Here is a 57,333-nt window from a genome sequence, read left to right as displayed (position 1 = left end):
ATCGCGGTGGGGACCACGTCGGTGCGTTCGCTGGAGAGCGCGGCCAAGGTCACCCTGGCGCAGGGCAAACCGCTGGCGCCCTTCTTTAGTGACACCGATATCTTCATCTTCCCTGGCTATCAGTTCCAGATTGTCGATGCCATGGTCACCAACTTCCATCTGCCGGAGTCGACCCTGATCATGCTGGTCAGCGCCTTCGCCGGTTATGACAACGTGATGGCGGCCTATCAGGCAGCCGTGGCCGGGCAGTACCGTTTCTTCAGCTACGGGGACGCCATGTTCGTCACCCGTCGCCAGGTTGAAGCATAAGCTTCAGCTTATTTACCGGGCCGTGAGCGGCCCTCCTATTGTCAGACTGTTTATCTGACGCAGCCGAGGTAGCAATGAAATTTGAACTGAAAACCACCGACGGCCGTGCCCGTCGCGGTCAACTGGTCTTCGAACGTGGTGTGGTACAAACGCCGGCCTTTATGCCGGTCGGAACTTACGGCACCGTCAAGGGGATGACCCCGGAAGAAGTGCGTGAAACCGGCGCCCAGATCCTGCTGGGTAACACCTTCCACCTCTGGCTGCGTCCGGGTCAGGAAGTGATGCGTGCCCACGGCGATCTGCATGACTTCATGAACTGGCAGGGCCCGATCCTGACCGACTCCGGTGGTTTCCAGGTGTTCAGCCTGGGCCATATTCGCAAGATCACCGAAGCGGGCGTCCACTTCCGTCACCCCATCAATGGCGAGAAGATCTTCCTCGACCCCGAGAAGTCCATGGAGATCCAGTACGATCTGGGCTCCGACATCGTGATGATCTTCGACGAGTGCACTCCGTACCCGGCCACTTATGAAGAAGCGCGCAAGTCCATGGAGATGTCCCTGCGCTGGGGCAAGCGCTCCCGCGACAAGTTTGATGCGCTGGGCAACAAGAACGCCCTGTTCGGCATCATCCAGGGCTCGGTCTACGAAGATCTGCGTGATGTCTCCCTCAAAGGGCTGCTGGAGATCGGTTTCGACGGTTATGCGGTCGGCGGTCTGGCGGTGGGTGAACCCAAAGAGGACATGCACCGCATCCTCGAGCACGTCTGCCCGAAAATTCCGGCTGACAAGCCGCGCTACCTGATGGGTGTCGGCAAGCCGGAAGATCTGGTGGAAGGGGTGCGCCGTGGTATCGACATGTTCGACTGCGTCATGCCGACTCGCAACGCCCGCAACGGCCACCTGTTCACCACCGATGGCGTAGTGAAGATCCGCAATGCCCAGCACCGCAACGACACCAGCACCCTGGATGCCGAATGCGATTGCTACACCTGCAAGAACTACAGCCGCAGCTACCTGCACCATCTGGACAAGTGCAACGAGATCCTCGGTGCCCGTCTGAATACGATTCATAACCTGCGTTACTACCAGCGTGTGATGCAGGGTTTGCGGGACGCGATCGAGCAGGGTAAATTAGACGACTTTGTAACAGAGTTTTACCGTCGGCAAGGGAAGCCTGTGCCTCCGTTAGCTGAAAATGACGTTAAATAACAACAACATATAATTTTTTTTAAATCTACATCAATAAGAGGTTGTTAAATGAGCATTATCTCCAAGGCGTATGCAGAAGGCGCAGCACCGGGTGCACAGGGTGGTGGTATGGAAATGATCATCATGCTGGCCGTATTCGGCCTGATCTTCTACTTCATGATCTATCGTCCCCAGGCCAAGCGTGCCAAGGATCATCGCAATCTGATGAGCTCCTTGTCCAAGGGTGATGAAGTGCTCACTTCCGGTGGCCTGGTTGGCAAAATTGCCAAAGTGGCTGCAGACAGCGATTACCTGGTGATCGCCCTGAACGACCAGACTCAAGTCACCATCAAAAAGGACTTCGTCTCTGCCGTTCTGCCCAAGGGTTCTATCCAGTCCCTTTAATCTCCCAAGGAGCACAGCGTGTTGAATCGCTATCCGCTGTGGAAATACCTGATGGTGATCCTGGTGATCGCCATCGGTTTTCTATATGCAGCCCCCAATCTTTACGGCGAAGATCCGGCTTTGCAGGTTTCTGCCAGCCGTGGTGCCGAAGTCAAGCTAGATACTCTTGATCTGGTGAAAGAGACCCTTGAAGCGGCCAAGATCCCGGTCAAACATGCTGCATTCGAGCACGGTTTTATCCTGATCCGTTTCAAGAACACCGAAGACCAGCTGAAAGCGCGCGATATCGTTGCCAACAAGCTGGGCGACAACTTCATTACCGCACTCAACCTGGCACCTTCCACTCCCGCCTGGCTCGAAGCCATCGGTGCGGCGCCTCTGAAGCTGGGTCTTGATCTGCGCGGTGGTGTGCACTTCCTGATGGAAGTGGACATGGCCGAAGCACTGACCAAGCAGCAAGAGCAGATGGTGCAGGATTTCCGCTCCGAGCTGCGCACCCAGAAGATCCGTTACTCCGGCGTGCGCCGAGTCGGTGATCAGGTGCAGGTGATCTTCCGTGACGAAGCCGATCAGGAACGCGCCGTTTCTCATCTGCGTCGTCAGAACCCTGATTTGACCTTCACTACCGAGCAGAAAGGGGATGAGTTTATCCTGCTGGCGGGTCTGAGCGAAGCCAAGATCAAGGAAGTGAAGAAGTACGCCCTCGAGCAGAACATCACCATCATCCGTAACCGGGTCAACGAACTGGGTGTGGCCGAGCCGCTGGTACAACAGCAGGGCGCCGAACGCATTGTCGTTGAACTGCCCGGTATTCAGGATACCGCTCGTGCCAAGGAGATCCTCGGTGCGACCGCGACCCTGGAGTTCCACATGGTGGATGAGGCGGCTGATATTCAGGCGGCTGCTGAAGGGCGAGTTCCCCCCAGCTCCAAGGTCTATACCGATCGCAATGGTCGTCCGGTGGTACTGCACAAGCGAGTGATCCTGACCGGTGACCACATCGTGGGTGCCCAGTCCGGTTTCGACGAGTACAGCCGTCCCCAGGTCAACATCAAGCTGGATGGCCAGGGTGGTAACAAGATGGCCAACTTTACCAAGGACAACGTGGGTAAAGGGATGGCGACCGTCTTCATCGAGTACAAGCCGGTCGGTCAACCGGGTCCGGATGGCAAGCGCAAGTTCCGCAAGCAGGAGGAGGTGATCAACGTCGCCACCATCCAGTCGCGTCTTGGCAGCCAGTTCCGTATTACTGGGATCGACAACGCCAACGAAGCCCACAACCTGGCGCTGCTGCTGCGTGCCGGTGCCCTGATCGCCCCGATCCAGATCGTGGAAGAACGCACCATTGGCCCGAGCCTGGGTCAACAGAACATCGACAGCGGTATGGAAGCCATCGGCTGGGCCATGCTGGTGATCGTGCTGTTCATGGGGATCTACTACCGCGCGTTCGGCTGGGTCGCCAACCTGGCGCTCTGCATGAACCTGGTGTTGATTGTCGGCATCATGTCGATGATCCCTGGGGCCACCATGACATTGCCGGGTATCGCCGGTATCGTCTTGACGCTGGGTATGGCGGTGGATGCCAACGTACTGATCTACGAGCGTATTCGTGAAGAGATCCGCAACGGTCGCGGTGTTCAGCAAGCCATCCATCTGGGCTTTGATCGGGCATTCTCCACCATCGCCGACTCCAACGTGACCTCGCTGATCACTTGCGTGATCCTGTTCGGTATCGGTACTGGCGCCATCAAGGGCTTTGCCCTGACGCTGGGCATTGGTCTGACCGCCTCCATGTTTACTGCCATCACAGTTTCCCGTGCCATTATCAACCTGGCTTGGGGTGGACGGCGTATCGACAAGCTGCCCATCTGAGGATAGAGAAATGTTTCAGATTCTACATTTTGAAAAACCGATCCCGTTTATGCGCTATGCCAAGCCGGGTGTGGTTTTCTCTTCCGTGCTGATGGTGGTAGCCCTGTTCTTCCTGTTTGATCGGGGGCTGAACTGGGGTCTGGACTTTACTGGTGGTACCACCATCGAGGTGGGATTCCAGCAGTCGGTGAGCCTGGACAAGATCCACGACGTTCTGGAAGAGCAGAAGATTGAAGGGGCCACCCTGCAACACTTTGGCTCCAGCCGTGACGTGCTGTTCCGTTTGGCGCCGAAAGAGGGGGTCAAGGTCGAGCAGCAGGGTAACGAGGTGCTGGCAGCGGCCAAGCTGCTCGATGAGGGCGCTGTACTCAAACGCGTCGAATTCGTCGGCCCTTCAGTCGGTGACGAGCTGGCTACTGACGGGGCGTTGGCGATGCTGGCCTCCATCATCTGTATCCTGATCTACGTGGCGGTGCGCTTTGAATGGCGTCTGGCCATGGGCGGCATCCTCTCGCTGGTGCATGACGTGGTGATCACCTTGGGCGTCTTTGCCTACTTCCAGTACGAGTTCGACCTGACCGTGCTGGCGGCATTGATGACCCTAGTGGGTTACTCCCTGAACGATACCATAGTGGTGTTCGACCGCTTGCGGGAGAACTTCCGCAAGGTGCGCAAAGGGGATACCGACTACATTCTCGATCTCTCCATGACCGAGACCCTGAGCCGTACCATCATCACCTCCGGGCTCACCTTCGTGGTGGTGCTGGCGCTGCTGCTCAAGGGCGGCGCGCTGATCCACGGTTTTGCCGTGGCCATGGTGATCGGTGTGGCGTTCGGTACCTACTCCTCCATCTATGTGGCGAGTGCGTTTGCCATGTTCCTCGGCGTCAAGCGCGAGCACATGCTGCCCACCCAGGTAGAGAAAGAGGGTGCGGACCAACAGGAAATCCTGCCGTAACAGTGAAGAGCGCCTCATGGCGCTCTTTTCTTATCTCTGCGTGTCGTTTGCTGACGCAGATGATTTCAACAAAAGGAGCTTGCCATGCAACACAATCCCCGTTTTTTGGCGCTGGTTGACGGGATCCGCTCCCGCATCACCGAAACCGATGTTCACCAGATCAAGCGCTGGCAGGACGAAGGGCGCACGTTTCACCTGATCGACGTGCGGGAAGAGAGCGAGTGGGCCAAAGGCCATCTGCCCGGAGCCCAATATCTGGGTCGTGGAGTGATTGAGCGGGATATCGAGACCCTGTTCCCGGATCCCGAGACCACGCTCTATCTCTATTGTGGTGGCGGTTTTCGCTCCGTACTGGCGGCCGACAATTTGCAACAGATGGGTTATCGCAACGTAATCAGTGTTGACGGCGGTTTTCGCGGCTGGCTGGAGGCCGGATACCCTGTCGAATCCTGATTTATTTGATGGAGAGGGGCTCAGCTACATGACAAAGTGGCGGCTGACCTTTACCATATGCGGGGTCAAGCGTAAGCGTCGGAGTGTTCATTGAACGTCAGGAAAGGGATTGGATACCTCCTTGGTATCCTGTTGCTGCTACCCATGTGGGGTTGCAGCAGTAGCAGTCATGTCAACACCCCTAAGGTTCCCAAGGCGCAGCCTGCTTCACTGGTATTGGCGACCCCCCTGCAGGTCTCCTACCAAAGCGAGTTGGCGCTCGCCCGACTCGGGCAGATGCTGAGTGAAATGGAGTTGACCACGGAGCAACGGGCCGAGTTGTTCTATGAACGTGCCGTGGTGTTTGATCGCGTCGGCTTGCGTTCCCTTGCCCGTCTCGATTTCAACAGGGCCCTGCGGGAGAAACCGGATTTCGCTGAAGCCTACAACTTCATCGGTGTCTATCTGGTACAGCAGCAGAACTACGACGAAGCCTATGAGGCATTCGACTCAGCCCTCGAGCTGGCACCCGATTATGACTATGCCTACCTTAACCGCGGTATTGCCCTCTATTACGGTAATCGTCCCGAGCTGGCAGCGGCCGATATGAAGCGTTTCTACGAAGCGCAGCCGGAAGACCCTTATCGGGTGATCTGGCTCTATCTGGCCGAGCAGAAGCTCAATCCCGCTGCGGCCATGAGCCGGATGCGCGAGCGCCTCAACAAGTACGATGACGACGCCTGGAACTGGGATCTGGTTCGCCTCTATACCGGCGAGATCAACGCGTCCCAGCTGATGGGCAACGTGGTGAAAGGGGTGAAGGATAACCGGGAGCTGGCCGAGCGCCTGTGTGAAACCTATTTCTATCTGGGCAAGTTCGAGTTGGGCAAAGGCAACCGCAAGGAAGCCATCAGCTACTTCAAGCTGGCGCTCTCCAACAACGTCTATGACTTCATCGAGCACCGCTATGCTCTGCTCGAACTGGAGTTGATGGCGCGCAAACCCTTGCCGCCGGGTGCCCAGAGCAAAGGCGAACAGCCCTCCTGAATGGAGATGGCGATTACCCGGTGATAAAAAACCTCGATATGAGGCTAATGCCAGTCAGTAAAGCCTGACTGGCATTGTTTTTATCTGCTTTTTCACACCCACTCCCGTGGCTTGGCTCCATGTCACAGTGAGCTTCGTGTCGCTAATCCACACAACCCTACCAGTTTTTCCAACTCTGCCGCCCGCCTCTGAATAATGAACGGGCACATCTGATCCATGCAGCTCAACAGATGGATGGGGCCGACTCCGTGTGAAACCCGGTCGGCTCGTCGTATGCCTCCTGATATGGGTGATTCTCTTCCCTATCGCGGTGGGCGACTGGTTGACTATCGCTGCTCTTGTCCGATTCCTGCCGGACTGCCTCTCTCATAATGGGTGAGGCTGACGATAGGGAGTAAATATGCGTGCTGGCCCGTGCTTTTACACTCCGTTACATCTGCTCGTCCTGTGACCGCCCCATAATGGTCCTTGGTCTCCTAACCCTGTTCGATGGGAGGTGGATCAGTAGTCGATAAAGTGGAGATCACGAGCAATTTCCTGTCAGCACGGAGGCCTGGACGACGGATGTCACAGAGCGTATCAAACCAGGTGATCAGACGAATGCTGGGAGCCTGCCAGCAGCAGGGGGGCGATCCCGATGCCATTTTGATGGCGGGCGGCCTCACGTCGTTCGACATCGAGCGGGAGCTGGGCCGGCTGCCGGCCCACAGCCACTACCGGATGCTGCAACTGATGCAGCCCTATCTGGCCATTTTTCACGAAACCATCCTCTCCTACGACATCGGCCAGCTCTACCAGCACTATCCACCCCTCATCAGCCTGTGCCTGAACCAGCCATCACCGCGGGCGGCGCTAGAGATGCTGCTGGCCTATCGCCCCATCATCGGCAGTTGTGACGAGCTGCGGGTGCGGCGGGGGGCGCAGGCCAGCCAATACCTGTATGTCAATCAGGGGCCCGCCAGCCTGGGGGCGAGTCAGGCCATCCCCAACTTCATCATGCTCTACCGGATTTTGCGGGTCTATCTGGCGGATCCTCGGGTCTCGGTGGGCTTCACGGGGCGGCCGCCACCGCGCCATCAACTGCTGGACCAGTTCTTCGCCACTAGCTGCCGCTGGGAGCAGGGGGAAAACACCCTGACCATCGACAATGCCCAACTCGACTGCCCCAGCCACTGCTACAACGAGCCGCTGGGTCGTCTGCAACTGGCCCAGCTGGCGCAGATCTGCGCCGACATCGCCGAGCGGGCCCCCTTTGCCTGTCTGGTGGGGGAGCGGATCCGCCACAAGATCCGGGAAGGGGAGCTGGAGAGCAACGAGAGCCTGCTCAAGGAGGTGTGCGCGGCCATGAATGTCAGCCGCTGGACCCTGAATCGCAAATTGCAGGGGGAGGGGAGCAGTTTCTCGACCCTGCTGAGGGAAGCGAGGGTGAGCGAAGCCTGCCGCTTGCTGGGTGAGGGGGATCAACCGCTGCAGAGCATCAGCGATCGGGTCGGTTTCTCGTCCCAGAGCGCCTTCAACCGCTTCTTCAAGGCCAACACCCGGATGACGCCGCTGGCCTATCGCAACGCCCGCCAATAAAAACGGGACCGGTGCAAGGCCGGTCCCGTGGGCGGGTCATTGCTGGGCAATGTTCGGGCAAGGCCGGGCTGGGGGCCCGGCCGTGCCTGCCTTTGTTAGCGGGTGATGGTGGTGACGCTGGCGGGATCCACCCCGGTCGGCAGTGCCAGTGCCCCTGGCGTGGTGTTGCTCACCACGATCTCCTTGCTAACCGTGAAGCTGACCGGCGTGCTGGCGGAGACATCCGACGAGGGGCTGATGTAGGCGCTGTAGCGGCCCGGCTCCACGATCCACTGGTTGCTGGCCTCATCGAAGCTGGCGAGGATGCTGGCCGGAATGGTGAAGCTCAGCTGTTCGCTGGCCCCCGGTGCCAGCTGCGCCGTCTTGGCAAAGGCCTTGAGCTCGATGAGCGGTTTCTTCAGCTTGACCTCGGGGGCGGTCACATAGACCTGGGCCGCCTCCTTGCCTGCCATGGCGCCGGTATTGGTGATGGTGGCGGTCAGCACCAGGCTGCCGGTTGCACCATCGGCCAGGGTATTGCTGGCGATGGCGGGGCTGGTGTAGCTGAAGCTGGTGTAGGAGAGACCGAAGCCGAACGGGTAGGAGACCGCCTGCTCGAAGGTGCTGTAGTAGCGATAGCCCACGTAGATCCCCTCGTTGTAGTAGAGATCGTCCGGTTCGCCGTCCCCGTCGGTGTCCTCACCCGGGAAGGTGCCGGCGGAGGGAACGCTGGCGTAGCTGTGCGGGAAGCTCTGGGCCAGCTTGCCGCTCGGGTTGACCGCGCCGGAGAGCACGTCCGCCACCGCGTGGCCGGTCTCCTGGCCAGCCATGTAGGCCAGCAGGATGCCATCCACCTTGTCGCTCCACTGGGCGGTATCGATGACGCCGTTGACGTTGAGCACCACCACCACCTTCTTGCCCTGGGCGTGGAAGGCGCTGCTCACCGCGTCGATGAGGGCGCGCTCGTCATCGCCGAGCAGATAGTCCCCCTTGCCACTGCTGCGATCCGCCCCTTCTCCGGCCTGGCGGCCAATGCTGATGACGGCGGCTTGCTGGGTGGCGGCCGCATTGGCGATCAGGGCTGCCAGATCGCCGCTGATCGGTGCCTCGGCGCAGGTGTAGTAGCCCTTGGCGCCAAATTGCCCCTCGTGATAGACCTTGTTGTTCTCGTAAAAATCGCGGTAGTAACTCTGCAACGCCTCGTTGACCGGGAAGCGTGCCGCCAGTCCCTGCGCGATGGTGGTGGTGCTGGCGGCGTTCACATCCCCGCTGCCGGTGCCGCCCTTGTAGGTGTTGATCTGGTTGATGCCAAAACTGGCCAGGCTGCTGCTTGTCGCCAGCGGCAGGGCCGCGGCCTCGTTGCGCAGCAGCACCATGCTCTCGGCGCCGGCCTGACGGGCCAGTTTGGCGTGGGTGGTCAGATCCGGGCTGTTGCTGATGGCCAGCTGGTTGTAGGAGGGGCTCTTCATCACCTGGGTCAGGATGTGGATGGCGGCCTCGTTTACCTTGGCCTCGTCGAGATCGCCCTGCTCGATGGATTGTTGCAACTGCTCCTTGACGTTGCCCGGCTCGATCAAATCCTGCCCCGCCAGCACCTGCTTGTAGGCGTTGTTGGCCACGTCACCGGCAAACCAGTCGGACATCACCAGGCCGTCGAACTTCCACTCGCCACGCAGTAGGTCGGTTACCGCATCCCTGCGCTCGTTGACATAGGTGCCGTTGACCTTGTTGTAGGAGGTCATCACCGCCCAGGGCTGGGCCTCGTCCACCGCTATCTGGAAGCCGCGCAGGTAGATCTCGCGGAAGGTTCTCGGTTCGCCGATGTCGTTGATCTGGTTGCGGTTGCTCTCGGAGTTGTTGCCGAAGTAGTGCTTGATGGTGGTGCCCACCCCGTTGCTCTCCACCCCATTGACCATGGCGGCGCCGATTTTGCCGGTGAGCAGGGGGTCTTCCGAGTAGTACTCGAAGTTGCGGCCATTGAGGGGGTTGCGCTGGATGTTCATGCCCGGGGCCAGCAGGATGTCGACCCCGTACTGGCGCACCTCGTCCCCCATGGCTTCACCGACGGCCTTGACCAGCTTGACGTCCCAGCTGGAGGCGAGCAGCGAGCCGATGGGCCAGGCGGTGGCGTAGTAGCTGGCGCTGTCACCGTCGCGGTTGGCGTTGATCCGCACCCCGGCCGGCCCGTCGGCCAGTTTGAGGGCCGGAATGTCGATGCCGTCCGCGCTGCGCAGCACGCCGTTGATGTAACCGGCCACGCCGGGCACATCCTGCTTGACGTTGATGGCGCCGTTGGCACTGCCGTAACCGGGGCCGGAGAGCAGGTCCAGCTTCTCGCTCAGGGTCAGCCTGGCCACCATGGCCTCGGCTTGGCCGCGGTAATAGGCATCGTCCTTGACCAGGGGATCCGAATCATTCTGGTTGCAACCGACCAGCAGGCCGGCCAGCGCCAGGCTGACCCCCAGTGAAACCGCTTTCAATTTTGTGGTGATAGGCATAAGACGTCCTCGTAACTGTCTGAATAAAAATAAAAAGGAGATATCGACACCGGGTGCAAGGCATCCGCCCGGGCTGGGCCGCTCTGCTGGCGGCTGCCATTGGATATCGCAAGGAAGACCAAACGGGCCCGTGGGCAGGCGTTTGGCTGCCCGCAGGTTAACAAGCCGGGCGATGACCGCCTTGCCCCTGGGGAGCGAGAAATGTGCCGGCGGGAGCAAGGGGGCCGAGTTGTGAGCAAGGTCGCATCGAAAGGCGGTGCCAAACCAAGGGCTGAAAGTGACAAGAGGGGTGAAGGGCAGGGGAGATTGGGAAAACGGGTGACCTGATGGCCAATGACGCTGGCCGCGGGCAATACGCGAGGGGGCCGGCAGCCCCCTCGAAGATAAGCCAAAACGTCCGGGCAGTGGCCCGGAGCGGTTTACTTGGGCCGTTTGAGGGCCCCGGCGAGTTCAATCTGCACCTTGACCCCCTCCTGCTTGAGCGCCGTGGCGACGGCGTTCAGATCGGTGCCCGGCTTGGCCTCCAGCAGGGCGATGCCGCCGCTGCTCTGCTTGAAGCGCAGGCCGTGCCGGTTGGCCAGCGCGCTGGCCTGGTTGTCATCGGCCTCCACCAGCAGGGTTCCGCTGACGGTGAGCTCGGGGCTGGCCGCCCCCTGCATCAATACATCGCCGCGGCGCAGGCTCTGCTGCGGCACTTTGTCATCCAGACTGCGGGCTACGCGCTTCTTGCTGCCATTGTCGGGAATGAGGTAGGTCTGGCCGTTCACCTCTATGGTGCTGTACTGCTTGCCATCCATGGTGACGGATTCCTCGGCGCAGAGCTGTCCCGAGAGGGGGGCCAGCAGGGTTGCCAGAAGCAAGGTAACAGGTTTGTTCATGGTAATACTCCTAGCGTGTTAGCTGCGGTTGGCATCGTGACCCAAGACCCGCAGGGACCATGAGATCAGTTTGCCCGGTTGACGGTTGTTGCGCTCGGTCAGGGTGGTGCGCTCCTTGGTCTTGCGATTGAGCAGAGAGACCTGACGGGTATCGTTGGCAACGTCGGTTACCTCCAGTCGCCACTGGCCTTCGGCCGATTCACCGTAGAACTTGTGGGAGAGCAGGCGCATGTCACGCAATCCCTTGGTGCGCACAAAGCCCAGCTGCTGCTGGTCGAGAGATTGGCCGACCAGGCTGTTGAAGGGGCTCAGCAGGATGCTGCGGGTGCCGGCGGGGGAGACCAGTTCGATCAGAAGATCAGGCAGACGCTGGTGATCCAGGCTCACCATCACCTGAACCGCTTCGACCGTCAACGGTGTGGCAATGCGGGTCGTCGAGCTGGTCGGGCTGTTGCCCACATCCGGGATGGCAGCGGCACTGCCGGTGACATTGATCTTCTGCCACGGCAGCTGCACCAGCGGGGAGAGTGGCTGGTGATTGGCTGCCAGCTCAAGCGCCTTGTTGACGTCGATCAGACCAAAACCGTAAGTCGGGCTGAACCACATGCCGGCGGCATTGCGCTCCCACCCTTCCAGCCCTTTCACGTCGCGCACCTTGCCGGTGCTGCTGGTGTAGCTGACCATCACGGGTTGATGTTTGGCATCGACCCGGGTAGCGCTGCGCGCCAGCAGATCCCGAAAATCGCGTACTGACAGATCCGGGTAGGCGGACATCAGCAGTGCCATGGCGCCCGAGGTACTGGGGGTGGCGGAGGAGGTGCCGTTCATGACGCCGTTGTAGTCGCAACTGGCATCCAGCTGCGGGTTGCCGTGCAGCCGGTTGGTGCGGGGATCGTCGGTGCGGTTGTAGCCCATATCGCAGCCGGGGAGATCCGTGGTCACCATGGCGGGGGAATCGGTACCGTACTCGCCGCCGGTGGCGCTCAGGAAGATGTTGCTGCCGACGCTGGAGTAGGAGGATCTGACACCATCTGCGTTGAGCGCGCTTACCACCAGGTTCCAGAAGTTGCTGTTGGAGGGATCGAGGTTGCTGTTTTCAAACGGCAATTTGGGGCCATTGCCGGTGCGGTTAAGCACATAGCCGCCCGCCGCTATCTTGTTGAAGCCGTTGCCGGCGGCCTTGATATAGGCCGCGCCCTGCGCCTTGAGGGTCTGCTGTTCAAACAGACGATCAAGCTGGGATTGATCCAGAGAGTTGGCAGAGCGGGGATCCACCACACTCATGCCGTAGCTCTGGTTGAACACCCGGTTGTCGCGACTGGCATCGCTGTCGCCAAGGGCGTAGAGCCAATCCTTCTGCAACTGCTGGCTGTTGTCATCCAGCAGGTTGAATCCCTGCAGCTGGGCTCGCGGGGCTATCCCCTTGGTACCGATGGCGTTGTCTACCGCCGCAATAATGCCGGAGACCGAGGTGCCGTGGGCCGTATCCGGATCGGTCGGTGTCGGGTCATCGCTGCCGGTTACCACGTTTTTCGAACCCGGACGCACGTTCTCCGCCAGATCCGGGTGGGCGATGGCCAGACCATCATCCACCACGGCCACATTGACTCCCTGGCCCAGCACGCCGGTGCGATGAGCCCACCAGAGGTTGAGATCATTGCCCGCTATACCGCCACGGGCGCTGAATCCATCCTGGCCGCTGTTGAGCAGATACCACTGCTGATCCTGCAGGGGATTGGTACCTGGCAGGCAGCGCTCGGTGCTGCTGCGTCCGATATCCATGCCGCTCTCCTTGCCGGTGAGCGGCGCACAACCTTCATTTGCCTGAACGAGCGCACTGGGCAGGGTCGACAGCAATGCTGTGATCGCCAGTGCTAACGATGTTTGCTTCATTATTTTTTTAACTCCATCTTGGATCGCACCATCCTGAGTGCGACGGAAATCTATACACGGGTGGTAGGGGTTCAAAAAGAGCCATTTTCAAAAAACGCAATGAGGTTCAAAGAAATCCGATCTGATTTATGGTAGGTATTCCAATGACGCTGGTTATGTGTTTTATTGAGAATGGTTCTCACCGTTTGCTACTGATCTTTTTATCTGTAATTCACTCCTCTCGCGACTCTCCTTCGCCGCAGCCATCTCGATTCGGGGCAATCCCGAGGGGCGCTCGTGCGCTCTTGGAAATAAACGGCATGGTGGTGTGTGCCAATGTGAGTGCTGGTATGCGTTCGGGTGAGCCTGCAAGAGTGATAAGGTGGGGGTGGGTCAGTGGTTTATTGCTTGGCGGCGGTGGATGGCTCTGTTATGGTAACTTAAATAGCCGTTTGGATGGCTAGATTGCTGCGGTGTGAAGGGCGTTACTTCTGAGGGCGGCCCCGCCGCAGTCCCATAGCTTGATGCGTACCTGACTGGGAGTCCCTATGCCGTTTCGTTCCTTCTTATCTTCTCCTTTGACTGCTTCCTTGCGCGCCACTGCTGGCGCCAGCACCTTTATTGCCGCGATAGCGGTCGGGAGCCTCTCTTTTTCCGCGGTTGCCGCCGATGCGTCCTTGCCGACCAAACAGGAGATTGTGATTGGTACTACGGTGGGGGATTTTGCCGACATGGTGACCGACTCCATCAAGCCGCAGCTGGAGGCCAAGGGGTATAAGGTCAAGCTGGTGGAGTTCACCGACTATGTGACCCCCAATATTGCTCTGGCTGACGGATCACTGGATGTGAACTGCTTCCAGCACAAACCTTATCTGGAGAGTTTTGCCAGAGATCGCGGCTTGTCGCTGGCACCCATTACCCAGGTGCCAACCGGTCCGATGGGGCTCTACTCCGGCAAGCTGGCAGCACTCGACAAAGTGAAAAAGGGGAGCACGGTGGCCATCCCCAACGATCCCACCAATCAGGCGCGGGCGCTGTTGATGCTGCAGGATCTTGGTTGGCTCACTCTCAAGGAGGGGATAAACCCGCTAAAAGCGAGCGAGTTTGATGTGGTGAACAATCCGCACAATCTCAAGCTGGTACTGCTGGAGGCGGCGCAGTTGCCCCGCTCGCGCGAGGATGTGGACTTCTCGGTGATCAACGGTAATTTTGCTGCCTCCAGCGGTATCCCGTTCAGTGAAGGACTGTTTCTGGAGCGCAGCTACGATTTTATCAACTGGGTGGTGGTGAAAAGCGCAGATGCGGAGCAGCCGTTTGCCAAAGATGTGGCGGCGGCCTACAACTCGGCGGCTTTCAAAGCCTATGCAGCCAAGCGTTTCGTCGGCTACAAGTACCCGCAAGGGTGGGGTGGCTAACTGTCGTGAACGTGGCCCGGCTATACAACGAAAAACGCCCCGAATTCGGGGCGTTTTTTATGGTAGCAAGCCATTAACGGGCGCTTCACTGGTTGCGATAGAAGCGGTTCAGCTCGTTCATCACCTGGATCATGGCGCCCATATCCGGGGTGCCGTGCTTGATCGGGCGATAGCTGTTGCGCTCCAGCAGTTCGAAGTCACCCTGCTTGTTGAAGTGGGTGATGGTGTCCCCTTCATAGATGGCGAAGTCGTTCTGATCCCCGGCCAGCAGCCAGTTGCGCGGGTTGGTATCAAACAGCGAGCGGCCAACGCTGTAATCGCGCGCCGGATTGCGCACGCCCAGCATCCCCTGCATCAGGGTCGGCGCCAGATCGAAATGGCTGCTTGGTTGTTCCCGAACGTCACTGCCGCGCCCCGGCCAGGCCAGTACCAGTGGTACCTGCACCTGATAGGGTGAGTAGTTGCTGCCTGCGCCCCAGCTGTTGCTGCGGGTGTCGTTGAACTCCTGACCATGGTTGGAGGTGATCACGACGATGGTGTTGCTGTCCATCCCCTGCGACTGCAATTTGGTCAGCATCTGCTCAAGCAACTGGTCGGTATAGAAGACCGAGTTCTTGTAGCGGTTCTCCAGTTTTTGCAGGTTCTCCGCCCGATAGGCGGTCGCCGGATTGAAGTTGGCGAGCTCCGGTTGGAACGGCCCCTTCATGGTGGCGGGCAACTGGTAGTCGCCGGGGCTCGAGAGATAGACCAGCGAGAACCAGGGACGCTCGGGAGAGCGCTTCTCCAGCCACTGCTGCCAGTCGGTCAGCAGCTTGCCATCGTCACTCTGCTCGGAGACAAACACCTGTTTGCGCAGACCGGCGAGGATGCTCTTGCGATACTTCTGGGCATCTTCCATCGCGCCGAATAGCCCGAACTGGTAATCCTGGCGCAGCATCTCGTCGAACAGCACCGGCGGACGCTTGTCGCTGCTGATGTCCTTGTAGTAGTGGCCGGGCAACCCGTAGAAGAGGCTGAACATGCCCATAAGGTCATCGTTGCCACCACTCAGGTGATTGCGGAACGTCAGATGCTGATCCGCATAGCGCTGCAGATTGGGCATGTTGATGTTGTTGAGCATGTCAAAACGCAATGAGTCGACCACCACAATAAGCAGATTGTTGTGAGTCAGGGGGGCGTTGACGTTGAGCGGGCGCAGCGGATAGTGCATCCGGCTGTCGCTGTTATCCCCCTGGGAAGCAGCCTGCTTCTCGTATTGATCCAGATCCAGCCAGCCATGTTTGGCCAGGAAGGAGCGGGCCGTCATGGGGTAGGAGAGGGGGAAGTTGGCTCTCTGCATGGTGATCGGCTGATAGAGGGTCGCATCCGCCCAGCTGTTGACCACGTGGGTCAGAATAAAGCAGATCAGCAGGGCCAGCCCCACCTGATTGCCGTACTGGCGGCGCTTGCGCTTGTTGATCTTGCGCCAGACATAGGCCGACAGCAGCAGTTGCAGCAGGAAGATGGTGGGCACGGCAACGAAGATGATGCTCCAGATTGAGCCCTCTTCGGTTTGCGCCTGATCCAGCAGCAACTGCCATACCTGACTGTTGAGGTGGAACTTGAACAGCCGGAATACCTGGGTGTCGATCAGCAGCAGCACCAGCGCCAGGGTAGCGATGATGGCCGAGATGAACCGCAACGACTTCTCCTTGGGCAGCACGAAGCTTAGCGGGAAGATCGTCAACAGGTAGGTGACAAAACTCAGAAACGAGAAGTGGCCAATCCAGCTTACAACGAGATAGATCACGCCAAGCGTGGTCGATGGCCAGCTGATGGCACCCAGATAACGGGTGGCAATGAGCATGGCCAGAATAATGTTGAAGAAGGAGAACCAATGCCCCCAGGTGATCAGGCGAGAGACATTATCACGATAGGGGTTACCGGTTTCGACCATAGTGATCCATCTGCGTTGAGAAACGTCAAATCAACAGAGTCGGGGACTCAGTGTGCGTCGTGGCGATTATTGACCGATGCGGTCAGGGCCTGGACAAACTTTTCAGTGATGGCCTGGCGCTGGGCCGGTGCCATACCGTTGATGATATTGGTGGTCAGATTGCCAAGCACCATAAGGCTGAGATCCACCGGCGCTTTATGCTTTTCCAGCGCGGTGATCAGGTCGTTCATCAGGGCGTCAAATTGCTCGTTATTGTACTTTGATACGATAGGCATAATCTTCAGTTCATCTCGGTTCAAAGCGCCTTATAATACTTCACCCTTTCGGCTAACACTATGGCTTTGTGACATGAGTCTCGATATCGACAAGATCATTCTTCACTCCTTGCGCCAGGGCGGCGATGGTCAACCTCACGCCGATACCCGCAGCCAGCTTCTGCCTGCTGACGAGGCAGTACAGGGGCTGATGGCGGAGCTGCACCGCATTTACAATGGCAAGGGGGGCAAGGGCTTTGGCTTTTTTGCAGACCCCGAGGCCGCTGTCGCCGAGCTGGCGGACGGTGAAGAGGCCCCCAAACAGCCTTCTCCCCTGTTTCGCATTGCGCTGGAAAAACTGCTCGACGAGCAGCTCGAATTTGTCCCCTTCTCGGTGGAGATGACCCAGCTGCTGGTCAGGCAACTGGTGGAACATGCCCTCGACGAGCAGGGGGTACTGCTGTTTGCCAAGTACAACTATGTGGGGGTTGATTACCTGATGATCGCTCTGCTGGAAGGCAAGGAGAGCGTCACCGTCAGCGAAGCGCTGGAATTGCGCCATATCCAGTATCTGGATATCGGCAAACTCAATCTGGTGGCCCGCATCGATTTGACCGAATGGAAAACCCAACCTGATTCGCGCCGCTATATCACCTTCAGCAAGGGGCGCATTGGCCGCAAACTGGGCGACTTCTTTATGGATCTGCTGGGGGCCCGCGAGGGGATGGATGCCAAGGTGCAAAATAAAGGCTTGCTGCAGGCGGTAGAAGATTATTGCGACAGTCGCCAGCTCGAACCGACCGAGCGCAATGACTATAAAAAGCAGGTCTTCAAATATTGCACCGAGCAGGCGAGCGCCGGTGAAGAGATCGAAATCAAGGAGCTGTCAGCGGAATTGCCCGGCGATGGCGATCTCGATTTTTACAGCTTTATCGGTCAGGAGTATGAGCTGGAAGAGCGTTTCCCGGCTGATCGCTCTACCCTGCGCGGCTTGACCAAGTTTGTCGGCTCCGGCGGCGGCCTGACTTTGAGCTTTGAGCAGAAACTGTTGAACAGCCGGGTGTTTTATGACCCGCAGACCGATACCCTGACCATCAAGGGGGTGCCGCCCAATCTCAAGGATCAGCTGCTGCGCCAGTCATAATGTGATCCGGCCTTCATTTTTGGCAAAAAGACACCGCAGTTCGCTGCGGTGTCTTTTTATTTAATGGGGCAGGGGGTAGCGAAAGCAACTCGGTGCTTTGTTAACAAATTAAACAGAATTATCCATGTGAAAGGGTTTTCAATGAGGTGAAAACCCTTTCATTCATGTCTTTTTATTTCTATTTGGTAATTTAATTTCTTGTGTTGGCGAGAAATATGCCAATAAATGGCGCTAACCCCCTGAAATAAGAAAATGTTTTCAAAACTTTCTGGAAGGAAATACGTAATTGCATTTCAAAAATGCGAGTTGCGTCATGTGAGCCGTTTGCCGCTTGGGATAATATTCATCTCGCACACAATGCTCTTACAGCGCGGAACTAATACAAGGAAAGGCTCATGAAAAAGAAATTGCTGTCATCCCTGATCGGTCTGGCCACTCTTGGCGTCGCTTGCTCTGCTACTGCTGCCATCGATGAAGGCCAGCTGACCATCTGGATCAACGGTGACAAGGGATACAACGGTCTGGCTGAAGTGGGTAAGAAGTTTGAAGCAGAAACCGGCATCAAGGTTACTGTGGCTCACCCGGATCAGGTTGAAGTGAAATTCCAGCAAGCCGCCGCCACTGGCAACGGCCCGGACATCTTCTTCTGGGCTCACGACCGTTACGGTGAGTGGGTCAAAGCCGGTTTGCTGGTTCCGGTAACGCCGAACGCTGCCACCAAAGGCAAATTTGAACAGCTGGCATGGGATGCCATGACTGTTGATGGCAAAACCTATGGCTACCCGGTTGCCATGGAAGCAGTCAGCCTGATTTATAACAAGGACCTGCTGCCCGAGCCGCCGAAAACCTTCGAAGAGATCGCCAAGATTGACGAGACTCTGAAGAAAAACGGCAAGCGCGCCATCATGTGGGCTTATGACACCCCGTACTTCAGCTATCCGCTGGTGGCTGCCAACGGTGGTTACGCCTTCAAGAAAACCGCTACCGGTTATGACGTCAAAGATACCGGCGTGAACAACGCAGGTGCCAAGATGGGCGTGGGCTACATCTCCGAGATGATCAAGTCCGGTCACCTGGAAAAAGGCATCGACTACGGTGTGATGGACGCCAAGTTCAACAAGGGCGAAGTGGCCATGATGATCAATGGTCCCTGGGCCTGGAGCAACCTGGACAAGAGCGGCATCAAGTACGGTGTAGCGCCGCTGCCGACCCTGAACGGCAAGCCGGCCAAAGCCTTCGTTGGCGTACTGGGTGCCACCATCAACGCTGCCAGCCCGAACAAGGATCTGGCTATCGAGTTCCTGGAAAACTACCTGCTGACCGATGCCGGTCTGGCGCCGGTTAACGCCGACAAGCCGCTGGGTGCCGTTGCGCTGAAATCCTTCCAGAAGACCCTGGAATCCGATCCGCACATCAAGGCCACCATGCTGAACGCCCAGGCTGGCGAGCCGATGCCATCCGTTCCCGAGATGAGCCGTTTCTGGTCTTCCTTCGAAACTGCCCTCAAGAACGTGACCTCCGGTCGTCAGGGTGTTGACGAAGCTCTGGATACCGCTGCCAAGCGTATCGTTCAGTAAGCACGCACTACCCGGGAGGCCGTCATGGCCTCCCACTCTCTCAAATCTCTCTTGGCGTTATAAAGGTTAATTGGCATGGAAGTAGTACCTTCTGTTGAGTCCTATGCCGGTCCGAAGGATAAGCACACCTGGCTTAAGTGGACCATAGCGGCCCTGGTTGCCATCCTCAACGGCTACGCAGCCGTGATGATGTACGCCAGTGGCGAGTGGGTATTCGCGCTGCTGGATCTGGTGGTGGTTTCCGTCGGTCTGTATGTCTTCATGAACAAGAAGACCTATGCCCATCGCTACATCTTTCCGGGTGTTGCGGGCATGGTTGTGTTTATCATCTTCCCTCTTGCCTACACCATTGGCATTGCCTTCACCAACTATTCGGGGTCCAACTTGCTCTCCGTGGAGCAGGCGCGGGACTACCACCTGAAGAAAACCTACAAGGTGGCGGGCGGTGAATTCGATTTTACCCTGCTGGGTGGCGACAACGGCCAGTTCCAGCTGCTGCTGACACAGGATGATCAATCCTTTATCAGCCAACCTGTTTCCCTGATGACCAACAAGGCCCGTGAGCTGGCGTCCCGCGAGGGCCGTGTGCAGAACACCCAGCAAGTGGTCGAGCTGCAGCCCTTCACCGGCGAAGCGGCCAGCAAGGCCGCACCGATCCGCGCCATTGTTGAGCATCGTACTCACCTGAGTGACCTTGATCTGGTGCTGCCGGATGGCGGTACCCACCTGACCCTGAGCAGCCTGCGCAAGTTTGCCGCCCAGAAGCAGCACTACACCCGTCTGATGGATGGTGCCGTGCTCAAGTCCGGCGTGGTGATCAAAGACAGCAACCTGCTGCGTGATACCCAGAATGGCGAGCTGATGCTGCCCAATGGCGAGACCGGCTTCTATCAGTACATCGACGAACAGGGTCAGTTTGTCGGCAAGGGGATTGCTCCGGGCTTTGTGGTGAGCGTCGGTTGGAAGAACTTCGCGCGCATCGTCACCGATCCGGGCATCCAGTCACCCTTCCTGCAGATCTTCATCTGGACCGTGATCTTCTCAACCTGCTCCGTCGCTTTCACCCTGGCTATCGGCATGGTGCTGGCCTGTCTGGTGCAGTGGGAAGAGCTCAAGGGGCGCGGTTTCTATCGGGTCATGTTGATCCTGCCCTATGCGATCCCGGCGTTTATCTCCATCCTGGTGTTCAAGGGGTTGTTCAACCAGAACTTCGGTGAGATCAACATGTTCCTGGAAGCGGCATTTGGCATCAAACCGGACTGGTATACCAACCCCTTCCTGGCCAAGGTGATGATCCTGATTGTCAACACCTGGCTCGGCTACCCCTACATGATGATCCTCTGCATGGGCCTGCTCAAAGCCATTCCGGAAGATCTCTATGAAGCGTCCGCCATGGACGGTGCCGGCCCGGTACAGAACTTCTTCAAGATCACCGTGCCGCTGCTGATGAAGCCGCTGACACCGCTGTTGATTGCCTCGTTCGCCTTCAACTTCAACAACTTCGTGCTTATCCAGTTGTTGACCAACGGTGCGCCCGACATCATCGGCGCCAGCACCCCGGCCGGTACCACCGACTTGCTGGTGAGTTATACCTACCGGATTGCGTTCCAGGGATCGGGTGGTCAGGACTACGGTCTGGCCAGTGCCATCGCCACAGCCATCTTCCTCATCGTAGGTGCGCTGGCGCTGCTCAACCTGAAATTGTCCAAAGCCGACAAGCAGCTGTAAGGAGGCTTCAACATGGCAATCGTACAACCCAAATCAGTCAAATACCGGGTGTGGGCAACCCACCTGGTCATGTGGGGCTTCCTGGCGTTGATCATCTTCCCGTTGATCATGGTTATCGCCATCTCGTTCCGTAACGGTAACTTCGCGGTAGGGGAGATCATCCCCTCCAATCCGACGCTGGATCACTGGAAGCTGGCGCTGGGCATGTCCATCACCAACGCCGACGGCAGCATCATGCCGCCGCCGTTCCCGGTGCTGACCTGGTTGTGGAACTCCATCAAGATCGCCGGCATCACTGCCCTGATGATCGTGACGCTCTCCACCACCTGTGCTTACGCCTTTGCCCGCCTGCGTTTTCGTGGCAAGTCCACCATCCTGCAGGGTATGCTGATTTTCCAGATGTTCCCGGCAGTGCTGGCACTGGTAGCCATCTACGCGCTCTTTAACAAGATTGGTGACTATATTCCCTGGCTGGGTCTCAACACCCACGGTGGCCTGATCCTGGCGTACATGGGGGGGATTGCCCTGCACGTCTGGACCATCAAGGGCTACTTCGAGACCATCGACTCCTCCCTGGAGGAGGCGGCGGCCATCGACGGGGCGACCCCGTGGCAGGCATTCCGTCTGATCCTGTTGCCCCTGTCGGTGCCCATCCTGGCGGTAGTGTTTATTCTGGCCTTTATCGGCTCCATTACCGAGGTGCCCATGGCCTCCATCCTGCTGCAGGATGTGAACAATCTGACCCTGGCGGTCGGGGCCCAGCAGTACCTCTATCCGCAGAACTATCTGTGGGGTGATTTCGCGGCGGCCGCAGTGCTCTCCGGTTTCCCCATCACTGTGGTCTTCCTGTTGGCACAGCGCTGGTTGGTTGGCGGTCTGACTGCTGGTGGTGTGAAAGGTTAAGTTTATGGCCGGGGGAGCTGACTCCCCCCGCTATCACGATTTGCAAAGATTCAAGAGCGGAGCTCGTCATGGCTGAAGTAGTACTCAACAACGTTCGCAAAAATTACGATCCGGCTGTTCACAAGGACACCCTGCGCAACATCAACCTCTCCATCAAGGAAGGGGAGTTCATTGTCTTCGTCGGCCCGTCCGGCTGTGGCAAATCCACCCTGCTGCGGATGATCGCGGGTCTGGAAGACATCACCAGCGGTGAGCTGACCATCGGCGGTCGCTACATGAACGACGTGCCGCCGGTAGAGCGCAACGTCGGCATGGTGTTCCAGTCCTACGCCCTTTATCCGCACATGAACATCTACGAGAACATGGCCTTTGGTCTGAAGCTCAAGAAGATGGACAAAGAGAACATCCACAAGCGGGTGATGCGCGCCGCCGAGATCCTGGGTCTCGAGCCGCTGCTGGACAGAAAGCCCAAGGCGCTCTCCGGTGGTCAGCGTCAGCGGGTCGCCATCGGTCGCTCCATCGTGCAGCAGCCGCAGGTGTTCCTGTTTGACGAACCGCTCTCCAACCTGGATGCCGCGCTGCGGGTCAAGATGCGGATCGAGATCGCCAAGCTTCACAAAGAGCTTAACTCCACCATCATCTACGTGACCCACGATCAGGTGGAAGCGATGACCCTGGCCGACAAGATTGTTGTGCTGAGCCCGCTCAAGGCGGAAGCTGCCACCAACCTGGAACAGTTCGGTTCACCGCTGGATCTCTACCACAACCCGGACAACAAGTTCGTGGCGGGCTTTATCGGCTCTCCCAAGATGAACTTCCTGGCGGGCGAGTTGCTGGAGATTGGCGAGCAGGAGTGCCTTGTCAAGTTGACCTCTGGCGATACCGTGCGTGCCCGGGTCGATGCCCGCAGTGGCGCTGTGGGTGACAAGGTGGAGCTGGGCATTCGCCCCGAGCATCTGATGCCGCTGGATCACCCCCATGCACACAGCAAGGTGAGCGGGATCGTGCAGGTGGCCGAGCACCTGGGCGCCGAGTCATTCGTTTATATGGATGTGGATGGTCACGATTTTACCGTCAAGGCCACCTCGGATGTGGATGTGGCGACCGGTCAGACCTACAGCGTGGGTATTCCGGCCGAAGCCTGCTATCTGTTCGATGCCAAGGAGCAGGCGTTCCCCCGTACCGCCAAATATATCCGTACCTGATTTTTGTTGTGCTGGTTTTCCTTTCTTAATAATCAATGCCTTTTTGCCGGTCGTCAGACCGGCTTTTTATTGCCTGCGATTTGAACATGCAGATAGGCAAGGTAACCCGGTTCAAGCCTCGAGTTCGGCGGTAATATCGGGTACAAAGGTTTGGCTGGCCAGCGGCGGGCGTTCATACCCTTCGGTCTTGATGGGGGGGAGCTTGATAGGCTCGTAGTGGATCGCCTCGTAGGGCACCTTGCTCAGCAGATGTGCAATGCAGTTGAGGCGGGCACGGCGTTTGTCATCTGCCTCCACCACGAACCAGGGACAATCCTCGGTGTCGGTGTAGGTGAACATGTCATCCTTGGCGCGGGAGTATTCCACCCAGCGCGAGCGGGACTGCAAATCCATCGGGCTGAATTTCCAGCGCTTGATGGGGGTGTTGATCCGCTCTTTAAAGCGCTTCTCCTGCTCCTCGTCACTGACCGAGAACCAGTATTTGATCAAGGTGATGCCGGAGCGGATCAGCATCCGCTCAAACTCGGGGCAGGCGCGCAGAAACTCGCGATACTCGGCGTCGCTGCAAAATCCCATCACCCGCTCGACTCCGGCCCGGTTGTACCAGGAGCGGTCAAACAGCACCATCTCGCCAGCGGCGGGCAGGTGGGCCACATAACGCTGAAAGTACCACTGGGAGCGTTCCCGATCGGAGGGGGCGGGCAGCGCCGTGACCCGGCAGACCCGGGGGTTGAGCGGCTCGGTGATCGCCTTGATGACGCCCCCTTTACCCGCGGCGTCCCGTCCCTCGAACAGTACCACTACCTTCAATCCCTCCTGCTTGACCCACTCCTGCAGCTTGACCAGCTCCTCCTGCAGATGGGCAAGGTGGTGCTCGTAGCACTTCTTGTCCAGACGTGGCCGCTTCTTGCTCTTCTCCTTCGCCATGGGCTTCTCCTTTTGGCATCCTTTCATGGGTGACTTCTTTGAGTCACTGCCAGCTTGCACCAGGGAGGCGTCACCTGCCAAGGGGAGACGTGATACACTGCCCGCCCATCGCTGGCAACAGGAGATAACATGAAGCATTTTATGGAGATAGCGGGCCGCCGGATGGCCTATCTGGACGAAGGGCAAGGGCCGGTACTGCTGTTTGGCCACAGCTATCTGTGGGACAGCGCCATGTGGGCGCCGCAAATCGAGGCGCTCAAGGGCAGCTATCGCTGCATCGTTCCCGAGCTGTGGGGCCACGGTGATTCCGACCTGCTTCCGGAAGGCGCCTGCACGCTGGCAACCCTGGCGCGGGATCACCTGGCGCTGCTCGATGCCCTCGGGGTCGACGAGTTCGTGCTGGTGGGCCTCTCCATCGGCGGCATGTGGGGTGTGGAGCTGGCGCGCATGGCACCAGCTCGCCTCAAGGGGCTGGTGCTGATGGACAGCTTCGTTGGCCTGGAACCGCAGATCACCTGCGAGCGCTACCTCGGCATGCTGGCGATGATCGAGCAGCTCGGCACCGTGCCGGCGCCCATCATCGAACAGGTGGCGCCTATCTTCTTTGCGAACCAGCCCGATGCCGACTTGCTGGCCGATTTCAAGGCGCGTCTGGCCGCCTGGCCAAACGAGAAGATTGCCGCCATGGTAGCGGTGGGCCGCAGCTTTGTGACCCGCGAAGATCGTATCGAGTGGCTGGAGGAGATCACCACTCCCGCGCTGGTGATGACCGGCTGCGAGGACAAGGCGCGTCCGGTGCTGGAGGGCTATCTGATGGCCGAGGTGCTGGGTTGCCCGTTCAGGGAGATCCCGATGGCTGGCCACATCTCGTCGCTGGAAAATCCGGCCTTCATCAATCAGCAGCTGACCGAGTTTCTGGCGGCGTTGTAAGCCTGAATTGGCAGCTTGAGCAGGCTGTACGACCAGCTTGATGGTCGTGGAAAAGGGAGCCGATGGCTCCCTTTTGTTTGGTCGTGTCTCACGGTTCAAGATTCATAACTGTTACCAGATATAGCCCAGCGCAAAACCCGCATAGAGCTCGCCGTCGTGCTGGACGATGGGGCTGTTTTTGATGTCCCGATCATACCATTCGTAGTTCATGGCAAACATGCCAATCCAGTTGGGGCTGAAGCGGTAACTGGTGATGAGGGCCGTCATCGGGGAGAGGGTGGTACCGGTATCCCAGGCGGGCCGCTGGGCGGTTGCCTCGCTCTCGGAGATGCCGCCGAAGTAGTAGTTGGCCATCTTGTCGCTGCGCAGCATCAGCCCCATCCCCGGCATGATCAGCAGGTTGTCACGCAGGATGGGGAAATCGGCCCACAGCAGCAGCTCCTGTCCCTTGCTGCGGCCGGTGACATCGCTGTTGGCACGCACGGTCAGCAGGGCGTAGGGGGTGATGATGTTGCCACCGATCCCGCCTTCCAGCTGCCATTTTCGCTGCTCCATGCCAGTAAAGGCCGGAGAGTCCTCGGGATCCAGATTGCCAAAACGGACCCGGCCATAGCCGTAGAGGGCCACGTTCTCATCCTTGTGGAAGTAATAGCGGGCCCGATCTCCCAGAAACATAAAGTCGTCGCCGAAGTAGATAAAGCCCGGGATGGCGTAGAGGGCGTTGTCCTGCGCTTCATAACGGGCCTGTCCCCCGATGAGCGCCGCACCGGCGACAAAGCCCTGTGGCACCGGGCTGGTAGGGCTGTCGCTGGTGAGCAGATCCATGGCGCCAAGATCGATATCGGCACGCGCTGGCATGGCGGCAGCGAGGAGCAGGGCCGTTAGCCCTGCCGCTCTGATTTGACGGAAAAATATCATGGACACTCCGTTGTCACGATTGCAGGGGAAGCAGGTTATTTTGCGGCACTGGGCATCTCTTCGCGTTTTGGCCAGGCATTGAGCACCGCCTTGACCAGGGTGGCGAGGGGAATGGCGAAGAAGACTCCCCAGAATCCCCACAAGCCGCCGAAGACCAGCACGGCGATGATGATGGCCACCGGATGGAGGTTGACCGCTTCCGAGAAGAGCACAGGTACCAGCAGGTTGCCATCGAGGGCCTGAATGACCAGATAGGCCACCATCAGCCAGGCGAATTCGGGGGTGAGCCCCCACTGGAACAGGGCGACCATGGCTACCGGTACGGTCACCACGGCGGCGCCGATATAGGGGATCAGCACAGAGAAGCCGACCGCGACCGCCAGCAGCACAGAGTAGCGCAATCCCATCAGCGCAAAGGGGATATAAGTGGCAATCCCGACGATCAGGATCTCGATCACCTTGCCGCGGATGTAGTTGATGATCTGGTTGTTCATCTCCACCCACACCCGGTTGACCAGGGTGCGGTTGCGCGGCAGAAAGCGGCGCAGGCTGCCCATCAGTACCCGCTTGTCTTTGAGCATAAAGAAGACCATCAGCGGTACCAGAATGAGGTAGATCATGATGGCAACCACATTGACCAGCGAGCTGAGGGAGGCGCTCACCAGATGCTCGCCGCCACTGAGGATACGCTGGCGAATATTATCGATGACGGTCTCCACCAGACTGACGTCGATGAGCTCGGGGTAGCGGTCGGGCAGGGTGCGCACATAATCCTGAGCGTGGGTCAGCATGGCGGGCGCCTCTTTGGCCAGATTGATCCCCTGACTCACCAGCGTCGGGATAAGACCCAGCAAGGAGGCCACAGCCACCGCAATAAAGAGGATCAGGATGATGCTGGTGGCCAGGGTGCGCGACAGCCCCGCTTTTTGCAGCCGGGCGACCGGCCACTCCAGCAGGTAGGCCATTACCAGTGCCACCAGCAGGGGGGCCAGCAGATCGCCAAACAGCCAGATGATGGCAAAGCAGAACACCAGCAACAGGAACAGGGTAACGGCATCGGGATCGGAAAAACGGGTCTGATACCAGTGCTTCAATACTTCTAACATGACGGCATCCTTACATCACTGGGGCTCAAGATGGCTGTTTCGCCCCGACAACCAACTGCAAAGAGAGGGTATTGTCCGCTTCTTGCTGCATCTCGACATGGTGGCCCTGACGGTGCAGATAGGCCGGAATATCCTGCCGGGAGCCCGCATCGGCCAGCCGGATGGTGACGGTTTGACCGCTTTTGGCCTCCCTTAACCAGAGCTTGAGCCGGATCAGCGGCTCGGGGCAACGCCAGGGGGTCAGGTCGAGAACTTCCATGGGGGCTCCATCAGGCAGGTGGCCGCTATTATGGCCGTGATAAGAGCGTGAAACAACGCTTGTAGCCCTTGATGGGCAAGGGTATTCTGCCGAGGCCCTTTCTGATGGAGATAGAGATAACGTGGCACGCTTTTCCCCCCTGATGGCATCGCTTCCCCTGCTGGCTTCCCTGATGGGCGCCACGTTTCATGCCGAGGCCAACAATCAGCTTCCCGACATCGGCACGGCCGGGGTGGCGGCCCTGCCCATCGAGCAGGAAGTGCGTTACGGCAACGCTTTTATGCGCTTTGCTCGTGCGGGTTTGCCGATCATCGATGATCCGGTGCTGAGCCAGTACATTGACGATCTGGGTCAGCGACTGCTGACCAACGCCGATGGGGTGCGTTTCCCGTTTACCTTCTTCCTCATCAATGATCCCAGCATCAACGCGGCCGCTTTCCTCGGCGGGCGAGTCAAGGTGCACACCGGCCTCTTCCTCTACGCCGACAGCGAGAGCGAGCTGGCCTCGGTACTGGCCCACGAAATCACCCATGTGACTCAGCGCCATATCGCCCGTTACATGGAGGCGCAGGCGAGCAGCTCGGCGGTGACCCTGGCCGGTCTGGTGGGCTCCATCGCGCTGGCGGTGATCAACCCGACCGCCGGGATCGCTGCGTTGCAGACCACGCTGGGTCTCTCCATGCAGTCTGCCATCAACTACACCCGCGACAACGAATACGAAGCGGACCGGATCGGCATGAAGACCCTCTATGATGCCGGTTTCGATCCCATGGGGATGGCCAACTTCTTCCAGAAACTGGCTGCCGAATACCGTTACGCCAGCAAGCCGCCGGAAATGCTGCTCACTCACCCGCTGCCGGAGACCCGGATCAGCGAGGCCCGCGCTCGGGCGGGCAGCTATGGCCGCCGCGACTTGCCGCCCAGCCTCGACTTCTGGCTGGCCAAGGTGCGGATTCAGGTGCGTTTTGGTACCGATACCCCGCAGGGGCTGCTGAGCTACTTCGATAGCCGGATCCAGAAGGGGGATTACCCGCTCAAGGATGCCGCCATCTATGGCAAGGCGCTGGCGCTGATCCAGCTCAAGCGTACCGACGAGGCGGATACCCTGATGCAGGAGCTGGCGGCCCGTCATCCGGAAGATCTCTTTATCGTCGATGCCCAGACCGACATCGATCTGGCCAAGGGGCGCAGTGCCCAGGCCATCGCGCGCCTCGAGAAGTTCCGCAGCCGGATGCCGGATAACGAAGTGGTGGTAGTCAACCTCGGCAACGCCTACCTCGAGAGCGGCAACTACAAGAAATCCATCGCTATCCTTGACCCCTATGCCCGTGCCCATGAGGAGAACAATCTGGCCTGGAACCTGCTGGCTGATGCCTATCGCAAGGCAGGCAGAATGACCGAGCTGCATATGGCGCGGGCCGAGATGCTCTCGCTGCGCGGGGATTATCAGGCAGCCATCGACGAACTGATCGTGGCGCGCGGTACCACCAGCGACCGGATGACTCTGGCTCGTCTGGAGGCGCGCATCACCGAGCTGGAGCGGGCCAAGAAGGATCTCGACAGCCTCAAGGGCTAACGAAACTGGCATTGGCCAAGCAAATAAGGGCGCACTATGGTGCGCCCTTGTTGTTTATGGCGGTGGCGTGATGTACATGACGGTGATTGCAGCGATGGGCTAGTGACGCATGCTGCTGGCGGTCGCCTTGAGCATCTCGATCTGCTGCTGGTCGAGCTCGCCGACCAGCGTCTTCTTGAGCTTGCCCTCGCTATCAAGCAGATAGCTGGTGGGCAGGCCGCTTGGGTGAGGGAAGGGGAGGCTGGCATCTTCATTGGCAATAAGGAGCGGCACCTTGATGTGATACTGCGCAGCCAGCTTGTCCAGCTCTGCTGGCGTGGTCGGGTCGTAGTTGATGGCCACCACTGTGATCTGGCCTTCTGCCGCCAGCCCGTTGAGGCGCGGCATCTCCCGCAGGCAGGGGGCGCACCAGGGGGCGAAGTAGTTGACCAGCAGCGGCTTGCCGGCAAAGTGGCGCAGGCTGACCGACTGCCCTGTTGCATCGGTAAATTCGGGGGCGGGTGTGCAGGCGCCCAGCAGGCCCGCCACAATCAGCCAACAAATTCGTTTCAATTCCTTTCCACTGCCGCTTACCCTGACCATCACTTTCCCCTACAATAGCGCCGTTTCTAATCCCATCTTGCGATTAATCAGGGAGTTACCATGAGCGAGACCCAAATCTACCACAATCCGCGCTGCTCCAAGAGTCGCGAAACCCTGGCCCTGCTGGAACAGCACGGGATCGCCCCTGATGTGGTGCTCTATCTGGAGCAGGCCCCGAGCGAAGATGAGATCCGCAACCTGCTCTCTCTGCTCGGTTTTAGCGATCCCCGCCAGCTGATGCGCACCAAGGAAGAGCTCTACAAGGATCTGGGATTGGCCGATGTCAGCGGTGATGCCCTTATTCGCGCCATGCACCAGCATCCCAAGCTGATCGAGCGCCCCATTGTCATCAAGAATGGTCAGGCCCGCATTGGTCGCCCGCCGGAGCAGGTGCTGGAGATCCTCAAGTGAGCACCCGCTTCGCACGTCTGCTGACTCTGGTCGGCTTCTTTGGTCTGCTGGGCTGGGTCATCCTCTGGCATCTGTGGCTGTCGCCCCATCCGGACCTCAATCCCTGGCTGCTGCCGGTGATCTGGACGGTGCCGCTGCTCTTCCCTCTCAAGGGGATAGTGCAGGGCAACCCCTACACCCACGCCTGGGGCAACTTCGTATTGATGCCCTATTTCCTCCACGCCCTCACCCTGATCACCACGGATGAGGGGGAGCGGTGGCTGGCGGTGGTGGAGCTGGTCTTCACCACTCTCGCCTTTGTCGGCACCATCTATTACGCCCGACTGCGTGGTCGGGAGCTGGGCTTAAGCATTCGCAAAAAGAAAGACGAAGCCAACTGATGACAAATGCCCCGCAAGGGGCGTTTTTTATGGGGAAGCTGCTTTATCCAGAGGGATCACTGTGCCCCTTGGGCTGCCCGATATTGGGCCAGCTGCTGCTGGCTAAAGTCCATCAGCGCGGGATAGAAGCGCAAAAACCCCGCCTTGCCTGTTTGCCACTGCGATTCATCGAGGGTCAGTAGCGCCTCTCCCAGTTGTACCGGGCGGCGCAGCCGGCGGCCAATACCATTGAGGGCCTGCGCCAGCCCCTCCTTGCGCTGATAGGAGGCGATCCAGTTCTGCTCGGCCATCCGTTTGAGGGGAAGTGGCAGTCCGTCCGGCAGGCGTGGGTGATCCGCCAATAGCTGCTCATAACTGCGTTGCAGGAAGCGGGGTAGGGGCTCGGTACTGAACAGCTCCCAGTGCAGGCTCAGCCAATGGTCGTAGATCATATCCACCACTATGCCGCCAAAGCGGCGCCAGGGGGCCTCGAAACTGGCGACGGTCGCCTTGTGCTCGGGGTGGCTGTCGGTGAAAGCGTCAATTTTGCCGGTGCAGCCAGATCCCCTCATCGAAGTGGGCGGCAAGCCCCGTGGGCAGCGTGCCTTTGACAAAATCACCGAGCAGGTTGCCGGTGAGGGAGCTTCGGGTGTGGGCAGCCAGATGGAGATGGGCCAGAAAATTCATCGGTCGCTGTGGGTCTGTTATGGGATGGCAAGGTGCTTCGAGCCTAACGGATCCCGCCCGCCTTGACCATGATCGGGATTTTGCTACTGCCCGGCGGCTGCCTCTTGCCGGGCAAAATTCGGGCATGCTAAGGTGATGCCATCTTTGTCACAGGACGCGACAAACCACCATGATGCGCAAAGCCAGAGGCTTTTTTCTGGCCTTCTACTTCAAGCCTTTCTATCTCTCCGAGTGGTTCGACGAATAGAGCGAACCTCTGGAGCAGTTCACTGACGCCCGCTTGGGCGTGATCTCGCTCATCCAGATTTTGCCGCTTTTGGTCATCGCATGCATTCGCCTGCGGTGCCTTGTCCGCGCCTGTGCGCTTTTTATGTAATGGAGTACACATGATGAAGATCAGACTGACCCTCTCAGCCCTGTTTGTTGCCAGCCTGCTGGCCACCCCCGCTATGGCCAAGGAGTGGAAAACCGTGCGTTTCGGGGTGGAGGGGGCCTACCCGCCCTTCTCCTGGACCGATGCGTCGGGCGAGATCAAGGGGTTTGATATTGATCTCGCCAACGCCCTGTGTCAGCAGATGGCGGTCAAGTGCGAGCTGGTGGCGCAGGATTGGGACGGCATGATCCCGGCCCTGCTGTCGCGCAAATACGATGCCATCATCGCCGCCATGTCGATCACCGACGAGCGGCGCCAGAAGGTCGATTTCACCGAAAAATATGCCCATATTCCCAATCGCTTTGTGGCGGCCAAGGGGACCGAGCTGACGTTGACCCCGGAAGGCATGGCGGGCAAGCGCATCGGGGTGCAGCGTGCTACCACCCACGACAAGTACCTGACCGACAATTTTGGCTCGAATGTCACCATAGTCCGCTACGGCAATGCCGATGAGGCCTATCTCGATCTGAAGGCGGGTCGGGTGCTGGCCCTGTTGGCCGATGCCTCTGCCATCGAGCAGGGGCTGCTTGGCAAAGAGGGGGGCGACAAGTTCGACTATGTGGGGCCCGCCCTGACCGATCGCCAGTGGTTTGGTGATGGTATGGGGATCGCCGTGCGCAAGAGCGATAAGGAGCTCAAGGGCAAGCTGGACGAGGCGATCAAGGCACTGCGTGCCAACGGCACCTATCAGCAGATCAACCAGAAGTACTTCAAGTACGATATATATGGTGGTTGACGGGAGGAGGGAGCTTGCTCCCTCTCTTTTCATTGGGCAAGCGACAATCGTGCAAGGAGGATCGCCATGTTGACCCTGATCGAGGGGGCCGAGATCTTCAGCCCCACCCACCTTGGCCAGCAGGATCTGCTGGTGGCCGATGGCCGTATCGCCTGGATGGGCAAGGGGTTGACGGTGCCCACAAACTGGCCGCTGCACAGGGTCGATGGTCGAGGCCGCTATCTGGTACCCGGGTTGGTGGATCCGCTGGCCCATATCACCGGCGGTGGCGGTGAGGGGGGCTTTGCTTTTCGCACCCCTGAGCTGGCGGCGAGCGAGGCGCTCAAGGCCGGCGTCACCACCCTGGTGGCGGCGCTTGGCACCGACAGCCTGACCCGCACTCCCGTGCAGGTGCTCGGCAAGGTGCGCGAGTTTCGCGCCGCCGGGGTGAGCGCTTTTATGTATACCGGCTCCTACCATCTGCCGATCAAGACCCTGACCGGCACGGTGGAGTCGGACATCATCCTGATCCCCGAGGTATTGGGGGTGGGGGAGGTGGCCATCAGTGACCACAGATCCAGCGCGCCGACCCACGATGAGCTGGCCAGGCTTGCCAGCGAGGCGCGAGTAGCCGGGCTGCTTGCGGGCAAGAGCGGGATCAGCTTCTTCCATGTCGGGGATGGCAAGGGGGCATTGGCCCCCCTGCGGGCCCTGCGCGATGAGACTGACATTCCGCTGCGCCAGCTCTATCCCACTCACTGCAACCGCAACCCCTGGCTCTTTGCCGAGGCCATCGAGTGGGGCAAGGCGGGAGGTTGGGTCGACCTCACCACCTCGAGCTTTCCCGATCTGCTGGAGGATGGCGAGCGGCTTGCCGCCGATGCGTTTCTCGAGCTGCTGGCCGCCAATGTGCCTGCCGATCGCATCACCTTCAGCTCGGATGCCAACGCCAGCCTGCCGCGCTTTGATGGCGAAGGGCGGCTAATCGAGATGCGCTGCGGCCAGATTGCCAGCCTGTGGCAGCAGTGCGTGCGCGCGACCCGGCTCGGTGTCTCGCTGGAGAGGGCGTTGGCCGTGGTGACGAGCAATCCGGCGCAGGCGCTGGGGCTTGGCAGCAAGGGGCGTATCGGGGTCGGGCAGGATGCGGATCTGCTGCTGGTGCACGACCGGACGTTTGCTATCGAACGGGTGATGAGTGGCGGCCAGTGGCGCAAATAAGGCTGCGGGTAATATCGTAGTCAGTGCGAGTGCGTGGTTGCTCCAAACAGCCAAAGCCCGACAACAAGGTCGGGCTTTTTGATCTGCAATGTGGAAATCAGGCTTAGATCGCCAGAAACCCGAGGATCAGGATGGGGCCGAGCAGGCTCAGGATAAAGCCGGAGACAATGGCCACCGGCACCACCTGAATGCCCCCTGATTTCTGGATGACCGGCAGGGTGAAGTCCAGCGCCGTGGCGCCGCCGTAACCGATGGCTGCCGAGGGGTGGCGTCGCATCAGGACCGGGATGATCAGAATGGCGATAAGCTCGCGCCCAAGATCGTTGATAAAGGCAGCAGAACCGAGCACCGGCCCCAGTTTGTCGGCTACCAGAATGCCGGAGAGCGAATACCAGCCGAAGCTCGAGCTCATCGCCAGACCATGGGCAAAGGGCATGCCCAGCAATTGGGCCGCCAGCAGGCTGCCAAGCCAGCTGCTGAGGATGACGGTGGCGGCTATCTTCATCCCCCAGGGGTTGAGCAGGATCTGGCGCAGCCGCATGCCGGAGTTGCGCATCTGCACCCCGATGAGAAACAGCAGCAGCATCAGGGCCCACTCGCTCCACTTGTCGATGGGCAGTGCGCGCAGATCCACCAGCAGCCCGAGCAGCACACCGCCGAGCACCACAAAGCAGAGCTGCAGGGATTCCCACAGCAGGTGTAGCTTGCCCGGCATCTTTGCATCGTTCGCCTCGTGGGTCGGCGGCGTGCGCTTGTCGAGCCACCAGAGGGCCAACAGGTTGCAGAGCGTGATCGCGGTCAGCATCACCCCGGCGACCTTGAAGATCACCGCCAGATTGCTGCCCAGGTTCTCCACATAGGCAAGCCCGAGCCCCATCAGAAACAGAATGAGGTAGACCATCTTGCCCAGACTCTGGTTGACCAGCTTGATCAGCCGGGCAGAGGAGAGGGGGATCAGATAGCCGATTGCCAGTGGCAACAGGATCAGCAACACATTGAGCAGCATCGAGGCCTCGATCACAAAAACTGATAAAAACACCACCTTATCATTACTTATTGGCTCTGTGTCACATATCTCTCGCTTTCATGGTCAAAAACAGCCCTTTTGGGGGCTAATTGTTACTTTTTTGCCACAACCTCTCTGTTTGATAAGGTTCTGTGCGAGCCCGAGTGCACCAATGAAATCAAGTTGATCCGATCTTGGGGTCTGATATTTCGCTCTGCAAGGGTCTGCATAAAGCCATTTTGGTGCCGGTTTGGCACACATCACGCTTTTCTCTTGCCACTGATATGATTGGGGTATAAAAAGGCGGTATCGGAACAGCCATTGAAACGGCTGTTTATGCAAACAAAGTGCTGAAAAATACGCAAAGAGCGAATAAAAATAGAGCGAATCCTCTGAAGACCCTCGTTCTGTATTGTTTTTTCACTATCCGGGTGATATTTTCGCTGAAGGTTGCCATCGGTTAACTTTTTGTTAAATGGACGGTGGTTGAGTCACGCCCCTGCGGCGTCTAGGGACAGACAAGGTTGTAATGGATGAGCGACGTTGCCGCACTGGAAGTACGTGATCTGCACAAATATTTTGGCACCCACGAAGTGCTCAAGGGCATCGACATGACCGCCCACAAGGGGGATGTGATCTCCCTTATCGGCTCCTCCGGCTCGGGGAAGTCGACCTTTCTTCGCTGTATCAATCTGCTTGAAACCCCCTCATCCGGCACCGTCTCGCTCCATGGCGAGTTGATCCGGATGAAAACCAGCCGCGCCGGCGAGCGGTTGCCCGAGGATATGCGTCAGGTGGAGCGGATCCGCAGCCGACTGGCCATGGTGTTTCAAAGTTTCAATCTCTGGTCACACATGACCATCATGCAGAACATCATCGAAGTGCCGATCCAGGTGCTCAAGGTGCCTCGCGCCGAAGCACTGGCCAAGGCAGAGCAACTGCTCAACCGGGTTGGACTCTGGGAGCGGCGCGACTACTATCCCGGTCACCTCTCCGGTGGTCAGCAGCAGCGGGCCGCCATTGCCCGTGCGCTGGCGGTAGAGCCCGAGGTGATGCTGTTTGACGAACCCACCTCGGCGCTGGATCCCGAGCTGGTGGGAGAAGTACTTGGCCTGATGCGCGAGCTGGCCGAAGAGGGACGCACCATGCTGGTGGTGACCCACGAGATGTCGTTTGCCCGGGATGTATCGAACAAGGTGATGTTTTTGCATCAGGGGCGGGTGGAAGAGGAGGGCAACCCCAAGGAGATTTTCGCCCATCCCAAATCCGAGCGGTTCAAGCAATTCATCTCCTCCATCTACTGATGGCGGGATGCCTGGTTACCCAATCAACTGTTTTATCAAGGAGAGATACATGAACAAGCTGATGCTGGCGACAGCCGTAGTCACTGCCCTCGCGTCCGGTAGCCTGATGGCCAAGGAGTGGAAAGAGGTGCGTATCGGGGTTGAGGGTGCCTATCCCCCCTTCTCCTGGACCGAGCCCAGTGGCGAGGTGAAAGGCTTTGATATCGACATCGCCAACGCCCTGTGCGAAGAGATGAAAGTGAAGTGCACCCTGGTCAAGCAGGACTGGGACGGCATCATTCCGGCGCTGCTGTCACGCAAGTTTGACGCCATTATCGCCACCATGGACATCACAGAAGAGCGCAAGAAGAAGGTGGACTTCACCCAGAAGTACCAGCACATTCCGGCCCGCTTTGCCGCCAAGAAGGGCACTGATGTGCAGCTCGACAAAGCCTTTATGGAAGGCAAGTCCGTCGCGGTGCAGCGTGCGACCTCCATGGATACCTTTATTACCGACAACTTCCCCAACGCCACCATCAAGCGTTACGGCACCGCCGATGAAGCCTATCTCGATCTGAAATCCGGTCGTGTGGACTATGTGCTGGCCGACTCTGCCGCCATCACCGACGGTCTGCTGAAGAAAGAGGGCGGTGATGCCTTCGAATTCGTCGGCCCGAAACTGACCGATCCCAAGTGGTTTGGCGAGGGTGCCGGTATTGCGGTGCGCAAGGCTGACAAGGATCTGAAAGAGAAATTCAACGCCGCCATTCTGGCGCTGCGTGCCAACGGCAAGTACAAGGAAATCAACGACAAGTACTTCGAGTTCGACGTTTACGGAGAGTAAAACAAAGAGACGTTTACGGCGAGTAAGTCCAAAGACGTCTACGGCAAGTAACGACAGGTTGATCCCGTCAGTAGTCATCGGGCCCGTCACCTCCCTGAGGGAGTTTACGGGCCCGCATTGATTGCAATGGAGCTGCACATATTTCATTCGGACTGCTATGGAGCCTTCTGGTTAGCAGGTGCGTGAAGATTCAGTGGCGATGGAGCTGCATATGTTTGATTTGAAAGGATACGAAGCCTCGCTGCTGGAGGGCGCCTGGGTCACCCTGGAAGTGGCGCTGGCCTCCCTGCTGCTGGCGTTGCTGCTGGGGATGCTGGGGGCGCTGGCCAAACTCTCTCCCTACAAGTGGGCCAGGGCCATCGCCACTGGCTACACCACCATCATTCGCGGCATCCCCGATCTGGTGCTGATGATGCTGCTCTTCTTTGGCGGCCAGGTGCTGATCAACGGCATCTGCACCTGGGTCAACGAGACTTACAACAGCTGGTTACTGGAGAGCAATCCCAATCAGGAGTGGGTCTCCCTGCTGCCGGACTATATCGACATCAGCCCCTTTGTGGCCGGTGTCGCGACCATCGGTTTTATCTTCGGCGCCTACATGACCGAGACCTTTCGCGGCGCCATTCTGGCGGTGGACAAAGGCGAGCTGGAGGCCGCACGGGCCTTTGGCATGCGGGCAACCCAGGTGTTTGTGCGGATCCTCTTCCCCCAGATGATGCGCCACGCTTTGCCGGGGTTTGGCAACAACTGGCTGGTGCTGCTGAAAACCACCGCGCTGGTCTCCATCATCGGCCTTGATGACATGGTGCGCAAAGCCTCGCTGGCGGCGGGCTCGACCCAGCAACCCTTCACCTTCTACATGGCGGTGGCGCTGATCTTCCTGATCTTCACCGCAGTCTCCACCTCGGCGCTCAAGTGGGCCGAGCGTCACTATGCCATCAAGACGAGGTAAGCCATGGATTTCTCAATCATTCTCAAAGAGTGGCCCACCTACTGGGAGGGGCTCTATACCACCGTCTGGCTGGTGGCCCTCTCTCTGATCCTTGGGTTGATGCTGGCGGTGCCCATGGGCATCCTGCGCAATAGCCGCAACTGGCTGATCAAGGGGCCGATCTGGGCCTATATCTACTTCTTTCGCGGCACCCCGCTGCTGGTGCAGCTCTTTATCATCTACTACGGCGCCGCCCAGTGGGAGTGGCTGAAGAACAGTGCCGCCTGGTCGCTCTTCTCCGAAGCCTGGTTCTGTGCGCTGCTGGCTTTCACCCTCAATACCGCCGCCTATACCGCCGAGATCGTGCGCGGGGCGGTACACAATATGCCGCGTGGCCAGATTGAGGCAGCCAACGCCTTTGGCATGACCCGCTGGCAGACTCTGACCCGGATCATTTTGCCCAACTCGTTTCGTCGGGCACTGCCGGCTTACAGCAACGAGGTGATCTTCATGCTGCAAGGCTCGGCGGTGGCGGGCATCATCACCATCGTCGATCTGACCGGCGCGGCGCGGATCATCAACTCCCGCTACTACAGTCCGTTCGAGGCGTTTTTGACCGCAGGGCTGCTCTATATGCTGCTCACCTTTGTCATCGTCTGGCTGTTCAAGAAGTGGGAAGCGCGCTGGCACGCCCACCTGCGCCCGCGCAATGTGTAAGGTGTGATCTGCCAAGATGAGCGAAAATGGCCCCGCCTGTTGCAGGCGGGGTCATTTTTCATCTTCATCCTCTCCCCGCCCGGTTTGCCAAATGGCGACCGAGCAGGGAGAATGCAGCACTCCCGAGCGCCGCCAACCGTTGGCTGCGTGCCTTATCCCCCAGTTCCCGAGGTTTTATGTACCGGATATTGTTTGAGCATCCCGCTTTCCTGGTTATCGACAAGCAGCCCGGCATCGGCATGCACGACGAGAAGGGCGACGGTGATTCGGTCAATCCGGGACTGGTCAATCGCGTGAAGGCCGATACCGGGCTCACTCTCTATCCGGTGCACCGGCTCGACAAGATGACCTCCGGCCTGGTGCTGCTGGCCCGCACCACGGAGGCGAATCGCGAGCTGAGCATGGCTTTTGCGGCCCGTGAGGTGAGCAAGCAGTATCTGGCGCTCTCCGATCGCAAACCCAAGAAAAAGCAGGGCTGGGTGAAGGGGGATATGCAAAAGGGGCGCGGTGGCAGCTGGATGCTGGCTCGCACGCTGGAAAACCCCGCCATCAGCTGGTTTGATTCGGTGTCGGTGCGCGAGGGGCTGCGGCTCTATCGCATCAAGCCCCAGACCGGCAAAACCCACCAGATCCGGGTTGCCCTCAAAAGTATCGGCGCCCCCATTCTCGGGGATGAGCGCTATGGCGGTACGCCAGCCGATCGCGGCTATCTGCATGCCTGGCGACTGAGTTTTACCCTGGCGGGCGAGCCGTTCGACTTTGTCTGCCCGCCCGATGTGGAGAGTGAATTTGTCACTCCCGAGCTCACGGCAGCCATCGCAGCCCTTGCGCCCTGATGCTGATGCGCCCAGCGTCTGACACCATGATCCATTCAGCGAAAGAGCGTGATCCTGACGGACGTGCGCCGCGCTGGATCCTGGCCGACTTTGACGACACCCTGGCCCCCGGCGACAGCCACGCCGGCCTGCTGCGCTATATCCTGCGCCGCCGGATCTGGCCGCTGCTGCTGTTGCCAGTGATTGCGCTGGGTGGCTTGGTCTATCTTCTTCCCAGCCAGCGGCGGCGCGGTATCTCCCTTATCTGGTGGGCCATCACGTTGGGGCTCTCTCCTCTCGGCTGGCGCAAGCTGGTGCGCGCCTATTGCCGCACGAGGCCGGGGCTGTTTTGTCAGGCTCGCGAATTGTTGCAACGGGAGGGGGCGCGCTGCTGGGTGATCTCCGCCAGTCCCTGCGCGCTGGTGCGAGCCCAGCTCTATCAGCAACTGCCCGGCCAGTTGCCCCACAGGATCATTGGCTCGCAGATGCACTACCGTTTTGGCGGCCTGATGCCGCGCTTCTATTGCCACGGCCAGCACAAGCTGCTGCCGGAGATTTGCGCCCTCAATGCCGAGCTGGCCTTGAGCGACAGCCTGCACGATCTGCCACTGCTGGGGTTGGGGAAAGAGGCGTGGCTGATCAATCCGACGCCTGTGCGACTGCAAAAGGCCCGGGCCTGCTTGCCCCATCTGATGGTTAAAAACTGGCAACTGTAAGGCAAAGCTGACAGCCCTGCGGGTCATTACCGTTTGATCCGCAAGGCTGCGGCTTGAATGTCACAATCCATTTACATTCTTTGCTGCCAGCTGCGAAAAACTATCTGCATCTCGCCTCTTCTCTTCCTGCTACGCCCTGCTTCTAATGAAACAAGTTGTTAACACTTGCCGCGCCGCTGGGTGCCGCAATCCGTTTTAACCGAATCAAGAGCAAGGAGCGCCCGATGAATGCCACCTCTTCCGCCACCCATACCATCAATCCGTTAGGCACAGACGGTTTCGAGTTTGTCGAGTACACGGCCCCCGATGCCAAGGGGATTGCCGCCCTCAAGAGCCTGTTTGTTTCGCTCGGGTTTGCCGAGGTCGCCAAGCACATACACAAGCAGTGCTGGCTCTACCGGCAGGGGGATATCAACTTCGTGGTCAATGCCGAGCCTCACTCCCAAGCGGAGCAGTTTGCCAGCCTGCATGGGCCGAGCGTTTGCGGCATGGCGTTTCGGGTAAGTGATGCGGGCAAGGCCCAGCAGTTCGCCATCGCCAAGGGGGCCAAGCCCTTTGTCGGCAAGATTGGCCCGATGGAGCTCAATATTCCCGCCATCTACGGTATCGGCGAGAGCACGCTCTCCTTTGTCGACCGCTACGGCGACAAAGGCTCCATTTATGACGTGGATTTTGTCTTCTACCCCGACTGGCAGGCCCGGATGGCGGAGGTGGATGCCGGTCTTATGGAGATCGATCACCTGACCCACAACGTCCATCGCGGCAATATGGATGTCTGGTCCAATTTCTACGAGCGGATCGGCAACTTCCGCGAAATTCGCTACTTCGATATCGAGGGCAAGCTGACCGGGCTGCACTCCCGTGCCATGACCGCCCCCTGCGGCAAGATCCGTATCCCCATCAACGAGTCGGCGGATGACAAGTCCCAGATTGAGGAGTACCTGCGTCAGTACAAGGGGGAGGGGATCCAGCACATCGCCATGGCCTCCAGCGATATCTACCACACCATCCGCACCCTGCGCAGCCGCGGTACCGGCTTTATGCCGACCCCGGATACCTACTACGAGAAGGTGAACAGTCGGGTCGAGGGGCATCAGGAGGATCTGGCGGCCCTCAAAGAGCTGCGCATCCTCATCGACGGCTCCCCCACCAAGGATGGCATCTTGCTGCAGATCTTCACCGATACCGTGATAGGGCCGGTCTTCTTCGAGATCATCCAGCGCAAGGGCAACGAAGGGTTTGGTGAGGGCAATTTCAAGGCGCTGTTTGAATCGATCGAGCTGGACCAGATCCGCCGTGGCGTGCTGGATGGCGGCGAGGATGGGAAGGGTGCCCGCAAAGAGGGAGCGAGCAATGCGTAACTGGATTAACTTCCCCTATCGGGAGGGGACTCACTCCCGACAGGCCCATGCCGATCTGCCGGAGCAGGCCATCTATGAGCGCGAACTGGGGCGCAGCGGCTTTTTCGGCCCCGCCACCCACATGCACCACAAGCATGCCCCCACCGACTGGAGCAGTTGGGAGGGGCCGCTGCGGCCACGGCTGTTTGACTTGAATGCCCTCCAGGAGGAGGTAAGCTCGCTCTCCCCTTGGGTGGCCCCCGACATTCTTAGCAACCCCCATTGCCGCTATCGCATCTGGCGGCTCTCCGAGGCGATGCCGTTTCTGGTGCGCAACGCTGACGGCGACGAGCTGCTCTTTATCCACGAGGGGGGCGGTGAGTTCTTCTGCGACTACGGCCACCTGACTCTGCGGGACGGCGACTACGTGGTGATCCCCCGCGGCACCATGTGGCGCATCGAGCCGACGGCGCCCCTGTTCATCCTGATGATCGAGGCGACCAACGACAGCTACCAGCTGCCGGACAAGGGGCTGGTGGGCAATCACGCCATCTTCGACCCGGCGGCGCTGGATGTGCCTGCCATCAACGAACGCTTTTTGGCCCAGCAGGATGAGAATCCATGGTCGCTGCAGGTGAAGCGCCACGATCAGGTGTCGGTCATCACCTGGCCCTTCAACCCGCTGGATGCGCAAGGGTGGCACGGCGACTTGTGCGTGGTGCGCCTCAACTGGCGGGATATCCGCCCGCTGATGAGCCACCGCTACCATCTGCCGCCGTCGGCTCATTCGACCTTTGTGGCGAGCCGCTTTGTCATCTGTACCTTCGTGCCGCGCCCCATCGAGAGCGATCCCGGCGCCCTCAAGGTGCCCTTCTATCACAGCAATGATGATTACGACGAGGTGCTCTTTTACCACGCAGGGGACTTCTTCAGCCGGGACAATATCGAGCGGGGCATGGTCACCTTCCATCCCGCCGGTTTCACCCACGGCCCCCATCCCAAGGCGTTTGCGGCAGGGCAGGCCTATGCCAAGAAGTTCACCGACGAGGTGGCGGTCATGCTCGATACCCGCGATGCGCTGAACGTTGGCAGTCTGTGCGAAGGGATCGAGAACACCCGGTATGTCTCCAGCTGGCAGCGCCCGGACGCTGCTGCCGGCAAATAAGGAATCGCTTATGAAATTGGCAACATTGAACAATGGCAAGCGCGATGGCGCTTTGGTGGTGGTGAGCCGGGATCTGACCCGTGCGGTACGGGTGAGCGAGATTGCCCCGACTTTGCAGGCCGCCCTCGACGAGTGGGCCGAGGTTGCCCCTAGGCTGGAGGCTGTCTATCAGCAGCTTAACGAGGGCCGCGTGGCCGAGGCGTTCCCCTTTGACGAAGCGTCTTGCCTCTCTCCGCTGCCGCGCGCCTATCAGTGGGCCGATGGCAGCGCCTACGTCAACCATGTGGAGCTGGTGCGCAAGGCGCGCGGCGCCGAGATGCCGGAGAGCTTCTGGCACGATCCGCTGATGTATCAGGGGGGCTCCGACAGCTTCCTCGCCCCTCGTGGGCCGATTGTCATGGGTTCGGAAGAGTGGGGGATCGATTTCGAGTCGGAAGTCGCCATCATCACCGACGACGTGCCGATGGGGGTGAGCCCGCAGGGGGCCGCCAGTCATGTCAAGCTGCTGATGCTGGTCAACGACGTGAGCCTGCGCAACCTGATCCCGGGGGAGCTGGCCAAGGGCTTTGGCTTCTTCCAGTCCAAACCATCCAGCGCCTTCTCGCCGGTGGCCATCACCCCGGACGAGCTGGGCGATGACTGGCGTGATGGCAAAGTGCATCTGCCGCTTCTGACCCACCTCAACGGTGCCCTGTTTGGTGCGCCCGAAGCCGGGGTGGACATGACCTTCAACTTCTTCGAGCTTATTGCCCATGCGGCCAAGACCCGCCCCCTTGGTGCGGGCTGCATCATCGGCTCCGGCACCGTCTCCAACTACGATCGCAGCGCCGGTTCATCCTGCATCGCCGAGCGCCGCATGCTGGAAATTCTTGATTGTGATCAAGCTATAACCCCCTATTTGCAGTTTGGTGATAGAGTGTCGATCGCGATGGAAGATCGCTCTGGCCAAAACCTGTTTGGCACCATCTCTCAACAGGTGGTGCCAGCGAGCGGTCAGGGAGGTTGATGGCAAGCGCCGGTTGGCGGCAAGGATATTCGGGATATGTCCGGATCACGACGAGCCCTCAACCGGTGCCGGATACACAAGGAGGCAGGTGGTGAGCACCTGCCGGGCTTCGGGCCCAGATAAGATGCAGGGACAGATTATGTTTCAGTTGTTTGGCTATTGGCGTTCGTCGGCAAGTTTTCGGGTGCGGATCGTGTTGCAGCTCAAGGGGCTCGCCTACGAGCAGCATCCCATCAATTTGCGGCAAGGCGAGCAGAGCGAGAAGGCCTATCGCCGGCTCAATCCGCAAGGGCTGGTGCCGTTTCTGGTGGATGGCGATGTGCAGATCGGTCAGTCGGTCGCCATCATGGAGTACCTCGACGAGACCTATCCCGCCTACTCACTGATGCCCTCTTCCCCCGACGCGCGGGCTCGGGTGCGCCAGATCGTCAACATGATCGCATGCGATATTCACCCGCTCAACAATCTGCGGGTACTCAACTATCTGGAAGAGCACTTCAGGGCCAACAACGAGCAGGAGGCTCGCTGGTATCGCCACTGGATTGACGAGACCTTCACCGCCCTCGAACAGCTGTTGATGACCACCGCCGGTGTCTACTGCGTCGGCAACGAAGTGACCCTGGCCGACTGCATGTTGGTGCCCCAGGTCTACAACGCCCGCCGCTACGACATGACCCTGGACGATTACCCCACCATCCGCCGCATCGTCGCCAACTGCGAACAGTTGCAAGCCTTTATCAAGGCCGCCCCCGCCAACCAGCCGGATGCGCAGTGACCTACTGACTTGAATCGCGGGATGGCGTCAGCACGCCATCCCGCGCGTTATATCTCCTCATCTCTTTATTTCCCTTCTGTATGCGCCTTGCGTGCCTTGTGTTGACGGCTGAATGTCGCCAAGGATCCTGCACTTGTCACACTTATCAACATTTTGCATCGATTGAGTCTTTATTGTTGGTGTTTTGGGCTGTCAGTCACACTCAAGTCAGTTGATTGGGCCTAGTATCGCCACGCCAGCGGGACAGCGGAAAGCAGAAATGCGCACAGGTCGCCTATCAGGGGGCCTGGCTACCTCCCTGGTTTCCATGGTTTATTCGCACTGCTCTTTTTCGTGTTTACGGTTTGATGGCCCGCACTGCCCGCCCGTGTCACCGCGCAGATCCCTTGTGACAGCGGCAGGTTGACTGGCGCGCCACCGCTTATTTGCAACCACTCTGTGCAACAAGGAGATCTCATGTATTCCTTCAAAAAGTGCGTCGTCGCACTCTCCATCAACCTTGCTCTCTTCTCGTCGGCGTTCGCCTGTACCACCTTGCTGGTCGGCAGTGAAGCCAGCGCCGATGGCTCCATGATGGTGGCCCGCAGCGCCGACAGCGATGCCCTGAAAGCCCAGCATTTCGTGATCCATCCGGCCAAGCAGGGGCAGAGCGGTATGCACAGCTCCAAGGCTCACAATGGCGCCAATGATTTCAGCTACCCCTTGCCGAAAAACTCCCTGCGCTATACCACGGTACCGAACTGGAAGACCCAGCTGCATGGCGCCACCGGGTTCAATGAGAAGGGGGTAGGGGTGAGCGGCACCGAGTCCATTTTTGCCTCACCCGAAGCGCTCGCCTTTGACCCCTATGTGGAAGATAAGGGGATCACCGAGGATGACATTCCCGATGTGTTGCTCTCCCGGTCCACATCGGCCCGCGAGGCGATCTCGTTGCTTGGCAACATCATCGAGACCATTGGTGCTGGGGAGGGATTTGGTGTCGCCGTGGTGGATGATAACGAGCTCTGGTATCTGGAGACTGCCACCGGCCATCACTGGATGGCGCAGCGTCTGCCGAAAAATCACTACTTTGCCACCGGCAATCAGGGCCGCTTGCAGCAGTACGATCCCGCCAGTGCCGATATGATGGGATCGAAGAATCTGATCAAATTTGCCACCGAGAAGGGGCTCTACCATCCGCAAAAGGATGGGGCGTTCAACTTCTCGAAAGCCTATACCCGCGATGACGAGCGGGACCGCACCTATAACGATCCGCGGGTCTGGACCATCCAGCAGATGTTCAACCCCTCGCTCAAGCAGGCGGTGGATGCCGGTCGTCAGTTCCCGGTCACCCTCGCCCCCGAGAAGAAGATGACGCTGGAGGAGGTCAAGGCGGTGCTGCGCAATCACTATGACGGCACCGAGCACGATCCCTACAGCAAGGGGTTGAACGGTCAGGAGCCGTGGCGCCCTGTCAGTGTGTTCCGCACCTACGAGTCCCACGTGATGCAGGTACGCCCCTGGATGCCGCGTGAGGTGGGGGAGGTGACCTATGTGGGCCTCGGCATGGCGGACTTGACCGCCTTCGTTCCCTACTACAGCGGTCTGGAAGCCTATCCGGCCCACTATGCCATGGGTAGCGACAAGGCCGACAGCGACTCCATCTACTGGAAATATCGCAAGCTGCAGACCCTGGTGATGACCGATTACCCCAAATTGGCCCCCATAGTGAAGCAGGCGTACCAGAGCTGGGAGGCGAAGATCGCCAAAGAGCAGAAAGAGATGGAAGCCAGCTACCTGAAAACGGTCAAAACCGACAAGGCCGCCGCTAACAGCATGCTCAACGACTTCAATCTGCGGGTGATGAAGGAGGCGGAAACGCTGACCGAAGATCTCACCAACCAGATCTTCACTGTACGCACCCAGGATATTCAGGCCGATATCTTCTTCGCCAACAAGGCGAAAAAGGACTGATTGCCCCCATGATGTGGTAAGGCGGCAGAGCGTGTCGTCATCCATGTCTTGAGTATGGTGATCTTCTCACTGTCACCTTTGTTATCAGAAGACGACATAACGAAAAGCCTTCACGGGAGTGAAGGCTTTTTTGCAGAGTGTTCAGATGAGCACGACGAAGCCTGTCTGGCTAAAAACGGTACTCGATATGGAGGGTATGGCTGTCCAGCCCCGGGTTCTTGTCATACATATAGGCGTTGGACATGTGCTCATACTGATAGCCGATCAGCCAATTCTTGGTGATGGCGTAACCGAGGCCGATACCCAGAGCGAACTGCAAGGGACCGCCGTAATCCTTGTAGCCGTGGCCGCGGGTGCCAAATTGATACTGATCGAGCCAGACCATTTCGCCGGGGATCCAGGTCACCCAGTTACCCCATTGGCATTCGATACGGGCACCGCCTCCCAGTCTTGCTGTCTCTTCATCTTCTACCTTGAGGGTACCGCCACGCACTCCCAATCCAAATTGACAGGCCGAGTCTCCCCAGCGCCAGAACATGTGGTGAAACTTGGCATCGGCGATCTTGATGTCAAGCTTTTCATTGCTGAACGCCTTGCCCAGCTGCAGGGCAAGAACATTGTCATTGGCCACGGCCCCTGTGCTGGTGAGCAGTGAAACCAGCAGGCCAATCCTTGATAGAGTGTTAGCGTCCATGCCCCCTCCAATGTCGTTGAGACCCTGTGGTGCCGATTCAATCGGACACATATCAGGCATAGTCAACAGGCAATAACCCTGTCAATCACGGCCAGAAAAACTAAAAAAAACCATGTTGGCGAATAAATGGTCTATCGCTTTTATGTTCTCAATAACGGGGGAAAAACGGAGTCTGCCTGAACGTTATTTGAACAGTTTGTTATGTGTGATGTTAATGGCGGTCACTTTTCAGGCAATGGCTGAGTGGATTGATGGGGATATCAGAGAGGTTGCCGAACTCGAATAAAGTATTGCTAACCATATTTTAATTGAAAGTTCAATGGATGTGACTCGCAAAAAATTAATTTCTTTTTGGAGGAGCGAGGGATAATTAAGAAATTTCTAAATTAATCTTGCTTGTCGTCAAAAATATTTACACCGTGCGAATACATTTATTACCAATGTTGCTTTGAGCGTAAATCTTTTAAAAACAGAGTCTTGTGTCCCTCCTTGTCGTGTGAAGAATGCAGGTGAGTTTTTTGAGTGTTGACCCAATTGTGGCTTATTGATAGCATTCGAAAAAAATGAGAATAAGTATGATATACGTCACATTGTGACGTTCTCATGCACGGGGTGGGTGCTTACATTGCAATCAATTTCTGTCTGCTTTTTGAGCTGGCAGGTATCGTTATTTTCCCTCCTGTTTTAGTTTTACATCCATTTTGTCTGTTTTTTGTCCGGGAAGATGTCATTGCCGTGCGGTAGCTATGGCAAAAAAACAGTGTTTCGCATCAACATCGCTACATCTTTACAGCAATTGAGCAGCATTGCTCATTTTAGAGCTCATGCCTACTTCTGATGAGACTATTGCTGTTCTGTCTGAGATCCATCATATATCGTGTCTTGCTCGATTCACTCAGAACATTCTGAAATGTGTGCTGTAAATGGTAATTTTTTGAGCAAAGCCCTCTTGTTCAGACTGCCTGGTATCGCTTCGCAGTCTCGGCAGATTGTCTGTTGATGAGGAACTCAAAACCCGCTTTTGCAGTTGCAGGGCTGGGGATGAACAGCCACATGTCAGTTCGTTTTTTGGTCATGAAAGATAATGAGTCGATCGGCAATAGCGTTGCCAGACCATAAGGCGACCTGGCTTTAACAGATCAACACTTGACTCCATGGGAAATATTGACACATGAATTTTGCAACCCGGTTATTGGCCATATCGTTAGCCATACAAGTTGGTGGCTGTGCATATGAGCCAAAGCAGGTAGAAGCGTCTCGTCCTCTCGTCAACCCGTCAGTTGCTACTGAATTGTATGCCATGCCTCCCGATCTGCAGCAGGCGCTGAATACACTGCCACAAGGCGCTGCATTCAGTAGAAACAATGTTACCTATACCCTGGGGCAACGCTATGTTTCGGCTCTGGGTCTTGAGTGCGTTGAGTTGTTGTTTAACAGCATGCAAGGCCATTCGCAAAGGCGCGCGGCATGCAAGACTGAAGAACAATGGTATCTGATACCTCAACTGGAACAGACCTCTGTCAGCAACCTTCTTGCTGAGCAATAAAATGAAGGCACATGTTTTGAACAAAATGAAAATTTATCAGCTCGGCACACTTCTGTTTCTCATCAGTACATCCTGCGCAACCATGGCCATTGCCGCCCCGGATTTAGCGCAAGCAAATGGATCATCATTTGGTTACACCCTTTCAGGAAAGGCTGCTGAAAACACCGGCACCCAGCTTGGTGGTCAAGCAGCACTGAGTGGGCAGGCCAACACAAGTTCAACGACCGGGAGTTTTACTCAACAGAATCGTCAAGGGATGTTGTTACCCGGTGAGGCAGATGTACGTAAATTACTGCCCCTGGCAGAGGCTGGATTACCTCCTCCCTATGGCGCCAATCTGTTTGCCGGTGGCTATGAGACCGAACGCAGCGATGGCTTGAATGACAATTATCTGATAGCGCCAGGGGACAAGCTTAATATCTGGATCTGGGGTGCCGTCAATTTTTCAAATGTAGTGACGGTAGATAATCAGGGCAATATTTTCATCCCTGATGTCGGCCCGATAAATGTCAAGAATGTACCTGCCAGCCAGGTCAATAATCTGGTGACCAGCAGGATTGGCGATGTTTTTACAAATAATGTCAATATCTACGTCAACCTGCTGACAACAACTCCCGTGAGTGTGTTTGTCACTGGCCCGGTAATACGGCCAGGCCAGTATGCGGGTCAATCCTCTGACAGTGTGCTCTATTTTCTAAAGCGGGCTGGGGGGATCGACTCGGAGCGCGGCAGCTATCGTCAAATAAAGGTATTACGCCAGAATCAGGTCATCCAAAAAATCGATCTGTATGAATTCATGCAGCAGGGCAAAATGCCCAAGCTCTCTTTTAAAGATCAGGATGTCATCCTGGTAGAGCCACAGGGCCCGATGATAAATGTTGCGGGCAAGGTTCGTAATCCCTTCCGTTTCGAATTGACTCAGCGTAATACGCTAGGCTCGGAGCTGGTTAACTACGCACTGCCGCTTGCCAAGGTGAGTCATGTCGGGGTGATAGGTGACCGTCCAAGTGGTCCATTCTCCATCTATTTACCTTACAAGGATTTTGCCAGCCTCCAGCTTAAGGATGGTGACAAAGTCTTGTTCAATGATGACATGCATGCACAGGTTTATGATGTGCAGGTCGCTGGTAGCTATATGGGGCCCTCATATTTCACTGTGCGCAAGCAGACCAAACTGCATGAGCTGCTCAACCATATTCCCATTGACCCACAGCTTGCCGATTACCAATCCATCTACCTGATGCGCAAGAGTGTCGCTGCGCGGCAAAAAGAGATGTTGGAAGAGTCGCTCAACCGGTTGGAACGCAGTGTGTTTACTGCTCCTGCCAGCTCGGATGGTGAAGCGTCGATCCGTGCCAAAGAGGCTGAACTGGTGATGCGCTTTGTCGAAAAGGCCAGAAAAATCCAGCCTCTTGGCAAGGTGGTGGTCGCAGACAAGGGGATTGTTGCGAACATTCAGTTGGAACAGGGTGACCAGATTGTCATACCGAACAGAACGGACCTGATCCAGGTCGGTGGGGAAGTATTGATGCCGCAAGCTGTGGTCTATAACGCCAATGCAACTCTCGATGACTATGTGGCCTGGGCGGGTGGATTTACCGAGCGTGCGAATGACCAGCGGATTGCCGTGGTTCATGCCAACGGGTTGGTGGAGTTTAAAGATAAGGGGAGTGTCCAGCCCGGTGATCAGATCCTGGTGTTGCCCAAGGTCGACAGCAAAACCATGCAATCGGTCAAGGATATTACCCAAATCATCTATCAGATCGCCGTGGCTGCTAACGTAGCAATTAAGTAAGCCGCTTCTTGATGAGAAAAAGCAGACTCGCCAACGGGCGAGTCTGCTATGGGTAAAGCGAACTAATGAATAAACCGATTCTTAATCAAACGCCGCGCACATCCCTGCAGGTGTTGCGAGATGTTGTCTTTGGCCTGCTTATTCGTGAGCTTAAAACCCGCTTTGGTAGTTATCGGTTGGGTTATGCTTGGGCACTACTGGACCCTCTGCTGATGATCGGTGCCTTTAGCCTGATCTTTGGCTTGCGCGGTCATAGCGGATTTGGCGGAGCGCCAGCACCACTCTTTATCACCGCAGGGTATCTGCCTTTTCTCTTTTTTAAAAATGTGGTGAGCAAACTGCAAACGGCAGTTAGCTCCAATATGGGGCTGTTTTGCTACCGTCAGGTCACCCCATTCTCAACCTTCATCGCTCGTTTTATGCTCGAAAGCATGGTGGGGATGATGGTGGGAGTAATACTGGTCCTAGGGTTACTCTGGCTGGGCTTTGATGCCATCCCCGCCGATCCGCTGCAGGTGATACTTATCTATCTGCTGCTGATGATATTCTCGTTTTCTCTCGGTATTGTTTTTTGTGTGATCTGCAACCTGATGCAAGAGGCCGACAAGTTTCTCGGTCTGCTGATGATGCCATTGATGTTTATCTCTTGTGTCATGTACCCGCTGGCCACTATTCCGGCCCAATATAGGCATTGGTTTTTATGGAATCCGCTGGTGCATGCCCTCGAGCTGATTCGCAGTGGCTGGATTGCCGGCTATAGCAGCCCATATGTCAGTTGGGAGTATCTAGCGGCTGTCACCCTGATACTGCTCACCTTTGCCATGAGTTGCTATCGGTTAAGCCACCGTCGCTTGATTGCAAGTTAAAGTGAAACCAGATGATCGTTCTTGATTCTGTTACCAAGTACTACCCGACCAAATTTGGCCGTAATTATGTGCTGCGCGATGTCTCGCTCACTTTGCCCCAGGATCGCAATATCGGCATTCTGGGGGTCAACGGGGCGGGCAAATCGACCCTGCTACGACTGCTCGGGGGCATGGATATGCCCAACCGTGGCAAGGTGAGCCGGCATTGCCGGGTCTCCTGGCCACTGGCATTGGGGGGGGGCTTTCAGGGCAGCATGACGGGGCGTGAAAATACCCGTTTTGTTTGCCGTATTCATGGGGTGCGCGAGACGGCTGCTGTTGAGGAGTGGGTCAAGGAGTTCTCGGAAATCGGTCAGCATTTCGAGCTGCCAATCAAGGGATACTCCAGTGGTATGCGTTCCAAATTTTCCTTTGCGGTTAGCATGGCCTTTGATTTCGATATCTATCTGACTGACGAAATCACTTCGGTGGGGGACGCTCGTTTTAAGCAGAAGTGTATCGATGTTTTTAACCAGAAACGTGAAACTGCCAGCCTGATTATGGTGTCGCACGATATGAAAAACCTGCGTCAGCAGTGTGATATGGGTATTTTATTACGAAATAGCAGATTGGAGGTATTTGACAATATCGACGATGCGATCCGTATTTATCAAAATCTATAATAAGCACAATTAAACATGACACAACCTATCAGAATTGAAAAGCCATCACGCTTCGTGCGGAAGCTTCGCAAACTTGGCAAAGAGCCGAAGCGTTTCTTCATTGATTCCAACGGTTATAAAATCGCCCACAGGTCTTGGCAACAGAGTCTGAAACTGGGCAGCTTTTTGTGGGTTGTAGCCTGCTTTACCATGGCATCGATCTATTTTGGCGGGATTGCTTCAGACCGTTATGTCAGCCGAAGTGACATCATTATCAAGCAGGCAGATCAAATCAAAATGTTGCCCGATGCCCTGTCTATGCTGGGGCTGGGTGGTAGCAATCATCAGGACGTATTGCTGGTACAAGAGTACCTGCGCTCTTGGGATCTGCTGGCCAAGCTGGATCGCGAATTGGCGCTCAAAGCGCACTACCAAAGCCATGATGCCGACTTCTTCTCCCGTTTATCGGGGGAGGCGACCCGCGAAGAGTTTCTTGAATATTACCGTGATCACCTGACCTTGCGTCTTGATGAACTCTCCGGGGTATTAACTATCGAATTGCAGGCTTTTGATCCCGTATATGGCCAGCAGGTAGTGAGCATGATGCTGAAAGAGGCGGAAGGTTTTATCAACAAGCTGGGCCACCAGGTCGCCATGGATCAGCTCGCATTTGTCGAGCAAGAGGTTAACCGTTCCCATCAACGCTTGCAGGCAGAGAAAGCCAAGGTACTGGCGTTTCAAAATAGCCATCAGCTAATCAGCCCGGAATCGACCAGCACTGCACGCCTTGGTGTGGTCAGTGAAATTGAAGCCGAGCTGGTGCGCCAGCAGGCAGAACTGAAGCAATTGCGCAGTTATATGAAAGAGAGCGCACCAGGGGTGGTATCGGTGCAAAGTCGTGTTGATGCGTTAAGCAAGCAACTGAAACAGGAAAAGGCGAAATTGACCACCAATGATGCCGGTGCTGGCACTCAGGTGGCACCTGAGGCAATGAACGAAATCACTGCCCAATATATGGATCTGAAAACCCAGGCCACTCTGGCTGCTGATCTCTACAAGACGGGCCTTATCAGTCTGGAGCAAGCCCGCGTTGAGGCATATCGCAAGCTGAAACACCTGCTGGTTGTGACGAAGCCAACCTTGGCGGAAGAAGCCGAATACCCACGTCGCTTGTATAACCTGGTCACAATTGGTGTTCTGCTTTGCCTCTTCTATGGCCTGATTGTTATGGGGTTGGCGACCTTGCGTGAACACCAGGATTGATAAGGTGATGCAAGATAGGTCAGATCTGTATTCTTGGCAGATGAGAATATCATCTGCCAAAGAGATAACGTTGAGGATTGAGGTCTGCCTGTCAGAATATAGCCAAGCAACGACTTTATAAAAACTTATTGGTTTTTGATAAAACCTGCATGCTGTTCATATTCCACGCTATGTAGATAATAGGTGGCTATAATTTTCACTTAATTATATATGTGGAACAATTTCTTTGGGCAATAATAAACGACCATGTATTGCTTTAGTGGCCGACCAGTTTACTACATTCAGTTTGGCTCCAGACGCAGATTTAATTCAAATAACACCGATAGATTGGCAATGGAAGTTAAGGTTTTTCAAACCTGACTTTTTATTTGTCGAATCAGCCTGGCGTGGTTATAAAGATAGCTGGAAAGGGAAAATAGCCAGTTATGCCCATAGTTCGCCCAATAAACCAGAGCTACGCAGGTTGCTGGAATTCTGCCACAAGCGGAAAATCACAACAATTTTCTGGAACAAAGAGGATCCGTTTCACTTCGAACGCTTTGCTGATGCGGCCGCGTTGTTTGATGTGGTATACACTACGGATTCCGGCTCACTGAGGCGCTATCATGCGCTCCCCCATCAGCGTTTTCAGCATGTCGGTGTGCTGATGTTTGCTGCCCAGCCACGCTGGTATCACCCTGCAGAGAAGGGAGTGCGGGGTCCGGAGGTCGCATTTCTGGGGGGCTATTATGGTAATGAGCTGGCTGAGCGAAGCAGGGCTCAAGAAGATATTCTTCTGGCATTGCGAGATAAAAAACTGATTATTTTTGACCGGTTTTGGCAGAAGGGAAATGGCTGCAGCTATCCTGAGCAACTACAACCTTACTGTAAACCTGCGATCACTCAAATGTCGGTTGCCAAGGCATATCAGAAATATCAAATATATTTAAACTTCAATACGATTAGTCAATCTTCAACAATGCTATCCCGTCGGGTGTTTGAATTGGCCGCTGCTGGCTGCCCTATTATCAGCACCCCTTCGATCGCCATGGATAACATTTTTGGCAAGAGCATTGTCGCAGTGCAGGATGGTGCTGCGGCGCGCGAATGGTGTGAACAATTACAAAATAATGTTCGACTAAGAGACGAATTGGGTCAAAACGCGATGGAAATCGTGCTGGCCCAACACACCTGGCAACACAGGCTGACACAGCTCAACAGTGAACTCAGTCTTTATTAGTTAATTTCGGATAGATAAAACCAATTAGCTCACACGGGAGTGATTATTATGCCAATTAAGGCGCAGCGAGTATTGATCGTTTTTGGTACCAGACCGGAAGCCATCAAGATGGCCCCTATCGTCAAGGCTTTCCAGGCTAATCGCAAGGTTGACGTCAGGGTTTGTGTTACCGGGCAACACCGGGAGATGCTGGATCAGGTTCTCAACCTGTTCGAAATTGAGCCGGAATATGATCTCAACATCATGAAGCCGGGCCAGGATCTGACCGATGTCACGACCGCCATCTTGCAGGGGCTCAAACCTGTTTTTGCCGAGTTCAAACCGGACCGCATTCTGGTGCACGGTGACACGGCTACGTCGTTTGCGGCGACACTGGCTGCCTACTACCACCGTATCGCAGTTGGCCATGTTGAAGCTGGGCTGCGCACCGGCAACATCTACTCTCCCTGGCCGGAAGAGGGGATGCGTCGTTTGACTGGCGGCATCGCCGATCAACACTACACCCCGACGATCAGCTCGCTGAAAAACCTCATCATGGAGAACATCGCTCCGGAGACCATCTTCGTCACCGGTAACTCGGTGATCGACGCCCTGATTGAGGTTTCCCAACGCATTGATAAAAACCATGGCATGAAGGCTGAGCTGGCCGCGCGCTTCCCTTTCCTCGACAAGAGCAAGAAGCTGATCCTGGTCACCGGTCATCGCCGCGAGAATCACGGTGATGGCTTTGAACGGATCTGCAAGGCGCTCTCCGTGCTGGCCCAGCGGGATGATGTGCAAATCGTCTATCCGGTTCATCTCAACCCCAACGTACAAGAGCCGGTCAACCGCAACCTCAAGGGGCTCGACAATGTGCATCTGATCGAGCCGCAAGATTACCTGCCGTTCGTCTATCTGATGAAGCAGAGCTACCTGATCCTGACCGACTCGGGCGGTATTCAGGAAGAGGCACCCACCCTGGGCAAACCGGTGCTGTGCATGCGAGACACCACAGAGCGTCCTGCTGCTGTCAAGGCCGGAACAGTTCGTCTGGTGGGGACCTGTGACGAGACGATCGTTGCAGAAACCGTTCGCCTGCTGGATGACGAGCTGGCCTACCAGGTGATGAGCCATGCCAACAACCCCTATGGGGATGGCAGAACCAGTCAGCGCATCGTCGAGGCCGTCATCGGTCTGAGCGGCGCCCTCGGTCAGCAGATTGACAGCAGCCTGCAAGTGGCCTGATTTACAGATTACATACCTGTCCTTGGGGGCATGCATTATGTCCCTTTTTTACTTTTGAGAGCACAAAATAATGAAATTTGAAACCATCTCCGTCGTTGGTCTGGGTTATATCGGTTTGCCAACAGCTGCAGTCATCGCCAGCAACGGCATTCGGGTTATCGGAGTCGATGTCAACCAGCATGCGGTAGATACCATCAACCAGGGCAAGATCCATATCGTGGAACCGGGCCTGGAAGATTTGGTCAAGCAAGCGGTGCAGGATGGCCACCTGAGCGCCCATACCTGCCCGCAGAAAGCGGATGCCTTCCTGATTGCCGTACCGACTCCGTTCAAGGGTGAAGATCACGAACCGGATCTGAAATATATCGAGAGTGCTTCCCGTGCCCTGGCACCCATGCTGGAGAAAGGCAATCTGGTGGTGCTGGAGTCCACTTCTCCGGTGGGGGCCACCGAACAGATGGCCAAATGGCTGGCCGAAGAGCGCAGCGATCTGACCTTCCCGCACACAGTGGCAGAAGGCCAGACCCCTGACATCTTTGTTGCCCACTGCCCGGAGCGCGTGTTGCCCGGTCAGGTGATCCGCGAGCTGGTGGAGAACGATCGCATCATCGGTGGCATGGACAAGGCCAGTACCGAAGCCGCCACTCAGGTCTACAAGATGTTTGTCAAGAAGGGTGAGTGCATTGCCACCGAAGCGCGCACCGCCGAGATGAGCAAGCTGACCGAGAACGCTTTCCGTGATGTCAATATCGCCTTTGCCAACGAACTGTCGCTGATCTGTGACCAGCAAGGTATCAATGTATGGGAGCTGATCTCCTTGGCCAACCGTCACCCGCGCGTCAATATCCTGCAACCGGGTTGCGGCGTGGGGGGCCACTGCATCGCAGTCGATCCCTGGTTTATCGTCAATCAGAATCCTGACACTGCCAAAATCATCCATCAAGCTCGCCTGGTCAACGACTACAAGCCGCACTATGTGGTGGAGCAGGTGGAAAAAGCGGTTGCCGGCCTGAGCAACCCGAAAATTGCCTGTCTGGGTCTGGCCTTCAAACCGGATATCGACGATCTGCGCGAGAGCCCGGCGCTGGATATCACCAAGACCTTGGCCAACAACCCTGCCTATCAAATTCTGGCGGTGGAACCGAATATCGAAACATTGCCTGCTGTATTGGAAAATCGCAACAATGTCACCTTGGTATCTTTGTCTAATGCATTACAACAGGCAGATGTTGTATTGATTCTTGTCAAGCATAAAGGGTTTATTGGTATCCAGAGGTCAGATATTAATTCAGCCAAGTTTATCGATGTCGTGAATGCTGTCTCAATATGATCACTCAGTTATAAATACCTAACTAGATTAGTCAACTTAGTCTAAGCAATAGTGAGTGATTATAGTGTATGTACTATTTAAAGTAATATATTAACATTGTCAATCACTCACTTTCTTTAAGGTTTATTCATATAAATGCTTCTAATATTATAAGTGAGCATGAGATATTTTTACGGGACTGTGATGAAAGAAAATATAGAACAGACATCTTCTCAGCTTAACAAACTAGTTGTCGAGTATGAGAAGGCACTTAGTGAATTAGAGACAATCAGAGTCATCAATGAAAAGTTAAAAAATAGCTATTCCTATAGACTTGGAAATGCACTTATCAAGTCAAAAGGGAGCTTTAGTGCACTTATAAAATTACCTAGTAAGATTCTTAATATCAAATCTGAGATAAAGCGGCAAGATGAAAGGATAAACTCATCTATTTCCGCAACGAAAAACCATAACATTGATATACCATTGGTTAATTTTTGTAAGTTAGGAATAAATCCTATTCGCCTCGATAAGAACGTTTTATGGTATGAGTTCAGTCTTGATAAGCTCAAAACATTCAGCGTTCTGCATAGACTATTTACCGAGAGCATTGATGATATAAAAAATCATGAGCAAGCGGTAATGCGTGTAGAAATTTATGATAATAAAAATAATAATATAACATCCAAAAAACATGATCTTTATCATTCTAAAGCGGTTGGTTATTATAGATATGTTGATTCTAGAAAGCCTTATAGTGAATTCAACGTATCCAAGGATGTGCAAAAGATAAGATTAGGATTCCATGCATGGAAAAATCATGGAGATATATTTATTGATAACCAGGTTTTTTATTTGATGAACGTGGTTGGAGTGATGAACAGCCTATATCAACACCATCCTCAATAAGAGTAATAAAAAATG

At 57.0% G+C, this 57,333-nt stretch carries 52 protein-coding genes and 1 pseudogene (1 of these 53 only partly in view); 40 read left to right on the top strand and 13 right to left on the bottom strand.

Translation table 11 applies throughout. The annotated features are described in order from the left end of the window. From queA to G5287_RS18915, 8 genes are all read left to right on the top strand, one after another. Positions 1 to 309, top strand: partial view of a tRNA preQ1(34) S-adenosylmethionine ribosyltransferase-isomerase QueA gene (gene queA, locus G5287_RS18950; RefSeq protein WP_005344678.1) — the end only. It extends 744 nt beyond the left edge of the window; the window shows 309 of its 1,053 coding nt (coding positions 745-1,053); the start codon falls outside the window, past its left edge; the stop codon is at positions 307 to 309. 74 nt (positions 310 to 383) lie between these two features. Beyond that, complete coding sequence (tgt, locus tag G5287_RS18945) at positions 384 to 1,520, top strand: tRNA guanosine(34) transglycosylase Tgt (RefSeq protein ID WP_005337329.1); 1,137 nt, start codon at positions 384 to 386, stop codon at positions 1,518 to 1,520. 48 nt (positions 1,521 to 1,568) lie between these two features. Beyond that, positions 1,569 to 1,904, top strand: a complete 336-nt coding sequence (gene yajC / locus G5287_RS18940; RefSeq protein ID WP_005337327.1) for a preprotein translocase subunit YajC — start codon at positions 1,569 to 1,571, stop codon at positions 1,902 to 1,904. Between the two features lie 18 nt (positions 1,905 to 1,922). After that, on the top strand, positions 1,923 to 3,776 hold the full coding sequence (gene secD / locus G5287_RS18935) for a protein translocase subunit SecD (protein ID WP_216953338.1): 1,854 nt from the start codon (positions 1,923 to 1,925) through the stop codon (positions 3,774 to 3,776). 10 nt (positions 3,777 to 3,786) lie between these two features. Continuing rightward, positions 3,787 to 4,734, top strand: coding sequence for a protein translocase subunit SecF (gene secF / locus G5287_RS18930; protein ID WP_421173000.1), 948 nt, complete (start codon positions 3,787 to 3,789; stop codon positions 4,732 to 4,734). A gap of 84 nt (positions 4,735 to 4,818) precedes the next feature. Then, positions 4,819 to 5,187: a rhodanese-like domain-containing protein gene (locus tag G5287_RS18925; protein ID WP_005344690.1), complete on the top strand. Its 369-nt coding sequence runs from the start codon at positions 4,819 to 4,821 to the stop codon at positions 5,185 to 5,187. Between the two features lie 90 nt (positions 5,188 to 5,277). Then, entirely contained in the window at positions 5,278 to 6,213 is a 936-nt protein-coding gene (nlpI, locus tag G5287_RS18920) for a lipoprotein NlpI (RefSeq protein WP_005344691.1), read from the top strand. Between the two features lie 600 nt (positions 6,214 to 6,813). Next, on the top strand, positions 6,814 to 7,791 hold the full coding sequence (locus G5287_RS18915) for a helix-turn-helix domain-containing protein (RefSeq protein WP_421231725.1): 978 nt from the start codon (positions 6,814 to 6,816) through the stop codon (positions 7,789 to 7,791). 95 nt (positions 7,792 to 7,886) lie between these two features. Here G5287_RS18915 and G5287_RS18910 read toward each other — a convergent pair whose 3' ends face one another. The 3 genes from G5287_RS18910 to G5287_RS18900 form a co-directional block, all read right to left on the bottom strand. Then, on the bottom strand, positions 7,887 to 10,268 hold the full coding sequence (locus tag G5287_RS18910; protein WP_421231724.1) for a beta-glucosidase: 2,382 nt from the start codon (positions 10,266 to 10,268) through the stop codon (positions 7,887 to 7,889). Between the two features lie 419 nt (positions 10,269 to 10,687). Further along, on the bottom strand, positions 10,688 to 11,146 hold the full coding sequence (locus tag G5287_RS18905) for a serine protease chaperone (protein WP_421231723.1): 459 nt from the start codon (positions 11,144 to 11,146) through the stop codon (positions 10,688 to 10,690). An 18-nt stretch (positions 11,147 to 11,164) separates the two neighbouring features. Next, the gene (locus tag G5287_RS18900) at positions 11,165 to 13,039 is read right to left on the bottom strand and encodes a S8 family serine peptidase (protein WP_421231722.1); all 1,875 of its coding nucleotides are present in this window, start codon (positions 13,037 to 13,039) and stop codon (positions 11,165 to 11,167) included. A gap of 527 nt (positions 13,040 to 13,566) precedes the next feature. On the opposite strand from G5287_RS18900, the gene G5287_RS18895 reads away from it, so the two are divergent. Further along, complete coding sequence (locus tag G5287_RS18895; RefSeq protein WP_421231721.1) at positions 13,567 to 14,433, top strand: MetQ/NlpA family ABC transporter substrate-binding protein; 867 nt, start codon at positions 13,567 to 13,569, stop codon at positions 14,431 to 14,433. Between the two features lie 85 nt (positions 14,434 to 14,518). Here G5287_RS18895 and G5287_RS18890 read toward each other — a convergent pair whose 3' ends face one another. Both G5287_RS18890 and G5287_RS18885 read right to left on the bottom strand, forming a co-directional pair. Then, on the bottom strand, positions 14,519 to 16,369 hold the full coding sequence (locus G5287_RS18890) for a DUF3413 domain-containing protein (RefSeq protein WP_421231720.1): 1,851 nt from the start codon (positions 16,367 to 16,369) through the stop codon (positions 14,519 to 14,521). Positions 16,370 to 16,416: 47 nt separating this feature from the next. Next, complete coding sequence (locus tag G5287_RS18885) at positions 16,417 to 16,644, bottom strand: DUF1414 domain-containing protein (protein ID WP_421231719.1); 228 nt, start codon at positions 16,642 to 16,644, stop codon at positions 16,417 to 16,419. Positions 16,645 to 16,717: 73 nt separating this feature from the next. Between G5287_RS18885 and yejK the strand changes: the two genes are divergently transcribed. From yejK to G5287_RS18860, 5 genes are all read left to right on the top strand, one after another. Continuing rightward, complete coding sequence (yejK, locus tag G5287_RS18880) at positions 16,718 to 17,767, top strand: nucleoid-associated protein YejK (RefSeq protein WP_227342459.1); 1,050 nt, start codon at positions 16,718 to 16,720, stop codon at positions 17,765 to 17,767. Positions 17,768 to 18,162: 395 nt separating this feature from the next. Then, positions 18,163 to 19,344, top strand: coding sequence for a maltose/maltodextrin ABC transporter substrate-binding protein MalE (malE, locus tag G5287_RS18875; protein WP_005333871.1), 1,182 nt, complete (start codon positions 18,163 to 18,165; stop codon positions 19,342 to 19,344). Positions 19,345 to 19,419: 75 nt separating this feature from the next. Then, positions 19,420 to 21,072, top strand: coding sequence for a maltose ABC transporter permease MalF (gene malF / locus G5287_RS18870; protein WP_005333870.1), 1,653 nt, complete (start codon positions 19,420 to 19,422; stop codon positions 21,070 to 21,072). Between the two features lie 12 nt (positions 21,073 to 21,084). Beyond that, positions 21,085 to 21,975: a maltose ABC transporter permease MalG gene (gene malG / locus G5287_RS18865; protein WP_421231718.1), complete on the top strand. Its 891-nt coding sequence runs from the start codon at positions 21,085 to 21,087 to the stop codon at positions 21,973 to 21,975. A 68-nt stretch (positions 21,976 to 22,043) separates the two neighbouring features. Then, complete coding sequence (locus tag G5287_RS18860) at positions 22,044 to 23,180, top strand: ABC transporter ATP-binding protein (protein ID WP_005333867.1); 1,137 nt, start codon at positions 22,044 to 22,046, stop codon at positions 23,178 to 23,180. Between the two features lie 111 nt (positions 23,181 to 23,291). Here G5287_RS18860 and ppk2 read toward each other — a convergent pair whose 3' ends face one another. Next, the gene (gene ppk2 / locus G5287_RS18855; protein ID WP_005361444.1) at positions 23,292 to 24,107 is read right to left on the bottom strand and encodes a polyphosphate kinase 2; all 816 of its coding nucleotides are present in this window, start codon (positions 24,105 to 24,107) and stop codon (positions 23,292 to 23,294) included. Between the two features lie 129 nt (positions 24,108 to 24,236). Here ppk2 and G5287_RS18850 point away from each other — a divergent pair, with 129 nt between their 5' ends. Then, positions 24,237 to 25,037 (top strand): alpha/beta fold hydrolase, encoded by an 801-nt coding sequence (locus G5287_RS18850; RefSeq protein WP_421231717.1) that lies wholly within the window; start codon positions 24,237 to 24,239, stop codon positions 25,035 to 25,037. Positions 25,038 to 25,148: 111 nt separating this feature from the next. Here G5287_RS18850 and G5287_RS18845 read toward each other — a convergent pair whose 3' ends face one another. The 3 genes from G5287_RS18845 to G5287_RS18835 are packed head-to-tail and all read right to left on the bottom strand — an operon-like array spanning position 25,149 to position 27,320. Beyond that, positions 25,149 to 25,955 (bottom strand): MipA/OmpV family protein, encoded by an 807-nt coding sequence (locus G5287_RS18845; protein ID WP_421231716.1) that lies wholly within the window; start codon positions 25,953 to 25,955, stop codon positions 25,149 to 25,151. A gap of 35 nt (positions 25,956 to 25,990) precedes the next feature. After that, positions 25,991 to 27,061, bottom strand: a complete 1,071-nt coding sequence (locus G5287_RS18840; protein ID WP_421231715.1) for an AI-2E family transporter — start codon at positions 27,059 to 27,061, stop codon at positions 25,991 to 25,993. 25 nt (positions 27,062 to 27,086) lie between these two features. After that, positions 27,087 to 27,320 (bottom strand): sulfurtransferase TusA family protein, encoded by a 234-nt coding sequence (locus G5287_RS18835; protein WP_421231714.1) that lies wholly within the window; start codon positions 27,318 to 27,320, stop codon positions 27,087 to 27,089. A gap of 121 nt (positions 27,321 to 27,441) precedes the next feature. On the opposite strand from G5287_RS18835, the gene G5287_RS18830 reads away from it, so the two are divergent. Next, positions 27,442 to 28,896 carry a M48 family metalloprotease gene (locus G5287_RS18830; protein ID WP_410170593.1) on the top strand — a complete coding sequence of 485 codons (1,455 nt, stop codon included), beginning with the start codon at positions 27,442 to 27,444 and terminating at the stop codon, positions 28,894 to 28,896. A gap of 99 nt (positions 28,897 to 28,995) precedes the next feature. Here G5287_RS18830 and G5287_RS18825 read toward each other — a convergent pair whose 3' ends face one another. Next, positions 28,996 to 29,478 (bottom strand): TlpA family protein disulfide reductase, encoded by a 483-nt coding sequence (locus G5287_RS18825; RefSeq protein ID WP_421231713.1) that lies wholly within the window; start codon positions 29,476 to 29,478, stop codon positions 28,996 to 28,998. A 60-nt stretch (positions 29,479 to 29,538) separates the two neighbouring features. On the opposite strand from G5287_RS18825, the gene arsC reads away from it, so the two are divergent. Both arsC and G5287_RS18815 read left to right on the top strand, forming a co-directional pair. Next, the gene (arsC, locus tag G5287_RS18820) at positions 29,539 to 29,889 is read left to right on the top strand and encodes an arsenate reductase (glutaredoxin) (protein WP_374837408.1); all 351 of its coding nucleotides are present in this window, start codon (positions 29,539 to 29,541) and stop codon (positions 29,887 to 29,889) included. Next, on the top strand, positions 29,886 to 30,269 hold the full coding sequence (locus tag G5287_RS18815) for a DUF2069 domain-containing protein (RefSeq protein WP_019445364.1): 384 nt from the start codon (positions 29,886 to 29,888) through the stop codon (positions 30,267 to 30,269). Before arsC ends, G5287_RS18815 begins: the two co-directional genes overlap by 4 nt. Before the next feature lie 56 nt (positions 30,270 to 30,325). Here the strand turns inward: G5287_RS18815 and G5287_RS18810 are convergent. Continuing rightward, a pseudogene (locus G5287_RS18810) lies at positions 30,326 to 30,935 on the bottom strand (ACP phosphodiesterase). Positions 30,936 to 31,321: 386 nt separating this feature from the next. Between G5287_RS18810 and G5287_RS18805 the strand changes: the two are divergent. Together G5287_RS18805 and iadA are read left to right on the top strand one after the other, a co-directional pair. Continuing rightward, the gene (locus G5287_RS18805; protein ID WP_019445361.1) at positions 31,322 to 32,104 is read left to right on the top strand and encodes an ABC transporter substrate-binding protein; all 783 of its coding nucleotides are present in this window, start codon (positions 31,322 to 31,324) and stop codon (positions 32,102 to 32,104) included. A gap of 66 nt (positions 32,105 to 32,170) precedes the next feature. Further along, positions 32,171 to 33,301, top strand: coding sequence for a beta-aspartyl-peptidase (gene iadA, locus G5287_RS18800; RefSeq protein WP_421231712.1), 1,131 nt, complete (start codon positions 32,171 to 32,173; stop codon positions 33,299 to 33,301). Between the two features lie 103 nt (positions 33,302 to 33,404). Here iadA and G5287_RS18795 read toward each other — a convergent pair whose 3' ends face one another. Beyond that, a complete protein-coding gene (locus G5287_RS18795) occupies positions 33,405 to 34,307 on the bottom strand; it encodes a lysine exporter LysO family protein (RefSeq protein WP_421173029.1) in 903 nt (300 codons plus the stop codon). A 533-nt stretch (positions 34,308 to 34,840) separates the two neighbouring features. On the opposite strand from G5287_RS18795, the gene G5287_RS18790 reads away from it, so the two are divergent. The 11 genes from G5287_RS18790 to G5287_RS18740 all read left to right on the top strand — a co-directional run bounded on the left by G5287_RS18790 (position 34,841) and on the right by G5287_RS18740 (position 45,852). Then, the gene (locus tag G5287_RS18790) at positions 34,841 to 35,611 is read left to right on the top strand and encodes an ABC transporter ATP-binding protein (RefSeq protein ID WP_005337310.1); all 771 of its coding nucleotides are present in this window, start codon (positions 34,841 to 34,843) and stop codon (positions 35,609 to 35,611) included. Between the two features lie 49 nt (positions 35,612 to 35,660). After that, positions 35,661 to 36,434: an ABC transporter substrate-binding protein gene (locus G5287_RS18785; protein ID WP_005337307.1), complete on the top strand. Its 774-nt coding sequence runs from the start codon at positions 35,661 to 35,663 to the stop codon at positions 36,432 to 36,434. Positions 36,435 to 36,645: 211 nt separating this feature from the next. Continuing rightward, positions 36,646 to 37,386 carry an ABC transporter permease gene (locus G5287_RS18780; RefSeq protein WP_005352911.1) on the top strand — a complete coding sequence of 247 codons (741 nt, stop codon included), beginning with the start codon at positions 36,646 to 36,648 and terminating at the stop codon, positions 37,384 to 37,386. Between the two features lie 3 nt (positions 37,387 to 37,389). After that, positions 37,390 to 38,082, top strand: coding sequence for an ABC transporter permease (locus G5287_RS18775; protein WP_005337302.1), 693 nt, complete (start codon positions 37,390 to 37,392; stop codon positions 38,080 to 38,082). Positions 38,083 to 38,258: 176 nt separating this feature from the next. Then, entirely contained in the window at positions 38,259 to 38,918 is a 660-nt protein-coding gene (locus G5287_RS18770; RefSeq protein WP_421231711.1) for a TIGR01621 family pseudouridine synthase, read from the top strand. A 26-nt stretch (positions 38,919 to 38,944) separates the two neighbouring features. Further along, positions 38,945 to 39,613, top strand: a complete 669-nt coding sequence (locus G5287_RS18765) for an HAD family hydrolase (RefSeq protein WP_421231710.1) — start codon at positions 38,945 to 38,947, stop codon at positions 39,611 to 39,613. Between the two features lie 224 nt (positions 39,614 to 39,837). Continuing rightward, positions 39,838 to 40,974, top strand: coding sequence for a 4-hydroxyphenylpyruvate dioxygenase (gene hppD, locus G5287_RS18760; protein WP_421231709.1), 1,137 nt, complete (start codon positions 39,838 to 39,840; stop codon positions 40,972 to 40,974). Beyond that, a complete protein-coding gene (locus tag G5287_RS18755; RefSeq protein WP_421231708.1) occupies positions 40,967 to 42,118 on the top strand; it encodes a homogentisate 1,2-dioxygenase in 1,152 nt (383 codons plus the stop codon). The genes hppD and G5287_RS18755 overlap by 8 nt, the downstream gene beginning before the upstream one ends. 10 nt (positions 42,119 to 42,128) lie before the next feature. Beyond that, positions 42,129 to 43,124, top strand: a complete 996-nt coding sequence (locus G5287_RS18750; protein WP_179902021.1) for a fumarylacetoacetate hydrolase family protein — start codon at positions 42,129 to 42,131, stop codon at positions 43,122 to 43,124. Between the two features lie 139 nt (positions 43,125 to 43,263). Beyond that, positions 43,264 to 43,899, top strand: coding sequence for a maleylacetoacetate isomerase (maiA, locus tag G5287_RS18745; protein WP_167558274.1), 636 nt, complete (start codon positions 43,264 to 43,266; stop codon positions 43,897 to 43,899). Between the two features lie 456 nt (positions 43,900 to 44,355). Beyond that, positions 44,356 to 45,852 (top strand): C69 family dipeptidase, encoded by a 1,497-nt coding sequence (locus tag G5287_RS18740; protein ID WP_421231707.1) that lies wholly within the window; start codon positions 44,356 to 44,358, stop codon positions 45,850 to 45,852. A gap of 169 nt (positions 45,853 to 46,021) precedes the next feature. On the opposite strand, the gene G5287_RS18735 is transcribed toward G5287_RS18740, so the two are convergent. Beyond that, on the bottom strand, positions 46,022 to 46,546 hold the full coding sequence (locus tag G5287_RS18735) for an acyloxyacyl hydrolase (protein WP_421206598.1): 525 nt from the start codon (positions 46,544 to 46,546) through the stop codon (positions 46,022 to 46,024). Between the two features lie 1,171 nt (positions 46,547 to 47,717). On the opposite strand from G5287_RS18735, the gene G5287_RS18730 reads away from it, so the two are divergent. From G5287_RS18730 to G5287_RS18690, 9 genes are all read left to right on the top strand, one after another. Next, positions 47,718 to 48,092, top strand: a complete 375-nt coding sequence (locus G5287_RS18730; protein ID WP_201996467.1) for a hypothetical protein — start codon at positions 47,718 to 47,720, stop codon at positions 48,090 to 48,092. Then, positions 48,079 to 49,887, top strand: coding sequence for a polysaccharide biosynthesis/export family protein (locus tag G5287_RS18725; RefSeq protein WP_266135642.1), 1,809 nt, complete (start codon positions 48,079 to 48,081; stop codon positions 49,885 to 49,887). Before G5287_RS18730 ends, G5287_RS18725 begins: the two co-directional genes overlap by 14 nt. A 65-nt stretch (positions 49,888 to 49,952) precedes the next feature. Continuing rightward, positions 49,953 to 50,753 carry an ABC transporter permease gene (locus G5287_RS18720; protein ID WP_216953358.1) on the top strand — a complete coding sequence of 267 codons (801 nt, stop codon included), beginning with the start codon at positions 49,953 to 49,955 and terminating at the stop codon, positions 50,751 to 50,753. A gap of 11 nt (positions 50,754 to 50,764) precedes the next feature. Then, the gene (locus tag G5287_RS18715) at positions 50,765 to 51,415 is read left to right on the top strand and encodes an ABC transporter ATP-binding protein (protein ID WP_201989227.1); all 651 of its coding nucleotides are present in this window, start codon (positions 50,765 to 50,767) and stop codon (positions 51,413 to 51,415) included. 15 nt (positions 51,416 to 51,430) lie between these two features. Beyond that, on the top strand, positions 51,431 to 52,657 hold the full coding sequence (locus G5287_RS18710; RefSeq protein ID WP_216953359.1) for a sugar transporter: 1,227 nt from the start codon (positions 51,431 to 51,433) through the stop codon (positions 52,655 to 52,657). Between the two features lie 226 nt (positions 52,658 to 52,883). Next, complete coding sequence (locus tag G5287_RS18705; protein ID WP_254204259.1) at positions 52,884 to 53,876, top strand: CgeB family protein; 993 nt, start codon at positions 52,884 to 52,886, stop codon at positions 53,874 to 53,876. Positions 53,877 to 53,924: 48 nt separating this feature from the next. Continuing rightward, a complete protein-coding gene (wecB, locus tag G5287_RS18700) occupies positions 53,925 to 55,100 on the top strand; it encodes a non-hydrolyzing UDP-N-acetylglucosamine 2-epimerase (RefSeq protein WP_216953360.1) in 1,176 nt (391 codons plus the stop codon). 70 nt (positions 55,101 to 55,170) lie between these two features. Next, positions 55,171 to 56,430, top strand: coding sequence for a UDP-N-acetyl-D-mannosamine dehydrogenase (wecC, locus tag G5287_RS18695; protein WP_421231706.1), 1,260 nt, complete (start codon positions 55,171 to 55,173; stop codon positions 56,428 to 56,430). Positions 56,431 to 56,613: 183 nt separating this feature from the next. Beyond that, on the top strand, positions 56,614 to 57,318 hold the full coding sequence (locus G5287_RS18690; protein WP_421231705.1) for a hypothetical protein: 705 nt from the start codon (positions 56,614 to 56,616) through the stop codon (positions 57,316 to 57,318). Positions 57,319 to 57,333 lie beyond the last annotated feature (15 nt).

Origin of the sequence: Aeromonas sp. 603079, assembly GCF_049172135.1 — a bacterium.
Taxonomy (GTDB): Bacteria; Pseudomonadota; Gammaproteobacteria; order Enterobacterales; family Aeromonadaceae; genus Aeromonas; species Aeromonas veronii.
This window is presented reverse-complemented; position numbering and strand designations above follow the sequence as displayed.

Excerpts from the sequence above, each read along its gene's own strand:
- G5287_RS18790 (WP_005337310.1), top strand. The coding sequence starts at position 34,841 with ATGAGCGACGTTGCCGCACTGGAAGTACGTGATCTGCACAAATATTTT.
- yejK (WP_227342459.1), top strand. The coding sequence starts at position 16,718 with ATGAGTCTCGATATCGACAAGATCATTCTTCACTCCTTGCGCCAGGGC.
- G5287_RS18715 (WP_201989227.1), top strand. The coding sequence starts at position 50,765 with ATGATCGTTCTTGATTCTGTTACCAAGTACTACCCGACCAAATTTGGC.
- G5287_RS18835 (WP_421231714.1), bottom strand. The coding sequence starts at position 27,320 with ATGGAAGTTCTCGACCTGACCCCCTGGCGTTGCCCCGAGCCGCTGATC.
- G5287_RS18845 (WP_421231716.1), bottom strand. The coding sequence starts at position 25,955 with ATGATATTTTTCCGTCAAATCAGAGCGGCAGGGCTAACGGCCCTGCTC.
- wecB (WP_216953360.1), top strand. The coding sequence starts at position 53,925 with ATGCCAATTAAGGCGCAGCGAGTATTGATCGTTTTTGGTACCAGACCG.
- secF (WP_421173000.1), top strand. The coding sequence starts at position 3,787 with ATGTTTCAGATTCTACATTTTGAAAAACCGATCCCGTTTATGCGCTAT.
- G5287_RS18825 (WP_421231713.1), bottom strand. The coding sequence starts at position 29,478 with ATGGTCAGGGTAAGCGGCAGTGGAAAGGAATTGAAACGAATTTGTTGG.
- G5287_RS18905 (WP_421231723.1), bottom strand. The coding sequence starts at position 11,146 with ATGAACAAACCTGTTACCTTGCTTCTGGCAACCCTGCTGGCCCCCCTC.
- arsC (WP_374837408.1), top strand. The coding sequence starts at position 29,539 with ATGAGCGAGACCCAAATCTACCACAATCCGCGCTGCTCCAAGAGTCGC.
- G5287_RS18860 (WP_005333867.1), top strand. The coding sequence starts at position 22,044 with ATGGCTGAAGTAGTACTCAACAACGTTCGCAAAAATTACGATCCGGCT.
- hppD (WP_421231709.1), top strand. The coding sequence starts at position 39,838 with ATGAATGCCACCTCTTCCGCCACCCATACCATCAATCCGTTAGGCACA.
- tgt (WP_005337329.1), top strand. The coding sequence starts at position 384 with ATGAAATTTGAACTGAAAACCACCGACGGCCGTGCCCGTCGCGGTCAA.
- G5287_RS18890 (WP_421231720.1), bottom strand. The coding sequence starts at position 16,369 with ATGGTCGAAACCGGTAACCCCTATCGTGATAATGTCTCTCGCCTGATC.
- G5287_RS18710 (WP_216953359.1), top strand. The coding sequence starts at position 51,431 with ATGACACAACCTATCAGAATTGAAAAGCCATCACGCTTCGTGCGGAAG.
- G5287_RS18895 (WP_421231721.1), top strand. The coding sequence starts at position 13,567 with ATGCCGTTTCGTTCCTTCTTATCTTCTCCTTTGACTGCTTCCTTGCGC.
- G5287_RS18925 (WP_005344690.1), top strand. The coding sequence starts at position 4,819 with ATGCAACACAATCCCCGTTTTTTGGCGCTGGTTGACGGGATCCGCTCC.
- G5287_RS18795 (WP_421173029.1), bottom strand. The coding sequence starts at position 34,307 with ATGCTGCTCAATGTGTTGCTGATCCTGTTGCCACTGGCAATCGGCTAT.
- G5287_RS18720 (WP_216953358.1), top strand. The coding sequence starts at position 49,953 with ATGAATAAACCGATTCTTAATCAAACGCCGCGCACATCCCTGCAGGTG.
- G5287_RS18900 (WP_421231722.1), bottom strand. The coding sequence starts at position 13,039 with ATGAAGCAAACATCGTTAGCACTGGCGATCACAGCATTGCTGTCGACC.
- G5287_RS18770 (WP_421231711.1), top strand. The coding sequence starts at position 38,259 with ATGTACCGGATATTGTTTGAGCATCCCGCTTTCCTGGTTATCGACAAG.
- wecC (WP_421231706.1), top strand. The coding sequence starts at position 55,171 with ATGAAATTTGAAACCATCTCCGTCGTTGGTCTGGGTTATATCGGTTTG.
- G5287_RS18805 (WP_019445361.1), top strand. The coding sequence starts at position 31,322 with ATGATGAAGATCAGACTGACCCTCTCAGCCCTGTTTGTTGCCAGCCTG.
- G5287_RS18885 (WP_421231719.1), bottom strand. The coding sequence starts at position 16,644 with ATGCCTATCGTATCAAAGTACAATAACGAGCAATTTGACGCCCTGATG.
- G5287_RS18740 (WP_421231707.1), top strand. The coding sequence starts at position 44,356 with ATGTATTCCTTCAAAAAGTGCGTCGTCGCACTCTCCATCAACCTTGCT.
- G5287_RS18775 (WP_005337302.1), top strand. The coding sequence starts at position 37,390 with ATGGATTTCTCAATCATTCTCAAAGAGTGGCCCACCTACTGGGAGGGG.
- G5287_RS18765 (WP_421231710.1), top strand. The coding sequence starts at position 38,945 with ATGATCCATTCAGCGAAAGAGCGTGATCCTGACGGACGTGCGCCGCGC.
- malE (WP_005333871.1), top strand. The coding sequence starts at position 18,163 with ATGAAAAAGAAATTGCTGTCATCCCTGATCGGTCTGGCCACTCTTGGC.
- G5287_RS18690 (WP_421231705.1), top strand. The coding sequence starts at position 56,614 with ATGAAAGAAAATATAGAACAGACATCTTCTCAGCTTAACAAACTAGTT.
- malF (WP_005333870.1), top strand. The coding sequence starts at position 19,420 with ATGGAAGTAGTACCTTCTGTTGAGTCCTATGCCGGTCCGAAGGATAAG.
- malG (WP_421231718.1), top strand. The coding sequence starts at position 21,085 with ATGGCAATCGTACAACCCAAATCAGTCAAATACCGGGTGTGGGCAACC.
- ppk2 (WP_005361444.1), bottom strand. The coding sequence starts at position 24,107 with ATGGCGAAGGAGAAGAGCAAGAAGCGGCCACGTCTGGACAAGAAGTGC.
- G5287_RS18780 (WP_005352911.1), top strand. The coding sequence starts at position 36,646 with ATGTTTGATTTGAAAGGATACGAAGCCTCGCTGCTGGAGGGCGCCTGG.
- maiA (WP_167558274.1), top strand. The coding sequence starts at position 43,264 with ATGTTTCAGTTGTTTGGCTATTGGCGTTCGTCGGCAAGTTTTCGGGTG.
- yajC (WP_005337327.1), top strand. The coding sequence starts at position 1,569 with ATGAGCATTATCTCCAAGGCGTATGCAGAAGGCGCAGCACCGGGTGCA.
- G5287_RS18730 (WP_201996467.1), top strand. The coding sequence starts at position 47,718 with ATGAATTTTGCAACCCGGTTATTGGCCATATCGTTAGCCATACAAGTT.
- G5287_RS18915 (WP_421231725.1), top strand. The coding sequence starts at position 6,814 with ATGCTGGGAGCCTGCCAGCAGCAGGGGGGCGATCCCGATGCCATTTTG.
- G5287_RS18755 (WP_421231708.1), top strand. The coding sequence starts at position 40,967 with ATGCGTAACTGGATTAACTTCCCCTATCGGGAGGGGACTCACTCCCGA.
- G5287_RS18850 (WP_421231717.1), top strand. The coding sequence starts at position 24,237 with ATGAAGCATTTTATGGAGATAGCGGGCCGCCGGATGGCCTATCTGGAC.
- G5287_RS18750 (WP_179902021.1), top strand. The coding sequence starts at position 42,129 with ATGAAATTGGCAACATTGAACAATGGCAAGCGCGATGGCGCTTTGGTG.
- G5287_RS18910 (WP_421231724.1), bottom strand. The coding sequence starts at position 10,268 with ATGCCTATCACCACAAAATTGAAAGCGGTTTCACTGGGGGTCAGCCTG.
- G5287_RS18840 (WP_421231715.1), bottom strand. The coding sequence starts at position 27,061 with ATGTTAGAAGTATTGAAGCACTGGTATCAGACCCGTTTTTCCGATCCC.
- G5287_RS18735 (WP_421206598.1), bottom strand. The coding sequence starts at position 46,546 with ATGGACGCTAACACTCTATCAAGGATTGGCCTGCTGGTTTCACTGCTC.
- iadA (WP_421231712.1), top strand. The coding sequence starts at position 32,171 with ATGTTGACCCTGATCGAGGGGGCCGAGATCTTCAGCCCCACCCACCTT.
- G5287_RS18785 (WP_005337307.1), top strand. The coding sequence starts at position 35,661 with ATGAACAAGCTGATGCTGGCGACAGCCGTAGTCACTGCCCTCGCGTCC.